At 69.7% G+C, this 57,671-nt stretch carries 44 protein-coding genes and 9 pseudogenes (2 of these 53 only partly in view); 34 read left to right on the top strand and 19 right to left on the bottom strand.

What is annotated here, in order from left to right:
* The 4 genes and pseudogenes from ACFY4A_RS26175 to ACFY4A_RS26160 form a co-directional block, all read right to left on the bottom strand.
* Window positions 1–3,819, bottom strand: the 5' portion of a protein-coding gene (locus tag ACFY4A_RS26175; protein WP_390831776.1) for a PQQ-binding-like beta-propeller repeat protein. It extends 885 nt beyond the left edge of the window; 3,819 of the gene's 4,704 nt are visible here — the first part of the coding sequence; the start codon lies at window positions 3,817–3,819; its stop codon lies beyond the left edge, outside the window.
* A gap of 28 nt (window positions 3,820–3,847) precedes the next feature.
* A complete protein-coding gene (locus ACFY4A_RS26170; RefSeq protein ID WP_390831792.1) occupies window positions 3,848–5,098 on the bottom strand; it encodes a HupE/UreJ family protein in 1,251 nt (416 codons plus the stop codon).
* A complete protein-coding gene (locus ACFY4A_RS26165) occupies window positions 5,095–5,313 on the bottom strand; it encodes a hypothetical protein (protein ID WP_390831795.1) in 219 nt (72 codons plus the stop codon). The genes ACFY4A_RS26170 and ACFY4A_RS26165 overlap by 4 nt, the downstream gene beginning before the upstream one ends.
* A gap of 55 nt (window positions 5,314–5,368) precedes the next feature.
* Window positions 5,369–5,488: pseudogene (locus ACFY4A_RS26160) on the bottom strand (ABC transporter ATP-binding protein); the annotation flags it as partial.
* Between the two features lie 83 nt (window positions 5,489–5,571).
* On the opposite strand from ACFY4A_RS26160, the gene ACFY4A_RS26155 reads away from it, so the two are divergent.
* Window positions 5,572–5,802, top strand: coding sequence for a hypothetical protein (locus ACFY4A_RS26155; RefSeq protein WP_390831775.1), 231 nt, complete (start codon window positions 5,572–5,574; stop codon window positions 5,800–5,802).
* Window positions 5,803–5,974: 172 nt separating this feature from the next.
* On the opposite strand, the gene ACFY4A_RS26150 is transcribed toward ACFY4A_RS26155, so the two are convergent.
* Complete coding sequence (locus ACFY4A_RS26150; protein ID WP_390831791.1) at window positions 5,975–6,781, bottom strand: helix-turn-helix domain-containing protein; 807 nt, start codon at window positions 6,779–6,781, stop codon at window positions 5,975–5,977.
* A gap of 106 nt (window positions 6,782–6,887) precedes the next feature.
* On the bottom strand, window positions 6,888–7,697 hold the full coding sequence (locus tag ACFY4A_RS26145) for an alpha/beta fold hydrolase (RefSeq protein WP_390831790.1): 810 nt from the start codon (window positions 7,695–7,697) through the stop codon (window positions 6,888–6,890).
* 986 nt (window positions 7,698–8,683) lie between these two features.
* Here ACFY4A_RS26145 and ACFY4A_RS26140 point away from each other — a divergent pair.
* Window positions 8,684–8,929, top strand: a pseudogene (locus ACFY4A_RS26140) (IS21 family transposase); the annotation flags it as partial.
* A gap of 305 nt (window positions 8,930–9,234) precedes the next feature.
* Window positions 9,235–9,408, top strand: a pseudogene (locus ACFY4A_RS26135) (ATP-binding protein); the annotation flags it as partial.
* On the opposite strand, the gene ACFY4A_RS26130 reads toward ACFY4A_RS26135, so the two are convergent.
* On the bottom strand, window positions 9,386–9,802 hold the full coding sequence (locus ACFY4A_RS26130) for a pyridoxamine 5'-phosphate oxidase family protein (protein ID WP_390831789.1): 417 nt from the start codon (window positions 9,800–9,802) through the stop codon (window positions 9,386–9,388). The pseudogene ACFY4A_RS26135 and the gene ACFY4A_RS26130 sit on opposite strands and share 23 nt — an antisense overlap.
* A 107-nt stretch (window positions 9,803–9,909) precedes the next feature.
* On the opposite strand from ACFY4A_RS26130, the gene ACFY4A_RS26125 reads away from it, so the two are divergent.
* Together ACFY4A_RS26125 and ACFY4A_RS26120 are read left to right on the top strand one after the other, a co-directional pair.
* Window positions 9,910–10,281, top strand: a complete 372-nt coding sequence (locus ACFY4A_RS26125) for a hypothetical protein (RefSeq protein ID WP_390831774.1) — start codon at window positions 9,910–9,912, stop codon at window positions 10,279–10,281.
* Between the two features lie 429 nt (window positions 10,282–10,710).
* Window positions 10,711–11,538 (top strand): SAM-dependent methyltransferase, encoded by an 828-nt coding sequence (locus ACFY4A_RS26120; RefSeq protein WP_390831773.1) that lies wholly within the window; start codon window positions 10,711–10,713, stop codon window positions 11,536–11,538.
* 83 nt (window positions 11,539–11,621) lie between these two features.
* On the opposite strand, the pseudogene ACFY4A_RS26115 reads toward ACFY4A_RS26120, so the two are convergent.
* The 4 genes and pseudogenes from ACFY4A_RS26115 to ACFY4A_RS26100 all read right to left on the bottom strand — a co-directional run.
* Window positions 11,622–11,942: pseudogene (locus ACFY4A_RS26115) on the bottom strand (NAD(P)-dependent oxidoreductase); the annotation flags it as partial.
* Window positions 11,943–12,597: 655 nt separating this feature from the next.
* Window positions 12,598–13,775: pseudogene (locus tag ACFY4A_RS26110) on the bottom strand (IS3 family transposase).
* 70 nt (window positions 13,776–13,845) lie between these two features.
* Window positions 13,846–14,070: a hypothetical protein gene (locus tag ACFY4A_RS26105; RefSeq protein WP_390831772.1), complete on the bottom strand. Its 225-nt coding sequence runs from the start codon at window positions 14,068–14,070 to the stop codon at window positions 13,846–13,848.
* A gap of 231 nt (window positions 14,071–14,301) precedes the next feature.
* Window positions 14,302–14,439, bottom strand: a complete 138-nt coding sequence (locus ACFY4A_RS26100) for a hypothetical protein (RefSeq protein ID WP_390831771.1) — start codon at window positions 14,437–14,439, stop codon at window positions 14,302–14,304.
* Window positions 14,440–14,940: 501 nt separating this feature from the next.
* Between ACFY4A_RS26100 and ACFY4A_RS26095 the strand changes: the two genes are divergently transcribed.
* The 3 genes from ACFY4A_RS26095 to ACFY4A_RS26085 all read left to right on the top strand — a co-directional run bounded on the left by ACFY4A_RS26095 (window position 14,941) and on the right by ACFY4A_RS26085 (window position 19,134).
* Window positions 14,941–15,237, top strand: coding sequence for a zinc-ribbon domain-containing protein (locus tag ACFY4A_RS26095; RefSeq protein ID WP_390831770.1), 297 nt, complete (start codon window positions 14,941–14,943; stop codon window positions 15,235–15,237).
* 550 nt (window positions 15,238–15,787) lie between these two features.
* Window positions 15,788–17,854 (top strand): discoidin domain-containing protein, encoded by a 2,067-nt coding sequence (locus tag ACFY4A_RS26090; protein ID WP_390831769.1) that lies wholly within the window; start codon window positions 15,788–15,790, stop codon window positions 17,852–17,854.
* Between the two features lie 161 nt (window positions 17,855–18,015).
* The gene (locus ACFY4A_RS26085) at window positions 18,016–19,134 is read left to right on the top strand and encodes an MFS transporter (protein WP_390831768.1); all 1,119 of its coding nucleotides are present in this window, start codon (window positions 18,016–18,018) and stop codon (window positions 19,132–19,134) included.
* Window positions 19,135–19,150: 16 nt separating this feature from the next.
* Here the strand turns inward: ACFY4A_RS26085 and ACFY4A_RS26080 are convergent, their stop codons facing one another.
* Window positions 19,151–19,774 carry a TetR family transcriptional regulator gene (locus tag ACFY4A_RS26080; protein ID WP_390831767.1) on the bottom strand — a complete coding sequence of 208 codons (624 nt, stop codon included), beginning with the start codon at window positions 19,772–19,774 and terminating at the stop codon, window positions 19,151–19,153.
* Between the two features lie 61 nt (window positions 19,775–19,835).
* On the opposite strand from ACFY4A_RS26080, the gene ACFY4A_RS26075 reads away from it, so the two are divergent.
* The 9 genes and pseudogenes from ACFY4A_RS26075 to ACFY4A_RS26035 all read left to right on the top strand — a co-directional run bounded on the left by ACFY4A_RS26075 (window position 19,836) and on the right by ACFY4A_RS26035 (window position 31,752).
* Window positions 19,836–21,494, top strand: a complete 1,659-nt coding sequence (locus tag ACFY4A_RS26075) for a GH1 family beta-glucosidase (RefSeq protein WP_390831766.1) — start codon at window positions 19,836–19,838, stop codon at window positions 21,492–21,494.
* A gap of 27 nt (window positions 21,495–21,521) precedes the next feature.
* On the top strand, window positions 21,522–22,142 hold the full coding sequence (locus ACFY4A_RS26070) for a glycoside hydrolase domain-containing protein (protein ID WP_390831765.1): 621 nt from the start codon (window positions 21,522–21,524) through the stop codon (window positions 22,140–22,142).
* A gap of 45 nt (window positions 22,143–22,187) precedes the next feature.
* Window positions 22,188–25,934, top strand: coding sequence for a S8 family serine peptidase (locus ACFY4A_RS26065; RefSeq protein ID WP_390831764.1), 3,747 nt, complete (start codon window positions 22,188–22,190; stop codon window positions 25,932–25,934).
* A 397-nt stretch (window positions 25,935–26,331) separates the two neighbouring features.
* Window positions 26,332–27,028, top strand: a pseudogene (locus tag ACFY4A_RS26060) (serine/threonine-protein kinase); the annotation flags it as partial.
* Window positions 27,029–27,057: 29 nt separating this feature from the next.
* On the top strand, window positions 27,058–28,068 hold the full coding sequence (locus tag ACFY4A_RS26055) for a LysR family transcriptional regulator (protein ID WP_390831788.1): 1,011 nt from the start codon (window positions 27,058–27,060) through the stop codon (window positions 28,066–28,068).
* A gap of 132 nt (window positions 28,069–28,200) precedes the next feature.
* On the top strand, window positions 28,201–29,568 hold the full coding sequence (locus ACFY4A_RS26050; RefSeq protein WP_390831763.1) for an MFS transporter: 1,368 nt from the start codon (window positions 28,201–28,203) through the stop codon (window positions 29,566–29,568).
* A gap of 9 nt (window positions 29,569–29,577) precedes the next feature.
* Window positions 29,578–31,077: an amidase gene (locus tag ACFY4A_RS26045; protein WP_390831762.1), complete on the top strand. Its 1,500-nt coding sequence runs from the start codon at window positions 29,578–29,580 to the stop codon at window positions 31,075–31,077.
* Window positions 31,078–31,086: 9 nt separating this feature from the next.
* Window positions 31,087–31,210 (top strand): annotated as a pseudogene (locus tag ACFY4A_RS26040) (4-hydroxyphenyl-beta-ketoacyl-CoA hydrolase); the annotation flags it as partial.
* Window positions 31,211–31,245: 35 nt separating this feature from the next.
* The gene (locus ACFY4A_RS26035; RefSeq protein ID WP_390831761.1) at window positions 31,246–31,752 is read left to right on the top strand and encodes a DUF3237 domain-containing protein; all 507 of its coding nucleotides are present in this window, start codon (window positions 31,246–31,248) and stop codon (window positions 31,750–31,752) included.
* 363 nt (window positions 31,753–32,115) lie between these two features.
* On the opposite strand, the gene ACFY4A_RS26030 is transcribed toward ACFY4A_RS26035, so the two are convergent.
* Window positions 32,116–32,700, bottom strand: a complete 585-nt coding sequence (locus ACFY4A_RS26030) for a hypothetical protein (protein WP_390831760.1) — start codon at window positions 32,698–32,700, stop codon at window positions 32,116–32,118.
* A complete protein-coding gene (locus ACFY4A_RS26025; RefSeq protein ID WP_390831759.1) occupies window positions 32,646–33,536 on the bottom strand; it encodes an FAD-dependent oxidoreductase in 891 nt (296 codons plus the stop codon). Before ACFY4A_RS26025 ends, ACFY4A_RS26030 begins: the two co-directional genes overlap by 55 nt.
* A 302-nt stretch (window positions 33,537–33,838) precedes the next feature.
* On the opposite strand from ACFY4A_RS26025, the gene ACFY4A_RS26020 reads away from it, so the two are divergent.
* Window positions 33,839–34,030 (top strand): hypothetical protein, encoded by a 192-nt coding sequence (locus tag ACFY4A_RS26020; RefSeq protein WP_390831758.1) that lies wholly within the window; start codon window positions 33,839–33,841, stop codon window positions 34,028–34,030.
* A gap of 181 nt (window positions 34,031–34,211) precedes the next feature.
* Here the strand turns inward: ACFY4A_RS26020 and ACFY4A_RS26015 are convergent, their stop codons facing one another.
* A complete protein-coding gene (locus tag ACFY4A_RS26015) occupies window positions 34,212–34,598 on the bottom strand; it encodes a DUF2690 domain-containing protein (protein ID WP_390831757.1) in 387 nt (128 codons plus the stop codon).
* A 931-nt stretch (window positions 34,599–35,529) separates the two neighbouring features.
* Between ACFY4A_RS26015 and ACFY4A_RS26010 the strand changes: the two are divergent.
* From ACFY4A_RS26010 to ACFY4A_RS25955, 12 genes and pseudogenes are all read left to right on the top strand, one after another.
* Window positions 35,530–36,230: pseudogene (locus tag ACFY4A_RS26010) on the top strand (FAD-dependent monooxygenase); the annotation flags it as partial.
* Between the two features lie 128 nt (window positions 36,231–36,358).
* A pseudogene (locus tag ACFY4A_RS26005) lies at window positions 36,359–36,711 on the top strand (FAD-dependent monooxygenase).
* 66 nt (window positions 36,712–36,777) lie between these two features.
* The gene (locus ACFY4A_RS26000) at window positions 36,778–37,389 is read left to right on the top strand and encodes an HD domain-containing protein (RefSeq protein ID WP_390831756.1); all 612 of its coding nucleotides are present in this window, start codon (window positions 36,778–36,780) and stop codon (window positions 37,387–37,389) included.
* A gap of 78 nt (window positions 37,390–37,467) precedes the next feature.
* Window positions 37,468–38,253, top strand: coding sequence for an IclR family transcriptional regulator (locus ACFY4A_RS25995; protein WP_390831755.1), 786 nt, complete (start codon window positions 37,468–37,470; stop codon window positions 38,251–38,253).
* A gap of 111 nt (window positions 38,254–38,364) precedes the next feature.
* Window positions 38,365–39,624: a cytochrome P450 gene (locus tag ACFY4A_RS25990; protein ID WP_390831754.1), complete on the top strand. Its 1,260-nt coding sequence runs from the start codon at window positions 38,365–38,367 to the stop codon at window positions 39,622–39,624.
* Window positions 39,625–39,627: 3 nt separating this feature from the next.
* A complete protein-coding gene (locus tag ACFY4A_RS25985; RefSeq protein WP_390831753.1) occupies window positions 39,628–40,692 on the top strand; it encodes a PEP/pyruvate-binding domain-containing protein in 1,065 nt (354 codons plus the stop codon).
* A gap of 24 nt (window positions 40,693–40,716) precedes the next feature.
* Window positions 40,717–42,537 (top strand): PEP-utilizing enzyme, encoded by a 1,821-nt coding sequence (locus tag ACFY4A_RS25980; RefSeq protein ID WP_390831752.1) that lies wholly within the window; start codon window positions 40,717–40,719, stop codon window positions 42,535–42,537.
* A 7-nt stretch (window positions 42,538–42,544) separates the two neighbouring features.
* A complete protein-coding gene (locus ACFY4A_RS25975) occupies window positions 42,545–43,309 on the top strand; it encodes an SDR family NAD(P)-dependent oxidoreductase (protein WP_390831751.1) in 765 nt (254 codons plus the stop codon).
* Window positions 43,310–43,332: 23 nt separating this feature from the next.
* Window positions 43,333–43,653 (top strand): 2Fe-2S iron-sulfur cluster-binding protein, encoded by a 321-nt coding sequence (locus tag ACFY4A_RS25970; protein ID WP_384442943.1) that lies wholly within the window; start codon window positions 43,333–43,335, stop codon window positions 43,651–43,653.
* A gap of 6 nt (window positions 43,654–43,659) precedes the next feature.
* The gene (locus ACFY4A_RS25965) at window positions 43,660–44,928 is read left to right on the top strand and encodes an NAD(P)/FAD-dependent oxidoreductase (protein ID WP_390831750.1); all 1,269 of its coding nucleotides are present in this window, start codon (window positions 43,660–43,662) and stop codon (window positions 44,926–44,928) included.
* A gap of 15 nt (window positions 44,929–44,943) precedes the next feature.
* Window positions 44,944–45,615 carry an HD domain-containing protein gene (locus ACFY4A_RS25960; protein WP_390831749.1) on the top strand — a complete coding sequence of 224 codons (672 nt, stop codon included), beginning with the start codon at window positions 44,944–44,946 and terminating at the stop codon, window positions 45,613–45,615.
* The gene (locus tag ACFY4A_RS25955; RefSeq protein ID WP_390831748.1) at window positions 45,612–47,099 is read left to right on the top strand and encodes an aldehyde dehydrogenase family protein; all 1,488 of its coding nucleotides are present in this window, start codon (window positions 45,612–45,614) and stop codon (window positions 47,097–47,099) included. Before ACFY4A_RS25960 ends, ACFY4A_RS25955 begins: the two co-directional genes overlap by 4 nt.
* 313 nt (window positions 47,100–47,412) lie before the next feature.
* Here ACFY4A_RS25955 and ACFY4A_RS25950 read toward each other — a convergent pair whose 3' ends face one another.
* Complete coding sequence (locus tag ACFY4A_RS25950; RefSeq protein ID WP_390831747.1) at window positions 47,413–49,905, bottom strand: SpoIIE family protein phosphatase; 2,493 nt, start codon at window positions 49,903–49,905, stop codon at window positions 47,413–47,415.
* Window positions 49,906–50,200: 295 nt separating this feature from the next.
* On the opposite strand from ACFY4A_RS25950, the gene ACFY4A_RS25945 reads away from it, so the two are divergent.
* Entirely contained in the window at window positions 50,201–50,458 is a 258-nt protein-coding gene (locus tag ACFY4A_RS25945; RefSeq protein ID WP_390831746.1) for a hypothetical protein, read from the top strand.
* 827 nt (window positions 50,459–51,285) lie between these two features.
* On the opposite strand, the gene ACFY4A_RS25940 is transcribed toward ACFY4A_RS25945, so the two are convergent.
* Window positions 51,286–51,894 (bottom strand): TetR/AcrR family transcriptional regulator, encoded by a 609-nt coding sequence (locus ACFY4A_RS25940; protein WP_390831745.1) that lies wholly within the window; start codon window positions 51,892–51,894, stop codon window positions 51,286–51,288.
* 77 nt (window positions 51,895–51,971) lie between these two features.
* On the opposite strand from ACFY4A_RS25940, the gene ACFY4A_RS25935 reads away from it, so the two are divergent.
* On the top strand, window positions 51,972–53,111 hold the full coding sequence (locus ACFY4A_RS25935) for an acyl-CoA dehydrogenase family protein (RefSeq protein ID WP_390831744.1): 1,140 nt from the start codon (window positions 51,972–51,974) through the stop codon (window positions 53,109–53,111).
* Between the two features lie 29 nt (window positions 53,112–53,140).
* Entirely contained in the window at window positions 53,141–53,902 is a 762-nt protein-coding gene (locus tag ACFY4A_RS25930; protein ID WP_390831743.1) for an SDR family NAD(P)-dependent oxidoreductase, read from the top strand.
* Window positions 53,903–54,525: 623 nt separating this feature from the next.
* Here the strand turns inward: ACFY4A_RS25930 and ACFY4A_RS25925 are convergent.
* A complete protein-coding gene (locus ACFY4A_RS25925; protein WP_390831742.1) occupies window positions 54,526–55,389 on the bottom strand; it encodes a LuxR C-terminal-related transcriptional regulator in 864 nt (287 codons plus the stop codon).
* 107 nt (window positions 55,390–55,496) lie between these two features.
* Here ACFY4A_RS25925 and ACFY4A_RS25920 point away from each other — a divergent pair, with 107 nt between their 5' ends.
* Complete coding sequence (locus ACFY4A_RS25920) at window positions 55,497–57,191, top strand: AMP-binding protein (RefSeq protein WP_390831741.1); 1,695 nt, start codon at window positions 55,497–55,499, stop codon at window positions 57,189–57,191.
* A gap of 315 nt (window positions 57,192–57,506) precedes the next feature.
* Here ACFY4A_RS25920 and ACFY4A_RS25915 read toward each other — a convergent pair whose 3' ends face one another.
* Window positions 57,507–57,671, bottom strand: the 3' portion of a protein-coding gene (locus tag ACFY4A_RS25915) for a helix-turn-helix transcriptional regulator (protein WP_390831740.1). It continues 3 nt past the right edge of the window; 165 of the gene's 168 nt are visible here — the last part of the coding sequence; its start codon lies beyond the right edge, outside the window; the stop codon is at window positions 57,507–57,509.

The following is a 57,671-nucleotide window of genomic DNA, read 5'->3' as shown; positions in this document are numbered from 1 at the left end:
GTACTTGCCCGCGGCGTCGGTGGTGGTCGAGGCGACGACCTTGCCGGCCCGCTCGAGGGCGACCCGGGCGTTGGCGACCAGAGCACCGGCCGAGGTGATGGTGCCGGCGGCGCGCGAGGCGTCCGGGACGGCCGGGTCGTGCAGGTCGAGCTCGTCGACCCACTGCGCGAGGTTGCGCGTGGGGTCGCCACCCGCGGTCGCGTAGTCGGTCAGGTGGTAGAAGCTGAACTGCTTGGACGCGCCCGCGGCGAGGGAGGCGTCGTAGTACAGACCCTCGACGTAGCCGAAGGCGCCGACGGCGTACGGCGTGTCCTGTGCCCAGGCGAGCGCATGCGCCGGCTGGCCGTTGGTCGTCGCCGTGTCAGCACCGACGTAGACGAACGGCGCGGTCCAACCCGAGGTCTTGAAGCCCGGGTTGGTGCCGGCGACGCCGGGGATCCGGCCGTTGTCGACGGAGCTGTCCGGGTCGATCATGTAGTTGAAGTAGCCCTTGTAATCGGTCGTGCCGGTGTTGGTCAGGTTGACCGTCATCTTCACGCCCGGCGCGCCGGGCAGGGTCTCGTAGCGGACCTGGGCCTGGACGGCCTTGTTCGCGCGGTAGGCACCCTTGCCGACCACCGCAGCGCCGTCGACGGCGAGCTCCGGGAAGTCGATCTGGTCGTTCGGGCGGTCCCACGAGTCCTTCGTGCCGTTGAGGTCCGGACGCAGCAGCATCTCGCCCCAGTCGAGCGTCTCGGCGCCGTTGGCGTCGTTCAGCATGAGGTCCGCCAGGGCACCCTGGCCGAGACCACCCACGCCGTTGTTGCCCGCGGTGTACGGCGTCACGGACGCCCGGATCTTGTCGTTGGCCAGGTAGTAGTACTTATTGCCGGTGACGACGTCGGTGCGGGTGCTGCCGTTGCCGTAGTCGGGCGCGAAGGTCGAGACACCGGCCACCGGACGGGTGACCTTGATCAGCTGGAGGTCAGCAGTGGAGTTGCCGACCTCCCCGACCTCGACGGTGCGGGAGGAGCGCTCGTCGGCGATCAGCCCGCGCTTGGCGGCCGTGACGGTCCAGCTCGCCGCCGGCAGGCCTAGCTTGTAGCTGCCCTGGGCGTCGGTGCTGGTGACGGTGGTCTCCTGGCCGGACGCCGTCGCGGTGACCTTGGCGCCCGCGATCGGGGCGCCGGTCTCCGGGTCGGTGACGGTGCCGGTCACGATCGCCCAGCGCTGGGCGGCCTGACCGCCGGGGACGTAGGCGTAGAGGTTGCCGTCCCAGGCGCCCGCGACGACGGTGTTGCCGCTGACGGCGGGGCCGGCGCCGACCCAGGTGCCGATCTCGTGGCTCCACAGCGGCTGACCGGTGTCGGCCGCGAGGGCGTAGAACTTGCCGTTGTTGGCGCCGACGAACACGGTGTCACCCGCGACGACAGGGCTGGACATGACGCCGCCGTGGTAGATGTCGCCGGGCAGGACCCGGTCCCAGATCACGTTGCCGGTCTTGGCGTCGAGGGCCGCGACCGCGCCGGTCGGGAAGCCCATGTAGACGACGCCGTCCTTGACGGCCGCGGCGCTCGGGGTCGAGCCGCTCGAGACCAGCGAGCTGTGCGGCGACTTGTAGGTCCACAACGTCTCGCCGGTCTTGGCGTCACGGGCGGCGATGCCGTTGTTGGCGCCGATGAAGACCTTGCCCTCGGCGGCGGTCGGTACGCCGTCCTGCCAGCTGCCCAGCGACTCGGTGCCGGTCCACTTGCGGGCGCCGGTGGCCAGGTCGTAGGCGAGCACGCGGTCGGCGGTCTGGTTGCCGACGTACACGGTGCCGTCCATGACGGCCGGGGTGCCGTCGCTCATCTGGCTGCCCGACATCGGCGAGGCCCAGATCTCCTTGCCGGTCTGGGTGTCGAGAGCCTTGAGGACGCCCTGGCTGCCGATGCCGTAGCGGGTCTGGTACGGCCAGAGCACGGTGTGGCCGGAGACGGCCGGCGAGTAGTAGCCGTACGTGCGCTGGTTGTTGGGGGCCGGAGCCTGCTCCGGCACGGCCTTCCAGCGGAGCTCGCCGGTGACGGCGTCGACGGCGTACAGCTCCGACCCGAGGGTCGGGGCGTAGATCATGCCGTCGCCGTAGGCGAGGCTGCCGTGGATCGACTGCGGCACCTCGAAGCTCCACAGCTCCTTGCCGTTCTTGAGCTGGACGGCGTGGATCTTGGAGTTGCCGTCGCCGTTCTCGTCCCGGGTGCCGGCGTAGACGACGCCGTCGTGGATGACGGGCGAGCCGGTGAGGAAGGTGCCGTCGGTGCGGAAGCTCCACGCGAGGCGGCGGCCCGGCTCCTGCGCGGCCGCGACGCCGGTATGCCCCTCGTTGCCGTGGTGCTGGTCCCAGTCGTCGCCGGCGACCGCCTGGAGGGCGGGCTCGTCGGTGAGGGTGAAGTCGGCCGACTTGGTCCAGGTCTTGCCGGCGGCGTCGACGACCTTCACCTCGAGGGTGTGCTTGCCGACGGTCTGCAGGTTCTCCGGCAGGTTGCTCTGCCAGGTGAACTCACCGCTGTCGTGCAGCGGCATCCACCGCTTGCTGTTGTCGATGCGGTAGCGCGCCGAGACGACCTTGTCGCCGGTGTCGTAGGCGTTGATCTGGATGCCCGGGAAGCCGGCGGCCGGGACGGCCGTGCCGGGGGCGGGGGTGACGATCGTGAGGTGCTCGTTCTCGCCGTACATCCGGAACGGGTTGTCGAAGCCGGGGCCGGCCATGTGGATGTAGCGGAAGCCGCGCGGCGCGTTGTCGATGGTGTACGAGCTCGACACGGTCTGGATGTGCTTGGCGGTCGAGGCGAAGGCCGATTTGTTCTCGACGTGGTTGGAGTGCTCGTGGCCAACCAGGATCAGCTGGGCGTTGTACTTCTCGAGCACGTCACCGAAGGCGTCATACGTCGACGGCGAGCCGAACGGGACGTTCATCGGCTGGTGCGTCAGGACGACGACCTCGATGTCGTTGGTCGGGTCGGTGTCGACCGGGACGTTGGCGGCGAGGTCGTCCTTCAGCCAGTTGAGCTCTTCGTCGAACGGCGCCGAGCCGTTGTTCTCGAGGACGACGAAGTGGCGGTTGCCGTAGTTGAAGGAGTACCACTCCGGGCCGACGTTCTTGCGGTAGTTGTCGATCCGGGCGGCGTAGCCGGAGCCGCTGGCGTACTCGTGGTTGCCGACGGCCGGCCACACGCCGACGGCCGACTGTTGGGTGCCGCGACGATACGTGTCGAACTGCCCCTGGCTGGCGTCGTTGGTGAGGTCGCCGCTGACCGCGATGAAGCGCAGGTCGGTGCCGGTGGAGTTGATCTCGCGGATCTGGTCGGGCAGCTGTGCGTTGACGTGCGGGTCGGCGATGTTGGCCCAGGAGAAGGTGTCGCCGTCGGAGAGGCTGTCACGGACGAGCGCGAAGTCCGCGGTCGGCGTGGCGTCGTCGGCGAGCTCGCCGAGGTTGGCCCAGAACTTTGGCTCCTTGTACTGGTCCAAGCCGAACCGGTAGCCCCGCGGCTGGCCGGCCCACACGATGTCCGTCTTGCGACGGTCGGTGGAGATCGTCAGCGAGTAGGAGCCGTCGGCGGCGGTAGTGGTGGCGACCTTGCCGTCGGAGATGCGCACGCCGGCCAGGCCGACCTCGTCGGGGTTGCGCTGGCCGTCGTCGTTGGCGTCGACGTACACGACGCCGTTGACGGTGGCCTCCGGCGGGTCGATGGCTTGCGCCGCGTACGACGTGAGCGGGCCCGCCACGACGCTGGCGGCGAGCCCCAGCATGGTGGTGTGCAGGGCGACGCGCAGGCGCGCGCGTGTCCAGGTGAACGCGGACATCGGGGTCCTTCGGGGTGGGATGTGGGTGTTAAGTCTGGAGCGGCGAGCGTTCGACGAACCAGACCAGACCGGCACCGGCGACGGCGACGGTCGCCGCTACGGTGCCGAGCGTGAGGGCGCGAGCGGCGACCGGCGTGGTCGCGGCCATGCGCAGGAACAGCAGCGCTGGGAAGGTGAGCGCGATGATCGTCAACTGGGCGAGTTCGATGCCGACGTTGAAGGAGACCAGGTCGGCCAGCGTCGAGGCCGACAGCGGCCCATCGACGCTGAGCGCGCCCGCGAAGCCGAGCCCGTGCAGCAGCCCGAAGCCGAAGACCACGGGCAGCCGGTGGCTCGTCCTCGGCGAGAGCAGGTTGTCGAGCGCGACGAACGCGATCGACAGCGCGATGAGCGGCTCGACGATCCACCCGGGCACGCTGACCCAGCCGATCGCGGCCAGCACCAGGGTCACCGAGTGCGCGACCGTGAAGGCCGTGGCGACCTCGACGACGTCGCGCAGCCGCTTCGCGCCCAGCAACAGCGCCAGCAGGAACAGCACGTGGTCGAGCCCGAAGAGCAGGTGCTCCGCCCCGAGCCGGACGAACCGCGGGATCTCGCTGAGCAGGTCGGTGCGCCCCACCGTGACGCTGGTGCGGGCGGTGTCGAGCAACGTCGAACCGCGGCGGCCGTCGATGTCGTGGGCCACCATCGTGGTGGTGTCGTCGATGACGCCGTCAGAGGCGCGGAAGATGTCGCTGCGGACGGTGAGCGCGCCGGACGCCGGGCAGTCGTAGGCGAGCGCGACCCGCACCGCGCCGGAGTCGGCGAGTTCGACGCGGGCGTCGTCCTCAGCGGTGCACCCGATCGAGCCGCGGCTCAACCGCAGCCGCCCGCCGACGTACGCCGCCACGTCGCTCGCGTGCGCGTCCAGCGAACTGCGCCGCACCTCGGTCGGCACCTCGGCGGCCGCGCCGTCCACGCCGACCGCGTCCGGGCTCAGGGCACCGTCGAGACTCAGCAGCCGGGCGAGGACGTCGTACTCCACGTCGACGACAGCCGCGACGCCGTCGCCCTGGCTGCGGAGGTCGACCGCGACCGAGGTCGCGCGGACGTGCGCCTGCGCCGGAGCGGCGACGAACAGGGCGGGAGCGATACAGCAGGCGAGGACCAGCAGGCGGATCCGCCACTGGGAGACGAGCTTGACGAGCTCGAAGCGACAGGCGCGGGTGAGGGGGACGCGAGCGCCCCTGGTCACCTGCTCGTGTTCCTCTTCCCGGCTCTGGGTGAGGGTCGCGGTCATCGGCCGGCCTCCTGCTGCTGCTCGGTGAGGGCGAGGAACGCGGCTTCGAGCGGAGACACCACGGGAGTGAACTCGCGCAGCGAGACGCCCTCCTCCACGAGCCGCACCACGAGGTCGTCCAGGGCGGGCACCAGGGCGCGTACGACGAGCAGTCCGGCGTCCTGCCGTACCCCGGCGTCCTCGACGACCCGGACACCCGGAGCGCCGTCGGCCACCGGCAACCGAGAGCCCCAGCAGAAGGCCGAGCAGGGTCGTCTCCCCAGCGCCGTTCGGTCCGACCAGGCCGTGGATCTGCCCCTGCGTCACATCGAGGTCGATGTCGTCGAGGGCGACGACGTCACCGAAACTCTTCGTGATGCCGCGAGCCCGGATTGCGAGAGGTTGTTCCATGGGCCCCTTCCTTACAAAAGCTTTAAGGACCCTAGGGACTGCCCACGCTGCTCAGGGGGTGGGGAGTTGAATGTTGAGGGAACGTGAAACGACTTGGCGTTCGCGACGTCGCTGGGCGGGCGGGAGTCGCGCCTGTTTCGACCAGCACCCTTTGCGACTATTTCGACTCCAGTATCTACCGGGCACTCGCCGAGCACGCCAAGCGCGAGGCGTACCCCGAAGCCGTCGAGCAGGCCCACGACGACTTCGCCGCCCTCCAGGCCAGTGAGGTTCCCGGACCCCGTCCCTCTCACCCGGTCCGGGCATCACTGTGACTGCAGAGAGCTACTTGTCGGGTAGCGGTAGCTATACGAGAACAGTGCCGTTGTCGATGCTGTCCTGTCGCATTGGATCTGTCGGCTTCCCACCCGTTCTCGTTCGTACTGTCCGACTCTCATCCGGGCAAGTCCTGAGGGCGGCCGCCTGCTCCGTTCGTGGAACCTGTGCTCACCTCGCCGGGACCTGACGAAACGCAGACGGCGACGGCGGCAGGTCGGCGAACGAAGTCGGCCACGCGACGTCGTCGATCGCGAGCCACGGCGCAGCAGCTACGGCGGTGGGCGTCACCCCGGTGAACGCCTTGACCTCGCGGTGGAGGTGGGACTGGTCGACGTAGCCGCTTGCGGCCGCCACCCGAGCGGTGGCGTCACCCGCCGCGAGAAGGTGGGCGGCGTGGTCGAAGCGCACCAACTGGGCGGCGCGCTTGGGAGTGAGGCCGATCTGGGACCGGAAGCGGGACCACAGGCGCTTACGGCTCCATCCCACCTCGTTCGCCAGGCTGTCGACCCGCACCCGTCCCCGGCTGGTGAGCATCCGCCACCAGGCAGCAGCGATCTCCGGATCGAGCGGTGGGCGGGCGTCCAGCCGTCGGCCAAGGACATCCGCCGCGATCGTGAACCGTTCGTCCCACGACGTGGCGGCGCGCAGCCTGTCCTCGGCTCGCCCGGCGTCGCGACCCCAGACATCTTCCAGGGAGACCACCGTCCCGACGAGCTCGGTCGATGCGCTGAGCACTGCAGCCGCCACGACCGGCGACAACCGAATCTGGAGGCACTGGCCTGCCTCGGCCGTCCGGCCGCTGATCCGAAGGTTGCCCGGGATCAGCCCGACGACCACGCTGCCGCGTTCGCGCCGGCCGTGGGCGTTGTAGACGAGGCCGTCTCCTTCGCTCAGGTCCACGAACAGGGTGACCGATGGGTGCGCGACCATGGCGATGTCCACGAGCGCCGGGACTCGTTGACCGAACCCGGCCATGCTGATCCCGGGCAGTCGCTCTGACTGCCGCGGGATCGCGACCTCCACCGACGTCCAGTCAGGTGGTGACTCTGTGGTCCACACAGCACCAGGGTAGCGATCGGTGTCAGCGGCCTGCCGCCGCGAAGGCCAGCAGCAACTTGCTGGTCGTCTCCGGCGATTCGAACATGGGGAGGTGTCCGACGTCGGGCAGTTGCTCGACGCGCGCGTTCGGCACCGTGTCGTATTGGTGTGCCGAAGACGGATCCCAGCGGCGGTCGGCAGCGCCGAAGATCACCAGGACCGGGACGTCGAGGGCGGTGAGGCGGTCGGGCACGCTCCGCTCGGCGATGTACGCGGCGTTTCGGCGCAGCACCGTCCTCAACGTGCGATAGCCGATGCCCCGGACCTCGGCGACGAGGTCGTCCGGGACGTCCACCGGGCGGTTGCATACCGCGGTCACCCCCCTGCGGAGCATCGCGTCCGAGCGGATCGACCAGAGGAGCGGGCCCAGCGGCGGGGCAATCAGCATCCGAAGGAGGACGGGCTGCGGAAGGAGCGCGTCGGGACTCGGGCCGCTGCTGATCAGCGCGAGCGAACCAACCAGGTCAGGGCGCTGTTCGGCAAGCGCGGTGGCGATGTATCCACCGCTGGAGTGCCCGACCACGGTGACCGGACGAAGGCCGAGCCCGTCGAGCACCGCGGCCAAGCGGCCCGCCTGCTCAGGCACGTCGTACGACGGCGCGGGCGAGGACTGGCCGTGACCCGGGAGGTCGACGCGGATGACGTGATACTGGTCGGCGAGTGCCGGCACCACCGGGCTCCAGGAGCCACCCGAGAATCCCGATCCGTGGATGAGCACCAGCGGCGGCGCATGCCGCGGGCCGTAGTGGACCACATGCATCCCGTGCCAGTGCGTGACGTCGTCATGTCCCATGTACGGGACGATGCCTGCGCTGCCCGCTATCAGTCTTGTACAAATGTCCTCGCGAGGCTGACGCTCGCCGGACACCTCTGTCTCCACGGCGAGCGGGACTTCCACGAAAGCCAGGCCGTTTGAGAGCGTCAGCCATCGGAAGTCTCCAACCATCTGGCATTCATGCAGGTCAACGAGTCGCTACCTGCCACCTACACCGCGACGGGACAGATGCCTTCTTCGACCTCGCCACCGTGCGCGGCATGATCCGGCGGTCCTGGACAACTTACCGCTGGGACGAACGCCCGAACGGCCGAGCTCGGCTCCGTCGAGTCCGACGGGTTCGTCAGGCTCAATCTGGACGGGCCCCAACAGCTGGGGGTCCGCGCCGTTCCTCGTACCGGGGTTCGGCGAGGCGATCCCGTATCCGACGGGGTCCGGGACTTCGTCACGGCCCGCCGCAAGGAGATCGCAGCCCAGGCAGGAGCGCCCGTTGAGGCATTCGTAACCCGGCACAACGCTCTCGGCGCGGATGCCGAAGTCGACTTCGGGGACGTCTATGTGGACCTGGCAGGCCAGCGCACCCGCTGCTATCTGTTCGCCTTCCGCCTGGCCTACTCGGGCAAGGCAGTGCACCGCATCTCCCGGTCGTGCGGTCAGCAGGCTTCTTCGAAGGCCACGTCCACGCGCTGCACACGCTGAACGGAGTGCCGGCGGGTCAAGTCCGCTACGACAACTCCACTCCGGCTGTGAAGAAGGTGGTCTTCCACAGCCGCTCGCGGGAGGAGAACCCGCGCTGGACCGCTTTCCATGAGTACGGATCCACCCCGTTCTACTGCGAGCCGGGCCTGCGCGGCGCGCATGAGAAGGGCGGCGTCGAGGGACAGGTCGGCTACTTCCGCCGCAACTACCTCACCGCGGTGCCGCAGGTCGAGAGCCTGGAGGAACTCAACGCCAGGCTCGCCGAGTTCGAGGCGAAAGAGGACGAGCGGCGGATCGGGACCAGGATGCGGACGATCGCCCAGGACTTCGCCCGCGAGACCCGTCACCTGCTGCCGCTGCCGGACGATCCGTTCACCACCGGGATCACGCTCACGCCCCGCGTCGACCGCTACGGCCTGATCACCGTGAAGATGTGCCGGTACTCGGTCCCGGTCCGCTTCATCGACCGCAAGGTCACCGTCACTCTCACCTGCGACGACCTGACCGTCTATGACGGCCGGCGGGAGATTGCCCGACACCGGCGGCTGACCGAACGTGGTGCCGAGCACCTCGTGCTGGACCACTACCTGGAAGCCCTGCTGACCAAGCCGGGGGCACTGGACCGCTCCGAGGCCCTCCACCAGGCCCGCGCCGAGGGCACCTTCACGGCCGTCCATGAAGCCTTCTGGGCCGCCGCCAAGAAGGCCCTCGGCGACGCCGAGGGAACGAAAGCCCTGGTGAAGGTGCTGTTGTTGCACCGCCATCAGCAGCACGGCGACGTGGTGGCCGGGATCCGCGGGGCTCGCGCGGCAGGCACCTTCAATGAGGACATCATCGCGCTGGAGGCCCGCAAGGCGGCTCCTGGAGCCGGACCTTCACCGACCCACGGCTCTGCGCGGCAATCGTGGACCGCCTCACGTTCAACGCCACCATTATCGAGACCGGAACCGAGTCCTACCGCCTGGCCCGCACCAAGGCGCAGAACGACGACACCGCGAAGTGCACCGTCACGATGCCACGGAGTAGCTGAGATCTGTCGCGGTGAGCGAGGCAGGCACCATACGCAACCACGTCGTGCCTCGTTCGCTCAGATCATCGTGCAGGTAGTGCACGAAACGCTCACCCCACAGAGTCTCGTCCGCTCCCAAGTAGCGGGCAAGCTTGCGCCGTCCCCTCGGCACATCGAAGGGCACAAGCTCAGCCCGGCCCCGAGCGATCACCTGCCGGACACGCCCCGTGACGAGATCGCACTCGTCCACCACGAGGGCGACGTTCGGGTCGTCCTTCACGCGGTCGAACAGCCGGGCCCACGGGCCTGTCAAGGTCCAGAAGGCTCCCTCTTCCCAGAGGAACCAGACAGGACGCACCGTTGGCCCGCTCGTCGCGATTCGAGCGGTGAGCGGCTGCTGCAGGAAGGCGTCCACATCAAAACCTGAAGATTCCACATCGCCAATCGGACACTGCCGCGATCGCCGAGGGCATCGCGCTGATCACCGCCGCCCTGCCGCGCGGCCCGGTCGGCCCGTACCAGGTGCAGGCGGCAATCGCGGCCGTCCACGACGAGGCGCCCACCGCCGCCGAGACGGACTGGCCCCAGATCCTCGCCCTGTACGGGGTGCTCGCCCGTATCTCCGACAACCCGCTGATCCCCCTGAACCGGGCGGTCGCCACCGCCATGGTGGACGGCCCCGCCGCCGGCCTCACCATGCTCGCCGACCCGCCGCCCGCGCTCGCGGGCCACCACCGGCTGTATGCGGTCCGCGCCCATCTGCACGAACTCGCCGGAGACCGGGAGGCCGCCATCGCCGACTACCGCGCCGCTGCCCGCCGCACCACCAGCCTCCCGGAGCGGCACCACCTCAGCCTGCGCGCCGCCCGACTGGCCGCGCGACCGGGAAGGTGAGCCACCGGTCAATGCTCGGTGAGGCAGGACAGCTACTGACGTCGGCGGACCAGGTCACCTGAGATCGCAAGCGAATCGGACCAGGTCACTTGAGACAGGGACCAGATCTCTGCAGACGGGACACCGCACAACTGCTGAACTCTCGACCGCGTCAAACACGAAGACCTTCCCCATGCCCTCACGGGAGCAAGACAGTTGGACAATCTCCGCCCAGCGATCCCCTGACCCCTCGCGGATGCCGAGGCACAGGTTGGTGTGCCGTGGGCGCAGTCGGAAACCGCGGGCCGGGGCGGCAGTCCGTTCAGTCGGCGGGGGCGTCGGCGGACCGGCGGTTGCGCTTCGGGGGCTGTGAACTCTGGGCGCGTCATGGTCAGTTCACATAGGTTGGGGGTGCTGCACTGGTCATCGCCAACCACAGGAGGCTCACCCGTGTCCGAGGACATCAGTCAGGACAGCGCCGGTTTCGCGACACGTGCCCGGATCGACACGACCAAGCCGCACTCGGCGCGGTTCTGGAACTACTTCGTCGGCGGCAAGGACAACTACGAGGTCGACCGGGAGATCGGCGACGAGATCAAGGGGATCTTCCCCGGGCTGGTCGACGTGGCGCAGACCAGTCGGCAGTTCCTGGGGAGGGCCGTCCGGTACCTCGCCGGTGAGCAGAGGGTACGGCAGTTCCTGGACATCGGGACCGGACTGCCGACCGCCGACAATACGCATGAGGTGGCGCAGCGTGTCGCTCCAGACGCGCGGATCGTGTACGTCGACAACGACCCGATCGTTCTCGCCCACGCGCACGCCCTGCTCACGAGCACGCCGGAGGGCAGGACCGACTACTTGGACGCCGACCTCTACGACCCCGAAGCCGTCCTGCGGGCCGCCGCCGGGACGCTGGACCTCACCCAGCCGGTCGGCCTGGTGATCCTCAACACGCTCGGTCATGTGAGCGACTACGGGCAGGCCCGTGACCTGGTGCGCCGGCTGATGGCGGGGCTCGGGTCGGGCAGCCACCTGGTGATCAGTGACAGTACGGCGACGAGCGAGGGCATGATCGCCGCGTCCCAGGCGTACAACGCGAGTGGTGCCGTTCCGTACTACGTGCGCAGCGTCGAGGAGATCGCCGGGTTCTTCGACGGGCTGGAGCTGGTGGAGCCGGGGGTCGTGCGGGTGCCGGAGTGGCGGCCGGAGGCCACCGGGGAGCCGGGTGGGGACGGTGCCGCCGTCGACGCCTACTGCGCGGTGGGGCGCAAGAGCTAGAGCGTGTTGTGAAAGTGCTGGTCCACAGCGTCTCCTTGAGGACTGTGACCAGCACGGTCGCTTCTGTGGCGGCAAGTGGCTGGTCAGTGCACGAGCAGGTCGATCACGCCCGTCAGGTCCTCCTCTCCGCTGCCCTCGGTCAGACGCATCAGCTCGAAGTAGGGGCTGAGCAGTTCCGGGCTGACACCCTGCTCCTCGGCGGTGCTCAGGAAGGTCGGCGTGCCGGCCACCTGCATGGCGAGGTTGGAGACGACGCCCTTGGTGTAGTCGCCGCTTTGCAGCTGGTCGGCGGTCTGGTGAACTGCCGGGGCCATCGCGACGAGCCAGTCGGCGAGCAGCGGGGCGAGCGCCGCGGGGTCGATGTCCTCCTTGCGGATCAGGGCGAAGGCATGCGCGGCGCTGGCTGACCTGGCAGGTCAGCGGTCCTCGACCGAGCCGGGCCCGGTCCGCGAGCGCCTTGAGAATGCGCTGGTAGTCCACCGACAGCACCGACCAAGGCAACCCCTCACGCCACACCGGCACCTGCGACTTCGGCTTCGCCGCATCCCGAGGCTCCAGCTGAGCATCCGCATCCCGCTGATCCGGGGTGATCTCCGTGTCGGCGATTTCGCTGCCGTCCGGAGCCAGCACCGTATCGACGCGCCTGCCCAGACTGTCGCCGTGCCAGGCGCCTCAGACATCGCTCGTGGCGCGGACATGACAACAGGGGCGGTGAGCTTGCCCGTCGGCCACGCTGCTGTTGATGGTGGATCGAAGACCGGGTACGGACATCGACCATCCCTCCGCGTCGTGCTGACGCAGCCACAGACAGTAACTAACGCGCGCTGCATAAATATCGGCTGGGTTCCGGCTCACGTCAAGGTCCGCGAGCGGGCAATATGGCCCTGCCCCTGCGTGGAAGGGTGAACGATCTGTGACATCAGCCAGGCCTACCAGCGGACCACACGTCCTGCGCCGGATGAACCGTCGTGCGGTGCTCGCGGCGGTCCGGTCCGCTGCCGCCCCGGTGAGCATCGCGCTGAGCTGCCCCGAGTTTCGTAGCGGCCGGTTTGTTTGCTTTCAGGCGGCGTTCGGGGTGGCCAGGGAACGGTAGTACTCGGCCTCGAATTCCTCGGGTGGGAGGTAGTCGAGGGCGGAGTGCAGTCGCTCGGTGTTGTACCAGCCGACCCACTGGACGACGGCGCGTTCGACCTGGTCAGCGTCCCGCCACGGGCCTTGGTGCTCGATCAGCTCGGCCTTGAAGGAGCCGTTGAGGGCCTCGGCCATGGCGTTGTCGTACGAGTCGGCGACGGAGCCGACCGACGCGGTCGCACCGGCCTCCAGCAGTCGTTCGCCGTAGCGGATCGACACGTACTGCGAACCGCGGACGCTGTGATGAATCAGACCCGAGCCCTTCTTGATTCCCCTTCGCCACAAGGCCATCCCCAGGGCGTCCAGGGGGAGATCGGTGCGCATGTGGGTGGCCAGCTGCCATCCGACGATCATCCGCGAGTACACGTCCAGGACGAAGGCGACGTAGACCCAACCCGACCAGGTGCGGATGTAGGTGAGGTCGGCGACCCACAACTGGTTCGGCCGGCTCGCCTCGAAGCGGCGGTTGACCAGGTCAGGCGGTCTGGGTGCGGTCGGCTCGGGGATGGTGGTGCGGCGGCGCTGGCCGCGGATGACACCCTCCAGGCCGTCCTCGCGCATCAGGCGCTCGACGGTGCACCGCGCGGCCCGGACGCCTTCGCGACGCAGCTGGCGGTGGATGCGCCGGACCCCGTACGTCTCGCCGGATTCGGCGTGGACGCGGCGGATGTGCTCCATGAGCTGTGCGTCGCACCGGTGCCTGGCGGACTTGGGTCGCCTGCGGCGGGCGTTGTATGCCGAAACCGACAGGTCCAGTTCCCGGCACACGGGCTCGACCCCGAAGTCGTCGCGAAGGTGGTTGACCACCGCGTCGGCCTCGTGCGGGGCTGGTCGAGCTCCTTCGCGAAAAACACCGAGGCGGCTTTCAGGATCTCGTTCGCCGCCGCAACTCGGCTATTTCTTTGCGGAGTTGGGTCAGCTCGGCTCGCTCAGCGGTGGTCAGCAGTTCGGGTCGACTGCCCTGGTCGGCCTCGGCCTGGCGGACCCAGCCCCGCAGCGCTTCCTTGTGGATGCCCAGGTCCCGGGCCACGTGGGGAGGTCTGGACTTCGCGGACGGCCCGCTCACGCAGCTCATCGGGGTACTTCTGGGTACTTCCGTGGTGCAGGCATCAGACCTGTGTTCTCCCATCTGCCGAGGCGGCAATGCCTGGCTTCAGGGCCGCTACAAAATCCGGTTCAGCTCATGGCGCTGTGGGTCTGCTTGGCCTGGAGTTTGGCCTTCTTGCGGGCCTGCCAGCGCCGGTAGCGGCCCAGGCGGCGGCCGGTGTGGTTGTCCCCGTCCGAAGTGGTGGCGAGGTTGGTGATGCCCCGGTCCACCCCGAGGAAGCCCTTCGGCTCGAACCCCTCCGGCTCAGGGATGTCGAGGGTGGCGACCAGGAACAGCTTTCCGTCCCGCGCCATCAGGTCGGACTCGCCCTTGCGGTTCTCGGTGAGCTGCTTGAGCGCGGCGGGAGAGCATGCGAAGGGGACGTTCTTGATCCGGGCGATCGCGTCAGACCATCGCCTCTGGGCACCGCCAGGCCAGCGTGACAGGTGCCTCCGGGGGCCTCCACCCCGCGCGGTGGCGGGGAGGGTCCAGTTCCTGGTCCCGGCCTGATCCCGGCAGACGTGGCCCGCCCGGCAACGCCCAGGCTACGGCCATCTGGCCAACTCCTTGCCCGTCTGCTCGTCGACGAGGGTGACCCGAGCGTCGGGCAGGCTGCCGCACTCCCCCACCCAGCCGCGGAACTTGCGGTCGGCGGTCGCGCGCTCGCCCCACCAGCCGTGCATCAGCGGGCGTCCGGCTGTCCTGTGCCACCGAACCTTGATCGCGTGCCATCGAAGATTAATGGACATAACCCCTGGTCACAGGGGATCTGGCGCCGCACGGACGTCGGGCTCGGTGGTCGGCCCGTCAACCCGGGGAGGCCGCCCTCCGGCGTCGCGTACTCCTTGCCCAGCCTCTGACCAGGCGTGATCAAACTTCGATGGCGAACTCGCGACTGTCAAAATTCGACGGCACATGATCAAGGTTCGTTGACGCAGACAGTGGTGTGACCGGCATCCGGCGCTACCCGCCGAGGACTGTGGCTGCCCCATACCGCAACCGCTCCGGTCACCCGGCCCCGAACGGCCTGCGCCGGTCTTCGTCACGGCTTTGTCAAGCCACGAGATTCCGGGCCATGCCCCAGACCCCCACCCAGGGCGTAATGGAATCACCACACGGCACGGAGAGCGGACACCCGCCGCCTCACCCCAGCCCCCTCCGCCCCACTTTCAAGGACTCCACTTATGATCATCTTCGGCACCAGCGTATACCTGTACCAGCTCGCGATACTCATGCTGACGTGCCGTCACTGCGGCAACCCTGCCGCGCATACGGTCACGAAGTACGTCACCAAGTTCACGCTGTTCTTCGTGCCGCTGTTCCCCATCTCGACGAAATTTGCGATTCAGTGCACGTTCTGCGGCATGGAGCAGGAGGTGCCCAAGGAGTGGGCCGAGCAGTCGCAGGCACAAGCCGCAGGCGCTCCCGGCGGTGAGGCGTACGGGCAGGCAGAGCAGGCGTACCAGCACCCTGGAGCCTGATCGGTCGCCGACGCTTCCGCCAGCCCCCTGCGGCGGCTCCGAAAGGGGAGGTGCCTGCCAGGTGATCGCTTCCAGGCCGCCCCTGGGCCGCCCTAAGGGCTGTCCCGAAGACCTTTTTCGGGACAGCCCTCTTAGCCCCTGGCCAGGCGTGATCAAACTTCGATGGCACGAACCCGCGTCCGTCAAAGTTCGATGGCACATGATCAAGGTTCGTTGACACAGGACACCGGCGGCGGTGAGGGTCAGGTGATAGCGCTCGGCGATAGAATCGAACACGTGAACGACTTGCGTCGGATCTGCCCCGGCTCCACAGCCCGCCCCGCGCACAACAGCATTTGGTCGACGAAGGCCAGCAGAGTCAGCACGATGACCAGCCCAGGCAGGGTCAAGAAGTAGACGAATTGCACGTCCCAGCATCCAGGCCGATCCTGCGGCCAGTTCCGCGGATTGACCACAACCAGATGCACGCCCTCAGGGGGTTGGCGTTGCTGGCTCGCGACCCTACCGTATGGAGGAACATGAGCCCTGCTCACATTTAAGGATCCACGCGATGATCATCGTTCAACGTCCGCGCCGCAGGCTGAGATCCCTCACGGTGGTCTTACTGTTCCTGTCCGCGATGGCTCTGATGCTCGGCCCGATGCCCAGCTCCGCGGCGGAGCACAAATGGTGGGATCCGACCGCGCGACCCGCGCCCGACGCCCAGATCGACGTCACGGGCGAGCCCTTCAAGGGCACCGACTCCCAGGGTCGCGTGCGGGGCTTCGTCGACGCCCACGACCACATCATGGCCAACGAGGGCTTCGGCGGCCGGCTGATCTGCGGCAAGCCGTTCTCGGAGCAGGGCGTCGCCGACGCGCTCAAGGACTGCCCCGAGCACTACCCCGACGGCTCGCTCGCGGTCTTCGACATGATCACCAAGGGCGGCGACGGCAGGCACGACCCCGTCGGGTGGCCCACGTTCAAGGACTGGCCCGCCCATGACTCGCTGACGCATCAGCAGAACTACTACGCCGGGATCGAGCGGGCCTGGCGCGGCGGCCAGCGGGTGCTGGTCAACGACCTGGTCACCAACGGCGTGATCTGCTCGGTCTACTTCTTCAAGGACCGCAGCTGCGACGAGATGACCGCCATCCGTCTCGAGGCCCAGAAGACGTACGACATGCAGGCCTTCATCGACAAGATGTACGGCGGCCCGGGCAAGGGCTGGTTCCGGATCGTCACCGACAGCGCGCAGGCACGCGAGGTCATCAAGCAAGGAAAGCTGGCCGTCGTCCTGGGAGTCGAGACCTCCGAACCGTTCGGCTGCAAACAGATCCTGGACAAGGCGCAGTGCAGCAAGGAGGACGTCGACCGCGGCCTCGACGAGCTGTACAGGCTTGGTGTGCGCAGCATGTTCCTGTGCCACAAGTTCGACAACGCCCTGTGCGGGGTGCGCTTCGACTCCGGTGCCCTCGGTACGGCCATCAATGTCGGCCAGTTCCTGTCGACCGGCACCTTCTGGAAGACGGAAACCTGTCGCGGCCCGCAGCACGACAACCCCATCGGCAACGCGGCGGCACCCGAGGCGGAGAAGCGGCTGCCGGCGGGCAAGTCCGTCCCCACGTATTCCTCGAACACGCAGTGCAACACCCGGGGGCTGACCGATCTGGGCGCGTATGCGGTTCGCGGCATGATGAAGCGCCACATGATGCTGGAACTCGACCACATGAGCGTGAAGGCCGCGGATCAGGCTTTCCAGATCCTCGAGTCCGAGTCGTACCCGGGCGCCATCTCCTCGCACAGCTGGATGGACCTGGGCTGGACCGAACGGCTCTACAAGCTCGGCGGGTTCGCCACCCAGTACATGAGCGGCTCCGAGGCGTTCAGCGCGGAGGCCAAGCGCACGGACGCGCTGCGCGAGAAGTACAAGGTCGGCTACGGCTACGGCACCGACATGAACGGTGTCGGCGGCTGGCCGGGCCCGCGGGGCGCGAACACCCCGAACCCGGTGAAGTACCCCTTCCGCAGCGCGGACGGCGGCTCGTTGATCGACAAGCAGACCACCGGCAAGCGGACTTGGGACTTCAACACCGACGGCGCCGCGCACTACGGCATGGTCCCGGACTGGATCGAGGACATCCGGATCGTCGGCGGCCAGGGAGTCGTGGACGACCTCTTCTCGGGCGCCGAGTCCTACCTCCGCACCTGGAGGCACACCGAGAAGCACGAGTCCGGTCAGAACCTGGCGCTGGGGGCGGCCGCCTCGGCGTCCTCGTCGGAGTGGTGGAACCCGTTCGAAAGCTTCGCGCCCGGCAAGGCCGTGGACGGCGACCTCGGCACCCGCTGGGCCAGCGAGTGGAACGACGACCAGTGGCTGAGGATCGACCTCGGATCCTCGAAGCCGGTCAAGCGCGTCACCGTCGACTGGCAGGAGGCGTACGCGAAGTCGTACCGCGTCGAGTTGTCGGAGGACGGCACGAACTGGAAGGCGGTGTGGTCCACGACCGCCGGTGACGGCGGCCTGGACACGGCACGTTTCGCCACAACTCAGGCGCATTACGTACGGATCAAGGGGGCGGAGCGCGGTACCCAGTGGGGTTACTCGCTTCGCGAGGTCGGCGTCTACGCGGACTGACGCGCCCCAGGCGGCGCCAGGGCCGGGGCCGTCCGGACCGGCTCTCCTGGTCCGGACGACCCCGGCCCCTCTTTTCGGTATCCCCGTCAAGGGCTTGGCGTTGCGGCCTCGTGCCTAACGCATGAGGCGAAACTTGAGCCACACTCTATTTGAGGACTTGCGTGATCACTCACCACGCCGAAGCTCGCCTCTGGCTTCTGAGCACTCCCTGCACCACCTCCTACGCCTTCCAGTTGGACGCCGACGATGTCCCCCGACACGTGCACTGGGGCCGGCCGCTGAGCCTGGAGCAGGCCGTCGCGGTCGCGGCCGACCTGCCCGCCGAGGACCCCGGCGGCGACGATCCCGGCGGTGAGGAGTACGTGGTGGAGGGCGGCCTGCGCTTCGGTGCGCCGTCACTGATCGTCCGGTTCGACGACGGCGTTTGCGGATTCGAGTGGCGGTTCGTCTCGCACACGGTCGAGGAGAACCTGCTCACGCTCTCCTTCACCGACCGGGTCCGCTCCCTCGGCCTCGACCTCAACTACCGGATCCGGGACGGGCATGACCAGATCGAGCGCTGGGCCGTCCTCACCGCGGGAGAGCCGGTGGACGTCCTGCGGTTCGACTCCGCCGCCTGGACGCTGCCCGCCCGCGACGACTACCGGGTCAGCCACGTGGTCGGCGAATGGGGCCGGGAGTTCGAGCTCCGGCGCGACCAAGTGCCCGTCGGGGAGACCGTGTTCACCAGCCGCCTCGGCATCACGGGACAGCACGCAGGACCCTGGCTGATGCTCGACGCGCAGGACGCCGCCGAGGGGCACGGCGAGGTGTGGAGCGCGACCCTGGCCTGGAGCGGCAGCCGCCGGATCACCCTGCGCCGCGACCCATACGGCCGCGCCTCCTGGACGGGCGGATTCGGGCACGACGGGCTGGTCTGGAAGCTGGACGTCGGTGAACGTCTTAAGACCCCCGTCTTCACCGGCCTTTACGCTCCCGACGGCGCGCTCCGGCCCACGTGGACCGTGACGCTGGTCGCGGCCGTCATCCTGGGCCTGGGCTACGGCGTGTACCTGGCCGTCGACACCGCCCTGGTCACCGAGGTGCTCCCCGCCTCGGCGGACCGCGGCAAGGACATGGCCCTGGCCAACCTGATGACGTCCCTGCCGTTCGTCCTGGTTCCCCCCATCGCCTCGGTCGTGCTCAGCAGCCTGGGAGGCTACCGCTCGCTGTTCCTCTGCTCCGCGGGCATGTCCGTACTGGGCGCGGTCACAGTCTGGAAGGTCAAGGCCGTCCGCTGAGCCAGTTCGCCGGTGGTCACCGGAGCCGGTCGCTCAGATAGCTGTTGAGGACTCGTTTGCACTCGGCGATCAGCCGGGCGTCGCCCTGCGGATCGGCGGCGAACGCGAGTTTCAGCACGCTGTCCGCGCACTCCAGCGCCACCCGCACGGCGATCTCGAATTCGGCGTCGTCCTGGCCGCCGGTCAGAGAGGCGGTCAGTGAGCGCAGCCTTCCGGCGACCGCCGTGTTGTTGTCCAGCGTCGGCTCCAGGACGTAATCCTGTCCTACCGCACCGAAATCGACCACACCGAACCCGGCGATCGTCCGGCGCATGGTGACGAACTCGTCGATGGTCACCTCCACGATGCCCGCAATGCCTTCGGGCTCCTCACGCTCCAGCCGGCCCGCGACCCGCGCCAGGAAAGACTCCAGGTTGCGGACGGCGAGCGCGCCGATCAGTCCTTCCCTGTCGGAGAAGAACTGGTAGAGGGTGCCGATCGGCACGTCGGCCCTGCGGGCCACTTCCTTGGTGGTCAACGCGGCATAGCCGACCTCGTCCAGGAGTTCGGCGCAGGCGTCGAGGAGCCGTTCGAAGCGTTCGGCGCTGCGCCTCTGCACCGGCAGCCTGCGCAGCGTCCCTGCATTGCGGTCTTGATTCACGCTTCCATCATCCCATCCGAGCAGATAACGTGAGCCATGCTCATGTTTCAGGAGGTTAGACGTGGCACTGAACCATCTCCCCGCCGACTTCGTCTGGGGCGCCTCGACGGCGGCGTACCAGATCGAGGGCGCCACCAAGGAGGACGGCCGTGGACCGTCGGTATGGGACACCTTCACCGCCCGGCCCGGCACCGTCCGCGACGGGCACACCGGCGACGTGGCCTGCGACCACTACCACCGCTACGAGGAGGACCTCTCACTGATGGCCGAGGCGGGCCTCACCGGCTACCGCTTCTCCATCGCCTGGCCCCGGATCCAACCGACCGGCACAGGTGAGGTCAACTCCCCCGGCCTGGACTTCTACGACCGGCTGGTCGACGGCCTGCTTGCCCACGGCATCGAACCTGTCCCGACCCTGTTCCACTGGGACCTCCCGCAGGCCCTCGAGGACGACGGCGGCTGGCTGAACCGCGACACCGCGTACCGCTTCGCCGAGTACACCGCCATCGTGGCCGACCGGCTGGGCGACCGCGTCCAGAAGTGGATCACCCTCAACGAGCCGTTCATCCACATGGCCTGGGGCTACGGCCTCGGCATCCACGCGCCGGGCCGCACCCTGTTCCTGGACTGCCTGCCCGTGGCCCACCATCAACTGCTCGGCCACGGCCTGGCATTGGGGGAGCTGCGGGCGCGCGGCCTGCAGGTGCTGGTCGCCAACAACTGCACCCCGGTCTGGCCCGCCTCGCACTCCCTCGCCGACCGCGCCGCCGCGCGCGCCTACGATCACCTGCACAACCGCCTGTTCAACGACCCGATCCTCAGCGGCACTTACCCCGACCTGTCGGACTTCGGCGCGGACGCGACGCTGGGCGGCTCCGTCCGGGGCGGTGATCTCGAGCTGATCTCGGCCCCGTTGGACGCGTTCGGCATCAACTACTACAAACCGACCCGGATCCAGGCGCCAGCGTCCGAGGGGCTGCCGTTCGAAGAGGCCCCCATCGAGGGCTGTCGCCGTACCGCCTTCGGCTGGCCCGTCGTCCCCGACGGTCTACGGGAACTGCTCGTCGGTCTCAAGGAGCGCTACCCGGCACTCCCCCCGGTCTACATCACGGAGAACGGCTGCTCAGTGGAGGACGTCGTCGATGCCGACGGCACCGTCCGCGATCTCGACCGTATCGACTACCTCGACACTCACCTGCAGGCCGTCGACGCCGCCGGCACGGCCGAGGTGGCCGAAGCCGTCAAGGACGCGGGCCGGGACGGGCAGCGGGTCAAGTCGGTGGGCGCCGGGCACTCCTTCAGCCCGGTCGCCGTGGCTCCCGGCGTCCAGCTGCGCCTGGACCGCCTCGACGGCCTGCGCGCTGTCGACCGGGCGAGCGGCCTGGTCACGGTCGAGGCCGGCATGCCGCTGTGGAAGCTCGGCCCGCTCCTCGCCGAGCACGGCCTCGCCCTTGAGATCACGGGGGACATCGACCGGCAGACCGTCTCCGGGGCGATCTCCACCGGGACGCACGGCTCGGGCCTGCGGTTCGGCGGTATCGCCACGCAGGTCAGGGGGTTGCGCCTGGTCCTCGCCGACGGGTCGGTCGTCGACTGCTCCGCCGACGAGCGGCCCCAGCTGTCCCGGGCCGCGCGCGTCGGCCTCGGGGCGCTCGGCCTCATCACCGAGGCCACCCTGCATACTCGGTTCGGATGCAGGCCGGTTCGGGCCGGACGCTGAGGACGGATATGACCGGCAACGTCACGCGTGGGCCTGCTGCGGACGACGTATCCGGCGGGCACGGACGCCAACTTCGTTCTGCAGGCGGTGATCGCCGAGGACATCGCCAAGGTCTTCACCGGCTTCGACCGCAAGCTCGCGTACGAGGCGGTGTACAAGGACGCGATGACCCCGCCCGACAAGGACACCGAACTGCCCTACTACGACCGCGAAGAGGCCACTCCGGTGGAAGCGCGGGCGGGCCTGACCACGTACAAGCAGAACGGCTGGGTGGCCGCCGACCGCACCGTCGAGTCCGCGTCCCGCACGCTGGACTACGCGTACGAGGACTGGGCGGTCGCCCGTCGCCAAGTCGGTCGGCAAGGACGACGACGCGAAGATGTTCCGCAAGCGCAGCCCGGCCGGCTCGGGGCGTGGCCAGCAGCTCCAGGCCGCGCTCCCGCGTCGCCACCGGACCCAGTACAGGGTCCGCCAGCAGACCGAGCGGCGGCGGGAGTCGTCGTAGCCCGCTGTCAGGCCCGAAGCCCACATGGCTGGCGCGCGACCCGACATGACGGCGTGACGGATAGCCGACACGGGCGCAAACCGCCACGTTGGAGCATTCCTAGGCGATCTGCGTATCTGCCAGGATGCGGCGCGGCAGGATGACATCCGCCCCGATTTGGCATGCTCACTCCAATGGTAGGGAGATTCATGCGTCCCATAACGCGTATGGCCTTGGGCGCGGCGACCGCCGCCGTCCTGGCCGTCACCGCGGTCGCGCCTTCGGGGGCGAGCACCCTGTCTGACGGTGCCTCGGGGAAAAGGCCCATCATTGGCGGGGAGAAGAGCACGGCACAGGGTGGCAAGCAGGCGACGGTCACGCTCGTCACCGGCGACAAGGTCACCGTCACCGACCTCGGCCAGGGCAGGAAGACAGTCAGCGTGGACCGCCCGAAGGGCGCCACCGGAGCCGTCCGCACCGAGACGACGAACGGCCGCGTCACCGTCGTCCCGGACGAGGCACTGCCGTATCTGAGCGCCGGCACCCTCGACGCGCGGCTCTTCGACGTGACCGAGCTGATACGCCAGGGCTTCGCCGACCAAGACGAAGGCGCGGCGGACGGGCTGCCGTTGATCGTCACCTACGGCAGGAGCGCGCGGACGGCGCCGAGTGTGCCGCAGGGCGCCGAGAAGGTGCGGTCCCTGCCCAGCGTCGGCGGCTTTGCGGTCCGCGCCGGCCAGGAGCACGAGTTCTGGCGGTCCGTGGCCCCGCAGGCCGCCAAGCCCGCCGCGCGCGCGGCGACTTCGGGCGGCGCGCGCTTCGCCGACGGCATCGAGAAGATCTGGCTCGACGGGCGCGTCACGGGTGACATGGCCGAGTCCAACGCGCAGATCGGCACGCCCCAGGCCTGGGAGTCCGGACTCACCGGCAAGGGCGTGACGGTCGCCGTGCTGGACACCGGCGTCGACGCCGGGCACCCGGATCTCGCGGGACGCATCTCCCAGTCGAAGAGCTTCATCGAGGGGCAGGAGGTCGCCGACCGCAACGGACACGGCACCCATGTCACCTCCACCGTCGGCGGTACCGGCGCCGCGTCGGACGGCAAGGAGAAGGGTGTCGCGCCCGACGCCACCCTCGCCGTCGGCAAGGTCCTCAGCGACCAGGGCTTCGGCAGCGAGTCGCAGATCATCGCCGGTATGGAGTGGGCCGCGCGGGACGTGCACGCCAAGGTCGTCTCGATGAGCCTCGGCTCGCAGGAGGGCAGCGACGGCACCGACCCGATGGCGCAGGCCGTGAACACGCTCTCCGAGGAGACCGGCGCCCTCTTCGTCATCGCCGCCGGAAACTCCGGCGCCCCCGGCACGATCGGCTCGCCCGGCGCCGCCGACTCGGCGCTCACCGTCGGCGCCGTCGACTCCGCCGACCGGGCCGCGTCCTTCACCAGCAAGGGCCCCCGCACCGGCGACAACGCCCTCAAGCCCGACGTGTCCGCGCCCGGCGTGGGCATCCTCGCCGCCCGCTCCCAGCTGATCAGCGGCAGCGGCTCCTACACCTCGAAGAGCGGTACGTCGATGGCGACGCCGCATGTCGCGGGCGTCGCCGCGCTGCTCGCCCAGCAGCACCCCGACTGGACCGGCGCGCAGCTCAAGGACGCGCTGATGTCGACCTCGAAGCAGCTCGGCGCGTCCGCGTACGCACTGGGCGCGGGCCGGGTCTTCGTGCCCGCCGCGATCAACGCGCGGATCACCGCGACCGGCAGCGCCGACCTGGGCTTCTACAGCTGGCCCTACGCGGACAACAAGCCGGTGACCAAGACGCTCACCTACGCCAACTCCTCGGACCAGCCGGTCGAGCTGAGCCTGGCCGCGCAGGGCGCTCCCGACGGCGTCGTCTCGCTCGCCGACGCGAAGCTGACCGTGCCCGCGCACGGCACCGCGTCCACCACGGTGACCGGTGACGGCGCGAAGGCCGCCGTCGGCAGCACCAGCGGACAGATCGTGGCGAGCGCCGACGGTGCCCCCGTCGCGCACACCGCCTTCGGCCTGGTGAAGGAGGACGAGCGGTACACGCTCACCGTCCACGTCAAGGACCGCGACGGCGCCGCGACCGCCGCACGCGTCGTGCTGCAGCAACTCGTCAAGGGCAGCGACCCGTTGCCGGCGTATGTCGGCGACTCCGGCACCCTGAAGCTGCGGCTGAAGCCGGGCATGTACAACCTGACGTCCTTCCTCGCCGTGCGCGGCAGCCACGGCGCCGACTCGCTCGGCCTCGGTTTCCTCGCCGCCCCCCAGATCACCCTCGACCAGGACCGCGAGGTCACCCTGGACGGGCGGCAGCTGAAGGAGATCAGCGCCAAGGTCGACCGGCGCACCGAGACCCGGCAGTTGCTCATGGAGTACAGCCGCAAGGCGAACGGCGCCGACCTGTTCGGCGCGTTCCAGGTGCCCCCGACCTACGACAGCATCTTCGCCGCTCCCACCGACAAGGTCACCGACGGCACCTTCGAGTACCGCACGGTCTGGCGGCTCGGCAAGCCGCTCCTGGAGGTCGAGGCGGGCGGAAGGCCGCTGGACGGTGCCACCGTCCAGTCCGGTAGCACCCTCACCGACAGCCGCAGCACCGTGCCCGTCGTCGACGCGGGCAGCGGGGCACCGGCCGACTACACGGGCAAGGACGTGCGCGGCAAGGCCGTCGTCGTCCGCGCCACCGGCGCGATCTCGCCGGTCGAGCTGGCTCAGGCGGCCCAGGACGCGGGCGCCAAGGCCCTGTTCGTCACCGACGACAAGCCGGGCCGGCTGATGGCCTGGTTCGGCAACGCCGACCGCACCGACCGGCCGCTGCTCGTCGCCACGGTCAACGCGGCGGACGGCGCCCGGCTGCTGGCTGCGGCCAAGTCCGGCGAGCGCGTCAAGCTCACGAGCACCCGCAACACGCCCTACGTCTACGACCTGTCCGACAGCCACCCCGGCGCCATCCCGGGCAACCTGACGTACACCCCGAAGGAGAGCGAACTCGCCCGGCTGGACGACAGGTTCCACGCGGTGAAGCCCGCCCCGGGCGGTGAGTTCCGCTTCTCCATCACCGACACCTTCCGTTACGGCATCGGCTTCCTGGAGCGCATCGACTACCCGGCCGAGCGCACCGCCTACGTCTCCACCGGCCCCGGCCAGAAGTGGCACGAGTCCGTGATCACCGTGCCCCGCGGCATCGAGGAGCGCAGCGGCCTGGTCACCTACCGGGGCGGCACGCGCAGTGAGGTCGACTGGTTCAAGCCGGTCTGGCACCCCTGGCTCGGCACCGGGCTCAGCTGGGGCCAGCAGCGGGCCGGGAACGACCTCCAGTTCAACACCCCCGGCTGGGGCGACTCCGGACCCGACCACACCGGTTTCGGCGACGTGTGGAACGACAAGTCCATCCAGCAGACCACCGAGGTCTACGTCGACGGGACGCGCGTCGACCGGCGCACCGGCTCGGCCGGGTACGCGCGGAACGCCGACCCGGCGGAGCGCACCTACAAGGTCGTCACCGACACCGCGCTCGACCCCGAGCGCTGGAAGCTGTCCACGAAGGGCCACTCCGAGTGGACCTTCAAGTCCGCCGAGACGCCCGCCGACAGGTGGACGGTCCTGCCGCTGCTCAACCTCGGCTTCGACGTCGACACCGACCTCGCGGGCGACGTCCGCGCCGGGCAGCGCCTGCCCGTCGGGATCTACTCCGAGTACGTCAAGGGCGCGCCGGACACCGGGACCATCGGCGACGGCACCCTCCAGGTGTCGTACGACGACGGCCGGACCTGGACGTCCGTCGGCCTGGACCGCGACGGGAACACGGCCGCCTGGCGCGGCACCCTGAACGTGCCCGCCGACGCGCAGTTCATCTCGCTGCGCGCATCCGCCAGCGACGACCGTGGCGGCCAGGTCACCCAGGAGATCATCCGGGCGGTCGGCGTGAGGTGACACGCCCCGGCCGCTGGAGCCATGGGGTGAGCCGCACGCGGCACCACCCCGAATAACAGGACGGCGCCGTCTCCCGTGAGACCACGGGAGGCGGCGCCGCTCGTGCGATTCAGCCCGTCGGTTCGACGACGCCGCGGACGACACTCAGCTCCACCAGGTCTCGGCGGACGGTCCCCCTCCGTGGAGGACCGGCGTCTGACTGCCAGGACGAACCGTCGCCTCACCTCGTGCCAACCGCCGAATTGCCCGCAGCGGTTCTCGCCGGATCCTCGGCATCGACATCACCGTCGCCGTCAAGTGGCAGCGGGCCGCACCTCTCCAGGCCAGCGCACCGGCTGCCCCCTGTGCTGGGGCCGCCCGGCCGGACTTGACCGGGTCGACGACGCGGGAGGGGTTTGTGGCAGCGCTGTATCCGGACGACCCGCGCTCCATCGGCGGATACCAGTTGCTGGGGCGGCTGGGTGCCGGCGGCATGGGGCGGGTCGTCCTTGGGCGCTCGCCGGGCGGCCGGCAGGTCGCGGTCAGGTGGTGCACGCCGCGCTGGTCGACCAGCCGGACTTCCGGTCCCGGTTCCGCAGGAAGTACAGGCCGCCCGCGCGGTCAGCGGGGCGTTCACCGCGCCGGTGATCGACGCCGACCCGGACGCGGCCGAGCCCTGGCTGGTCACCAGTTACATTGCCGGTCCGTCGCTCGCCGAGGCGCTGGTGTCGATCCACAGCGCGCACCTCGTCCACCGCGATCTCAAGCCCTCCAATGTGCTGCTGACCACGGACGGCCCGCGGGTCATCGACTTCGGGATCGCCCGGGTCGTCGAGGGCAGCTCCCTCACCGTGACCGGATATACGCCCGGCTCCCCGGGATTCATGTCGCCGGAGCAGGTGAACAGCGAGGAGATCGGCCCGGCCAGCGACGTCTTCTCCCTCGGGACAGTACTGGCGTACGCGGCCACCGGCGTCAACGCGTTCGGCGACGGCCACCTGACCTCCATCTTCTACCGGGTCGTCCACGACACCCCGGACCTCGACACTGTCACCGACCCCGCGCTGCGAGCTCTGATCGCCGACTGCCTGGCCAAGAACCCCGCCCGGCGCCCACCACGCTCTCGATTTCGTTCGTGCTGCAGATGACCTTGCGTATCTCGACGTCGAAGGAGAGGGTCTTGCCGCGCATTGCTCCGCGGCATTCGACAACGACATTCAGGCAGGGGATCTCCATGGAGGACTTCACGCTCGTCCAGCTGGACTACTTCTGTGTGGTCGCCGATGCCGGGAGCATGACCGCCGCAGCGGCGAAGCTGAGCGTCGCGCAATCGACGCTGTCGAGTGCGATCACCTCGCTCGAGCGGCGCTTCGGCGCCGAGCTCCTGCGGCGGATCCCCCGACGCGGCGTCGAGCCGACTCCTGCCGGACTCCGTCTGCTGAGCAGTGCGCGTCGTCTACTCGACGACGCCGCCGGATTGAGCTCCGTCATCCAGGGCGAGGCGAGCGAGATCGCGGGCCGCATCCGCATCGCCGTGTACTCCCCGCTCGCGCCGATCTATGCACCACGCATCGTCGCCAGCCTCGAAGCACAGCATCCGGGCCTCGAAGTGACCATCGTCGAGGGCGACAACCACCAACTGTGGTCGATTCTGCTGCAGGGGCACGCCGAGTTCGCGCTCTGCTACGACGTAGCGCTCGGGGAGGGCTGGGACATCGAGTTCCTGCGCGACGTCCCGCCTCACGTCATCGTCCCCGAGAACCACCCGCTCGCACGCGCTCCGCAGCGGCGGATCCGGCTGCACGAGCTCATCGACGAGCCCGCCGTGCTCCTCGACATGCCGACCGCCCTCCACCACTACCTCGGATACTTCCGTGCGCTGGGGCTCGAACCCCGGATCCGCCACACCGCGCAGAACTACGAGACCGTTCGGGCCTACGTCGCTGCCGGACTCGGATACTCGGTGCTCAACCACCGCTACGAGGCGCGCTCACCGGGGGCATCGTCCGTCGTGCCGCTCGCCCTCGCCGACAGGCTCGCCCCGGCCCGGCTCTGTATCGTGCGCCCGTCGGGTCCCGTCGATTCCCGCCGCAGCACGGCGTGCCGGTCGCTGGTCCGCACCATTGTCGCGGGCGCGGACGCCGTCGTTGGGTGATCCATCGAGTGCATCGATGGAATGGTGCGGAAACTTCCGTTGGTGCGCCTCCGGCCTCGGATCGGAGAATTCAAGTGGCGTCCGAACGCCCGTCCCGCCAACGCCGGGACGCCGATTCGAACGGGAGATCACATGTCGATGTCGACGGACGGCGGCCCGGTAAGACCGATGCAGAAGCGAGTCCTCGCGGGCGGTGCGATCGGGCAGTTCATCGAGTTCTACGATTTCGGCCTCTACGGCCTCAGCGCGCTCATCCTCGCCAAGCAGTTCTTCCCCGCGGCTTCGACCGTTGCCGGGCTGCTCGCGACGTTCGCGACCTTCGCCGTCGCCTTCGTTGCAAGGCCGCTCGGTGGGCTCTTCTTCGGCGCACTCGGCGACCGCATCGGACGAAGGCCGGTCCTGTTCATCACGCTCATGGGCATCGGGATCGCCACAGCGGTGATCGGGCTCCTGCCCTCGTCCTCGACCATCGGGATGCTCGCACCGTGCCTGCTCATTCTGTGCCGCCTGGTACAGGGGTTCTCTGCCGGGGGCGAGTCGGTGGGAGCGCCGGCATTCGTGCTCGAACATGCCCCACTCAACCGTCGCGGACTCTGGCTCTCGATCACCCTCGCGGCGACGGCGGTGCCCGGGGCCGTCGCGTCGGCACTTATGATCTCGCTGAACGCAATGGTCGGAGCAGAGGCATACGGCGCATGGGCATGGCGGATCCCGTTCCTGCTGGCTCTACCGCTCTCGTTGATCGGACTCTGGATTCGGAAGCACACCGAGGAATCGCCCGAGTTCCAGGCAGTGGTCGAGAAAAACCGGCGGCGCGAGTTCTCGCCTATCCGCGAGGCGTTCACCGAGAACGGGCTGCGAATCTTCCAGGTCCTGGTGATCTGCGGCTTGTCCGCCCTGGCGTTCTACCTTCTCGCCGGCTACTTCGTGACATTCCTGCAGACGCAGGCGAACATGGACCGCACCACGGCGCTTGTCTTCAATGCCGCGGTGATGATCGTGCTCTCCTTCGTCATGCCGCTCGGCGGCCACCTGAGTGATCGGATCGGGCGACGCCCCCTCCTCATCGCCGGATCGTTGCTCCTGGCCCTCCTCGGCATCCCGGCGTTCATGCTCACGGCCACCGGTTCGATCGGACTCGCAGCCCTCGGACTCGTGGTCTACGTCACCGCCCTCGTCGTATACGCAGGCGGAAGCACCACGACATTCGTCGAGGCGTTCTCGACGCGCACCAGGTTCACCAGCGCCGCGATCGCGTACAACCTCGGATACGCCGTGCTCGGCGGCACCGCACCCATGATCGGGACCTGGCTCGAAACCACCGGCATCCGCTGGGCGACCGGGGCCTACCTCTCGGCCTACGCCGTGATCGTGCTGCTCGTCATCACCCTCACGCGCTACCCGGAGACCAATCGGCTCGTGCGCGATGCCGGGGCGAGCCAGAGGCCCGCCCCGGCATCGGCTCGAACCACCCCGCTCGACGCAGAGCTCAACAGCTGAACGACACGTTTGACAAAGGAGATCACCATCCGCACACCCACGAACACTTCGACGGCGACGCGCCTTGAGTTCCTCACCGCCGCCGAGGCACTCGACGGCTTCCGCTCCGGCGAATTCGCGCCGAGCGAAGTCCTCGCGGCGCACTGGGCGCAGGCCGATCGAGTCAACGGCCCACAGGACGGAGGCATCAACGCGCTGTCGCATGAGTATCGCGAAGCGTCGATGCAGCAGGCGTGCGAAGCCGACGACCGCTACGCGCTCGCCCGCACCCAGGGAACGCCGACGCCGGCACTCCTCGGTCTTGCGGTGGCGGCCAAGGAGAAGCACGCCATCGCCGGCGAGCCAGTCAGCCAGGGCCTGCTCGCGCAGACCGGCCACCGCGCCGACGCCGACATGCCGATCATCGAACGCATTCGTGCCGCGGGCGGCATCGTGCATGCCCGGACAACGACGCCGGAGTTCTCCTGCGCGTCGGTGACGCATTCGAAGCTCTGGGGCGTGACCCGGAATCCGTGGAACACCGATGCCGGCCCCGGCGGCTCATCGGGTGGGGCCGGAGCCGCGCTCGCGGCCGGCCTCGCCACCCTCGCGACCGCATCGGACATCGGCGGATCGACGCGTATTCCGGCGGGGTTCTGCGGGGTCATCGGCTACAAGGCCCCCTACGGCCGCGTTCCCGGAGCCGCTCCCCTCTCGGCCGACTGGTATCGGGGCGACGGGCCGATGGCGCGAACGGTGCTGGACACCGCGCTCCTCGCCTCCGTGATGTCGGGTCAGCACGCGAGCGACCACACGTCATGGGGGCCACAGAACTCCCGCGAGCTCATCGACATCGCGTCCCGCCCGGAGACCGACCTGCGCGGCGTCCGCATCGCCTACGAACCAACGCTGGGCGGCTTCCCCGTCGACGCTGACGTCGCCACGAATACGAAACTGGTGATCGAGACGCTCGCCGATGCCGGCGCCGACATCGTCGAGGTGCGCGCACGCTGGGACGTCGAGCAGGTGCTCACGACCTGCTTCAGCCACTTCGGGCAGATTATGGGCAACGCGCTCGCCGACGCAGTGGACGGCGACCTCGAGTCGCTGTCGCCGTACGCGCAGCGATTCGTCGGCATCACCGCGCAGGCACGTGAGTCTTCATCGCTGTTCGATTCGATCCGCATGGACCTCGCGATGCAGGCCGAGGTCTCAAGGATGCTCGCAGGTGCCAACGCCTTGATCACGCCGACCTCGGCGTGCGCGATGCTTCCCGCCGACGGCAACTTCCTCGATGGCATCACCCTCAACGGCACCCACTACGACAACTACATGGCCGCGCACATGACCATGCCGTTCAACACCGCCAACCGCTGCCCAGTGCTGGCCGTGCCGAGCGGGCGGTCGGCTTGCGGGGTGCCCACCAGCGTCCAGATCGTCGGCGCCCCGCTCGACGAGGCGAGCGTATTCCGCATCGGCGCCGTCATCGAAACGCTGCTCCCGCCCCTGGGGATCGCCCCGGGCATGTAGTCCCGCCGCTCCGACTTCCGCGTGATCACCCCGGACCGGTGGGTTCGGCGACCTCGAGAAGCTCAAGATCAAGGACGAGGTCAAGCCGCTGTTGTTCAAGGACAACGCGCTGCGGCTGCTCGGGCTCGCCTGACTCACGTCGACCCTTTGATGCAAAGGAGAGAACCCATGACCAGCTCCGCAGCCGGCTCAGGCGGCGACATGCCACTCACCGACGCGGAATTCTCCCGGCTGCTGGCCTCGGCGCCGATGGACCGGGTCGGGCTCGAGCTCGCCTACGAGTCGGTCGTCGACATCGAGCCGTCCATGGACCTGGGTGCCGGCCCGTGGGGTGACAGGTGGATGGTGCCGATCATCGGCGGCCGGTTCGAAGGCCCGCGCATCGCAGGCATCGTGTTGCCCGGTGGCGCCGACCGGCAGGTGATGCGACGCGACGGCGTGAAACAGCTCGAGGCACGCTACGAACTGCAGGCCGACGACGGTGCCGTCCTGTCGGTGGTCAACAACGTGATCATCGATGCCACGGAGACGCCGCGCTACGCCCGGTCCTGGCCCACGATCACCGCGCCCGACGGTCCGCACGCCTGGCTCAGCCGCCGGGTGTTGGTCGGCACGCTGAACTCGCTGCATCCTGAGCGCGACGCGGTGCTGATCCGGGTCTTCGCGGTCACCTGACTGAGACAGCTGGCCGACGGTACCCCGGGGCTTCCCACGGGTTCGCGCAGCGCCTTCGACGAGATGGCCCGAGGCCCTCCGAGAGGGCCGCGCCCAGGCACCACAGCAGAACGCGGCCCCGGCTCATGAGGTCGGCCAGGCGGACGCACGTCGGTGTGGCCACCGCTGCAACGATCAACGTGAGCGTCACCGCCCAACTGGCCTGCTCCGGCCCAACGTCGAGGAGCGCCGGCAGGTCCCCGACGATGGGGATCAGGCAGGCCTGGGCGGTGATCCCGGCGAGCCCGGCGAACGACAGCACCGCTGTGGCGCGGGCCTGCCGGTCCCTCATGAGGAGCCGGCAGGCCCGCGTGCAGCGCCTCCTCAACTCGCCGCGACCATCTCGGTCAGCATCGCGGCCACGTCGTCGCGCCGGTACCCGAGCAGGGCGGTCTCGTCCGCGGACGGCTCGTAGCGCAGTATCGCTCCCCGGCCCGGAACGATCATCCGGTCGGGGAGGAAGGGGTGTTCGGCATCGCGCACCCGCACCTGCCCGCTTCCGCCGACGATGTCCACCAGCATCTGGAAGTACTCCGCGTATGTGAGGTTCTGATCGCCCACCAGGTAGGCGGTGCCCGAAGTGCCTCGCTCCAGCGCTCCGGCGATCGCCTGCGCCAGCGAGCGCGCGGTGAGGTAGTTCGTGCCGCCGGGTGGTGCGACCAGCGGCGGGAACCGGTCGTCGCGCTCCCCCCGCGCCCAGCGCACCAGCCGTGCGAAATGCCTGGCCGAGGATCCGGGAATCATGCCAACGATGGGCGGCGGGTTGACCGTGGTGACGGCGAAGTCGGCACCTGCGAGCGCACGGGCGCCCTCGTCCGCGTCCTGACGCGCCCGCACATACAGATCGGTCGCGATCAGTTCCGGCCGCACCATGTGGTAGCAGCTGCCGACCTGCACGAAGCGCTGCACACCCGCCTCCCGCGCCGCGCGGGCCAGTGCGGGAACGCCGGCCGACTGGTGCCGGGCCCAGAACGCCGCGGCCTCGTCCTCGGGCCGCACATGGCGGACGTCGCTGCCCGCCGCGAAGACGACCGCCTCGAATCCGCGCAGGGCATCGCTGTCTTCGGGTCGGCTATGTTGAACGACACTACGGCGCCTGGTTCCCGTGGATGGAACGGATGCAGAGTGAGTGGTTCTACCTCAACGGGCTGCGCCAGGACCGCCTCGCGGTTGACGCCGAGCCGTTCGGCGGTCTCCACCAGCGGCTTCATGAGCATGTATCCGCCACCGCGCTCGCCGGTGCGCTTGTTCTCCATCCGTGGCAGGTGGCCGCGCGGCGCGGGCTGGGCGATCTCGTCGAACGGATGGGCGTTCTCGCCGCCGGAGTACATCAGGCCTTCGTCGGCGGCGGGTTCCCAGGCGGGCTCGCCGTAGAAGACCGGCTTGAACGGTACGCCGCACTCGACCAGCCAGTCGAAGTGCGCGACGCTGCCCTCGCAGTAGGCGGAGATCTTCGCCGTGTCGGCTCCCGGTCCCATTGCGGCCATCAGGAACGCGGCCATCGCCTCCGGCGAGTCGTCGAACCCGCAGGCCCGCTGCAGGGCGGTGCCGCCGCCCAGGTAGATGAAGCCGCCGGCCAGGGCGGCGGCCCCGCCCCAGCCGCCGGCCCGCTCCAGCACCAGCACCTCGGCTCCGGCACGCGCGGCCTCCACGGCGGCTGCGGCTCCGGCCACTCCGTATCCGGCGACCACCACGTCCGTGGTGAGGTCCCAGGTGCCGATGTCCGCTGCTGCGTACGGTCTCATGGCCGTGCCTCTGGTGCTCATCGTCGTGACGACCGAGGAGAGTTCGGTCCGGGCCCGCTCGCGGCTCGACTTCCTCGGTGCGCTGCTGCTCGGCTCCGGTCTTGCCGGTGTCCTGGTCGGCGTCAGCTTCGGCCCGACCTGGGGATGGGGTTCGGGGCGAACGCTCGGTTGCCTCGCAGGTGGCGCGGTCATGCTCGCCGCGTGGGCCGGGCAGGCCCTCGCCGTTCACGAACCACTGGTCGACCTGCGGTTCTTCAAGCGCCGCCCGATGCGCGCTCCAGCACGAAACGGCCGGACTGACCGTGGAAGCATACGAATCCCGCGACATCGAAGAAGCAGCCCGCATCGCCCGCGAAGCACTCGACCAAGGAGACGCCGCCTACCCCTACCACGACACCGACCCCATATGGGGAAAGCTATGGCCGCACGGCATCGAACCCGACGGCAGCCCCACCTCCTACCCCCACGACGACGCCTGGTCACAGACCTGGTGACCAACAGGCAGCGGCCCACGTTCGGTCGCCGAACCGAGTGGTCAGCGAAGTACGCCGCAAGGTCCCGTGCCTCCAGCTTTCCGATCTGTTTTCCTCCCCGCCGACGCGAGGGTGTTCCGTCGCGGCCGTGCATGCGGTCGAGGCGGTCCTCGTCCACCCCGCCGATGCGCAAGAGGCGCCGTCATCGCCAGGCAGTGGCCTGAGTCGCATGGATGCAGTACGACTCGAAGGTGCTCTTGCCGCCGGGCTTCGGCGTGGTGCAGGCCGTGACCTGGAAGGCGCCGCCCGGGACGGCCACCATGTTGGTGAACTTGTCGTCCCCGTACTCGATCTCGGCGGTCCGCGAGCCACGTCCCGGGACCTTCACCGTCACCAGATCGCCGGGACTGCCGCGTTCGATCCTCGCCCACACCGCCTTGCAGTCCTCGCTGTAGCGGATCTGGAGCTGGGCCGGGTTGCCCACAGTGGGCTTGAAGGTGCGCGCGTCCTCCCCGCAGCCCTGATTCTGCGGGTTCTTGCCGTTGCAGGCGTCCCCCGGACAGGTCGGATCGTCGAGGAACGCCTTCATTACATGGTCGCCTAACGGGGTCACTACGGCGGCCACCACTGCACTGACGACGGCGAGCGCGTACGCCGCTGCCGCCGGGCCGCTGCGCCACCTTCTCGCAGACTGCCGCGATAACGAGCCGGAGCCCGCCATCGATCCCGATGTCGAGCTGCCGCCGCTCGTGGAGCCTGACGTGGACCCGGATGAAGAGCTGGAGCCCGACGTTGAGCCGGACGAGGAACTGCTACCGCTACTGCTCGTGGTCATGTGGATTCACCTTTGACTCTGGAGACCAGGATCGCTTCCTGTTGCCGCAGAGGAAAGGCGCATCCAAGGAAGCAAGGAGGCATGTCGTTTCTTCTGTGCGCGCCCCCTCGTACGCACAGAGTTGCCAACGGCCCTCTTGCCGCTTTCCTGCTGTACGGCCTAGCCTCGACGACCCCACAGGTACGGCCAGGTCACGGGCCCGTCGCGTCGTGTCCGTCCTCATCGGTGCTGTCGCGGCTGGCGGTCTCGACGGCTGCCCGTGGCATCGGGCTCAGTACAGCCCGGGGCAACGGCGGCACCCTGTTCCTCGACGCCATCGCCGGCGCCTCACCTGCGCGGACTGGTCGGCACCGGTGCGGCCCCGCACGGACCGCGACGGCGGTCGGGCAAGTCGGCCCTGGCACGGCTCCGGAGGGTGCAGTTCGACTCGGGCGACCGAGCGCTCCCCACGACGCTGCCGAACCGGCTGCCACAGCGCCGGCCGGCCCATGAGCGGCGTCGTTGACATCCCGGGCGCTGAAGGGAGCGACTTCCTCGTGGAGGTCCCCTCGGACGGACCGGCCACCCGGCGTCTGGCCCCTGGTTCCTGCACGGTCTTCTCAGCATCCGGGACCCGGGCCTTTCGGCCGACTGACTTCCGCTGGGTGGAAGTCAGTCATGGCCGGGGCCGATCGCGGCCCCGACAATGAGGCGCATGTCCCCCTCGCGCATCCAGAGCCGCACCCAGATCGGCATCGTCGGCGCCGGCCCCGCCGGCCTCATGCTCTCCCATCTGCTCGCCCGGGGCGGCATCGACTCCATCGCGATCGACCTGCGCAGCCGCCGGGAGATCGAGCAGACCCACCGCGCCGGGATCCTCGAGCAGGACTCGGTGGACCTGCTGGTCGACACCGGCATCTCCGACCGGGTGCATCGCGACGGCTACCGCCACGACGGCATCGAGCCGGCCTTCGGCGGCGGCGGTCACCGGATCGACTTCCAGGGCCTGGTCGGAGCCTCGACCCAGCTCTACCCCCAGACCGACGTGTTCACCGACCTCGCCGACGCCCGGGAGCGCGACCACGGCGACGTGCGCTTCGGCGTCACCGGTGTCTCGGTCGACGGCCTCGTCTCGACGCCGGTCATCCGGTTCACCGACGCCGACGGGGCCGACCACGAGGTCCGGGCCGACTTCCTCGTCGGCGCCGACGGCTCGCGCAGCCTATGCCGCCGGGAGGTGCCGGAGGCCGCGCGGCGTCAGTACTTCCGTGAGTACCCCTTCGCCTGGTTCGGGATCCTCACCGAGGCGCCGCCGAGCTCATCTACAACCACTCGCCCCACGGCTTCGCGTTGATCAGCCAGCGCACCGAGGCTCTGCAGCGGATGTACTTCCAGTGCGACCCGGCCGAGGACGCGGACACCTGGTCCGACGACCGGATCTGGGAGGAGCTGCAGTCCCGCCTCGGCGCCAACGGCCACACGCTCAAGGAGGGTCGCGGACCGTGCTGCCGTTCCGCAGTTTCGTCCAGGAGCCTATGCACCACGGCCGGCTCGTCCTCGCCGGGGACGCCGCGCACACGGTCCCCCTACCGGCGCCAAGGGGCTCAACCTCGCGCTCGCCGACGTCCGGGTGCTGGCCGAGGAACTGGAGCGCGCGGTGGCCGCAGGAGACCCGGCGCCGTTGGCGAGCTACAGCGAGCGCGCGCTGCGCCGCGTGTGGAAGGCCCAGCACTTCTCCTACTGGATGACGACGATGCTGCACACGCTGCCGGACGCCACCCCCTTCGACGTGCGACGCCAGGAGGGCGAACTGGCCGCGCTGACCGGATCGACCGCGGGGTCGAGGTACCTCGCCGAGGCCTACACCGGCTGGCCGAAAGGACGATGAGCATGGCTCTGCCCCGCCAACCAGCTCGGCGACGACTGCACCCGCTTCCTGCCCGACGCGGCCGGCGTGCCCGGCACCGCCGGCTGGCGGGCGGAGGACCACGCCGTGTGGCAGTTGGCCGTCGAACACCTCCACGTGCGTAGCAACGACGCTCACACGGCGTACTCCTACGGCCTCGCCGTCGCCCTGTGCGACCTGCATCCCGAAGCCGACCGCGACGTCGTGCTGCCTGCGATCATCCTTCACGACACCGGCTGGTCGCGGGTGCCGGAGAAGGAGGTCTTGGAAGCGATCCGGCCCGGTGGCGGCCGGGCCGACCTGGTCGTCCGGCACGAAAAGGAGGGTGCCGCCATCGCCGCGGACATCCTTGCCCGGCTCGGGCACGATCCGGCACGGATCTCGGAGATCGTCGACATCATCGACGGCCACGACTCGCGAACGACCTCACTGTCGCTCAACGACTCGCTGGTCAAGGACGCCGACAAGCTGTGGCGGCTCACGCCGCACGGCGTCGACACCGTCATGGACTGGTTCGGGCTCACACGGGAACAGGCGCTCGTCCTGATCGGCAGCCGGGTCCACGACCACCTGTTCACCGACGCCGCCGGCACCATGGCCCGCGCCCTGGCCGCCGTCGCGAGGATCGACAGCACGCCGCAGCGGGTCGGGCTCGGCTGACGGCACGGTGCGGGCTCCCGGTACGCTGCGCGCCACGCGCGACAATGCCACCAGGACGACACGACCGAGGAGGGTGCCATGCGCGGTGAAGGCCGCACCGTGACCTCCAAGGTGCTCGCGCTGCTCGGCGCCTTCGAGGGCGGCCGGCACGCGCTGTCGCTCAGCGACCTCGCGCAGCACGCCGACCTGCCGCTGCCCACCGCCCACCGGCTCGTCGGAGAGCTCGTCGACTGGGGTGCGCTCGAGCGCGACGACCAAGGCCGCTACAGCGTCGGCCTGCGTCTTTGGGAGGTCGCCCAGAACGCCGGACGCCATCTGCGCGACACCGCCCGCCCCTACCTGCAGGACCTGTTCTCGCTCACCCACGAGACCGCGCACATCGCCATCCGCGACGGCGACGAGGCCCTCTACATCGACCGGATCTACGGCTCGACGCGGGTTCCGCGCGCCTCGCGCGTCGGCGGCCGGCTGCCGTTGCACGCCACCGCGGTCGGCAAGGTGCTGCTGGCCTACGAGGAGGAGTGGGTGCGCGAGGCTTACCTTGCCCACCGCCTGGAGGCCGCCACCCGGCACACGCACGTCAACCCAGGTCGGCTGGCCGCCGAGCTGCGCAAGGTGCGCGACGAGGGCTACGCCACCACCCAGGAAGAGGTCCGCGCGGGCTCGTGCTCGATCGCCGTGCCGGTCCGCCTGAAGCCGCACCCGGCCGCGATCGGCCTGGTGATGCTGTCGAGCCAGGGCGCCGTCATGACCCGCCACCTGCCCACCCTCCGGGGCGTCGCCCACCGCATCGAGGCGGCCGCGGCAGAGCCGCAGCCGAGCCTGGTGCGCGTGCCGCGCCGTTCCAGCCGGCAAGACCGCTGAACCCTGACCGGACCGCTTCCGCTCAACGGAAGTTCCGCATGGACGGCCCTGGTGGCGGGCGTCAGGATGAGGTCGTCGTCACACGACGGCGCCAACGTGTCAGGAGGCAGGATGACCTCGACTCGAAGCCTGGCCGGGACTGCCTCGGCCTGCCCGGTCCACCACGGCTACGAGCCGTTCGACCAGGACGATCCGTTCCCGTCCTACGCCGCCCTCCGCGCCCAGGAGCCGGTGATGTTCGACAAGCGGACCGGCTACTGGGTCGTGAGCAGGTACGACGACATCAAGGCCGTCTTCGAGGACTGGGAGACGTTCTCCTCCGAGAACGCCCAGGCCCCGGTCCGCGAGCGGGGGCCGCAGGCCCGGCAGATCATGGAGGAGGGCGGCTTCACCGCCTACTCCGGCCTGTCCGCCCGGGTCCCCCCGGAGCACACCCGGATCCGCAAGGTGGCGGCCAAGGCGTTCACTCCGCGCCGGTTCAAGGTGCTCGAACCCGAGATCCGTGCCAACGTGGTGCGGCTGATCGAGGCGATGCTGGCCCGGCCGGAGCGCCGCGGCGACCTGGTGCGAGACCTCGCCCACGACCTCCCCACGATCACGATCCTCACGCTGATCGGCGCGGACGTGGACAAGATCGGCACGTTCAAGCGGTGGTCGGACTCGCGCTCGGCCATGACCTGGGGCGACCTCAGCGACGACGAGCAGGTGCCGCACGCCCGCAACCTGGTCGACTACTGGGCCGAGTGCCGGCGCCTGGTCGCCGAGGCCCACGAGACCGCACCGGACAGCCTGGTCGGCGACATGGTCCGGATGCAGGCCGAGGGCGACCCGATCAGCGACCACGAGATCGCCTCGGTCTGCTACTCGCTGCTCTTCGCCGGCCACGAGACGACCACGACCCTGATCTCCAACGCGCTTCGGGTGCTGCTCTCCCACCCCGAGCAGTGGCAGCGCGTCGTCGAGGACACCGGCCGCATCCCCGCCGCGGTCGACGAGGTGCTGCGCTACAGCCCGTCCATCGTCGGCTGGCGCCGGCGCGCGCTGCGCGACGCCGAGATCGGTGGGGTCGCGATCCCGAAGGGCGCCGACATCCTGCTGCTCATGGGCTCCGCCAACCGGGACGAGTCCCGGTTCGAGAACGGCGAGGCCTTCGACATCAGCCGCCCCAACGCCCGCGAGCACCTGTCGTTCGGCTTCGGAATCCACTACTGCCTGGGCAACATGCTCGCCAAGTTGCAGACGCGGATCGCGCTGGAGGAGGTCGCGCGGCTCGCACCCGGCCTCCGCCTCGCCGACCACGCCGCCATCCACTTCGGCCGCAACCTCTCCTTCCGTGCCCCTGCCGCGGTCCCCGTCACCTGGGAGGACTGACCAGTGAGCGACTTCATCGTCTTCTTCGACAGCGGCCACGAGCCGTCGCTCCAACTGCTCGGCGGCAAGTGCGCGTCGCTGGTCTCGATGACCTCGGCGGGAATGCCGGTGCCGCCCGGCTTCGCGGTGACCACCGCCGCCTTCGACCACTTCGTCGACGGCAGCGGGCTGCGCGGCGAAATCCGTGCCCGCCTCGCCGAGATCGACCCCGACGACGTCGGGTGCGTCGACCGGGTCTCGGCACAGATCCGGCACGCGATCGAGTCGCGCGAGGTGCCCGCCGACATGCACGGCGTGCTGCGCACGGCGTACGAGCAGCTGATGTCGCACTTCGCCGACGTGGTGCCGGTCGCTGTCCGCTCGTCCGCCACCGCCGAGGATCTGCCCGACGCCAGCTTCGCCGGCCAGCAGGACACCTACCTGTGGCTGACCGGCTATGCCGCGGTCAGCGAGCACGTACGTCGTTGCTGGGCCTCGCTCTACACCAGCCGCGCCATCACCTATCGCCTGCGCAACGGCATCCCCGAAGAGGACCTGTCGATGGCGGTCGCGGTGCAGAAGATGGTGAACGCCAGGGCCGCCGGCGTCGCGATGACCCTCGACCCCTCGAACGGCGACCGCTCCAAGATCGTCGTGGACGCCTCCTGGGGGGTCGGCGAGATGGTCGTGTCGGGACAGGTGACCCCCGACAACATGCTGCTCGACAAGGTCATGCTCACTGTGGTCCGCGAGCACGTCGGCGACAAGCACGCCGAGCTCGTGCCGGATCCGGCGAGCGGCCGACTGGCCGAGCGCGAGGTCGAGCCCGAGCGCCGTACGGTCCGCTGCCTGACCGACCAGGAACTGCACGCCGTCGCGGCCATGGCCAAGCGGGCCGAGAAGCACTACGGCACCCCGCAGGACATCGAGTGGGCCATCGACGCCGACCTGCCCGAAGGAGACAACCTTCTGCTGCTGCAGTCCCGGCCCGAGACGGTGCACTCGGCCTCCCCGGCACCCACCCCCACGATCACGCCCACGACCGGCTTCTCCATGGCCGGGCTCACCTCCTCCCTCACCGGCCGTTGAGCCACTCCCGCAAAGGATCCGAGCGTGACCATCGAACAGACCATGAAGCCCTTCCCGAAGCCCTCTCAGATCGAGGTGCCCGAGGGGGCGGAGGGGTGGGAGGAGCTCTATCCCTACAACCTCGTCTTCGGCAACGCGCCCGGCGGTGACGAGAAGTTCTGGTTCTGCGACAGCCAGCACTGGCCCACGGTGTTCAAGCCGTTCGAGACCATCGGCGGCGAGTTCGCGGTCAAGTGTCTGGGGCAGTACAACACCCGGCACCTGCTGATCCCGCCGGCCAACGGCATCGAGTTCAAGATCCACCTGGGGTACCTCTACATGAGCCCGGTGGCCGTGCCGCAGGAGGAGATCCCGGCCCGGATACCGGAGTTCGAGCGCCGCGCCGGCCACTACTTCCAGAACTGGGACAGTCTGCTGGAGGCCTGGCACGCCAAGGTCCGCGCCACCATCGACGAGATGGAGGAGCTCCACTTCACCGCGCTGCCCGACGCCGTGCCGTTCGACGACATCGTCTCCGGCAAGGCGATGGACGGCTCCCAGACGCTGATGGAGAACTACGATCGTCTGATCGCGCTGCTCTACCGCAACTGGCAGTACCACTTCGAGTTCCTCAACCTCGGCTACCTCGCCTACCTGGACTTCTTCGGCTTCTGCAAGGAGGTCTTCCCGGGCATACCCGACCAGGCCATCGCCAAGATGGTGCAGGGCGTCGACATGGAGCTGTTCCGGCCCGACGACGAGCTCAAGCGGCTCGCGGTCAAGGCGGTTCAGCTGGGGCTGCAGTCGGCCTTCGAGAAGCCCGACGACGTCGAGGGCACCCTGCGGGCGGTCCGTTCCGCAGGCGGCGAGGAGTGGGTGGCGGCCTACGAGGCGGCGCAGGACCCGTGGTTCAACTTCACCGTCGGCAACGGCTTCTACGGCCACGACAAGTACTGGATGGAGCACCAGGAGATCCCGCTGGGCTACATCAAGGACTACATCCGCCGCCTCGACGAGGGCCAGGAGATCATGCGCCCCGTCGAGCAGCTGACCGCGGAGAAGGAGCGGATCGTCGAGGAGTACCGCGACCTGCTCCAGGGCGAGGCGCGGGAACAGTTCGATGCCAAGCGCGGGCTCGCGGCGACGGCCTACCCCTATGTGGAGAACCACAACTTCTACATCGAGCACTGGACGATGGGCGTGTTCTGGCGCAAGGTGCGCGAGCTGGCCCGGGTCTTCGTCGACGCCGGCTTCTGGGCTGACCCCGCCGACATGCTCTACCTCAACCGCAACGAGGTCCGCGACGCGATCTTCGACCTCGTCACCGGCTGGGCGGTCGGCGCCGAGTCGACCGGCCCGCACTACTGGCCCGCCGAGATCGAGCGGCGCCGCCGGATCATCGACGCGCTGTCGGCCCGGCGCCCGCAGCCGGCGCTGAACACGCCGCCGGCCGAGATCACCGAGCCGTTCACGATGATGCTCTACGGCATCACCACCGAGCAGGTGCAGCAGTGGCTGGCCGGCGACGAGGTCGGCGACGACACCGCGATCACCGGTATGGCCGCGTCTCCCGGCGTGGTCGAGGGCATCGCCCGCGTGATCTCTTCCGCCGACCAGCTGGGCGAGGTCCAGGAGGGCGAGATCCTCGTCGCCACGATCACCGCGCCGTCCTGGGGGCCGATCTTCGGCAGGATCAAGGCGACCGTCACCGACATCGGCGGCATGATGAGCCACGCCGCCATCGTGTGCCGGGAGTACGGCCTGCCCGCCGTCACGGGCACCGGCTCGGCGTCGACCACCGTCCGGACCGGCCAGCGGATCCGTGTCGACGGCAACGCCGGCCGCGTCGAGATGCTGGAGAACTGAGCCTGCTATGACGCTCTCCACGCACCAAGTGCCCGCCCGTACCGTCCTCGTGACCGGTGCGGCGGGCGGCCTGGGCCGCGCCTTCGCCCTCGGCTTCGCCCATCGCGGCTACCGGGTCGCGGTCGCCGATCTCGACCCGGACGGGGCCGAGGAGACCGCACGCCTGGTCAAGGCCGCCGGCGCCGACGCCTGGCACGGCCGGCTCGACGTCACCGACCCGCCCTCCACCGAGGAAGTCGCCGACCGAGTTGCCGAGTTCGGCGGTGGCGCGATCGACGTCCTCGTCAACAACGCCGCCGTCTACGGCACCGTCACCCGGTCCCCGCTGGAGGAGATCGACCCCGCCGAGTGGGACCTCGTGATGGCGGTCAACCTCAAGGGCCCCTGGCTGATGACCCGTGCGGCCAGCCCGCACCTGCCCGAGGGCGGCCGGGTCGTCAACCTCTCCTCGGCCACCGTCTACAGCGGCTCGGAGAACTGGGCGCACTACGTCGCCTCCAAGGGCGGGGTGATCGCCCTGACCCGGGTGATGGCCAAGGAGCTCGGACGGCGCTCGATCAACGTCAACGCGATCGCTCCGGGCTTCACGCTCACCGAGGCCAGCCGCGGCCTGCTCGAGGACGCCGAGTCGTACGGCGTCGACCGGGGCGCGCTGCGACGGGCCAGCCGGCCGGAGGACATCGTCGGCGCCGCCCTCTACCTCGCCGGCCCCGACAGCGCTTTCGTCACCGGACAGACCTTGGTCGTCGACGGCGGCCGCCAGTTCATCTGACCTCGACCACCAGGAGGAAACCCATGCCGAAGGTCACCTACACCGACCACACCGGCGAATCGCGCACCGTGGAGGCCAACGTCGGCGACTCGGTCATGGAGACCGCGGTCCGCAGCGGCGTTCCCGGGATCGTCGCGGAGTGCGGCGGCTCGCTGTCCTGCGCGACCTGCCACGTCTACGTCGACGAGGCCGGCCTCGCTTCACTCCCGCCGAGGGGGGAGATGGAGGACGAGATGCTCTGGGGCACCGCGGAGGACCGGCGGGACAACTCCCGCCTCTCCTGCCAGCTCAAGGTGACCGAGGGCTGCGACCTGCGGGTGACCACCCCCGCGACCCAGGTCTGAGCGGTCATGGCCGACGGACTGCTCATCATCGGCTCCTCGCAGGCCGGCGTCTCCCTGGCGACCTCGCTGCGCGCGCTCGGCTACGACGACCCGATCACGCTGCTCGGCGACGAGAACCACCGGCCCTACCAGCGGCCCGCCCTGTCCAAGGAATGGCTGCAGGGCCAGATCACCAACGAGTCGCTCATGTTCCGCACCCATGACTACTGGGTCGAGCACCGCATCGACGTGGTGAAGAACGAGCGGATCATCCGGATTGAGAGGCGGGACGACGGCTCGGGGGTCGCCCACTCCCTGTCGGGGGCACGGTTCGTCTTCGATCGGCTGGCCCTGGCCGTCGGCGCGCGGCCCCGCAGGCTGCTGCTCGACGGCGTCGACCTGCCAGGCGTGCTCTACCTCCGCAACGCCGACGACGCCCTCGAGCTCAAGGCGCGGGTGCCCGACGTGCGCGAGGTGGTGGTGATCGGCGGCGGGTTCATCGGCATCGAGGCGGCCGCGTCGCTGAACAGGATGGGACGCCGGGTCACTCTGCTGGAGGCGGCGCCGCGGCTGGTCCCGCGCGCTGTCGGTGAGGAGACCTCGGCGTACCTCCTCGACCACCACCGCGCCGCCGGCATCGACATCGTGCTCGAGGCCGGGGCCCGCCGGATCCTGCCCCGCGGCGACCGGGTCGGCGCCGTCGAACTCTCGGACGGCCGCGTCGTGGCCGCCGACCTCGTGCTGGTCGGCGTCGGCGTGATCCCCAACACCGAGCTCGCCGAGTCGATCGGCCTGGTCTGCGACAACGGTGTCCGCGTCGACGAGTGCGCGCTGGCCTCCGACGGGGTCACCGTGGCGGTCGGCGACTGCGCGAACCTGCCCAATCCGGTGCCCGGTGCTCCCCAGGGGGACCGCGTCCGGTTCGAGAGCGTCAACAACGCCATCGAGCAGGCCAAGGTGGCGGCGTACGCGATCACCGGCCGCCGCGAGGAGTACGCCGGCATTCCGTGGTTCTGGTCCAACCAGGGCGACGTCAAGCTCCAGATCGCCGGGCTGTCCACGGGCCACGACCGCACCCTGGTCCGCGGCGACACCGAACGCGGGAAGCACTCGGTGCTCTACTACCGGGGTGATCGCATCCTGGCCGCCGACTGCATCAACCATCCGCTGGACTTCATGGCGGTCCGCAACGCGCTGTCCAAGGGCCTGTCGATTCCGTACGACTCTGCCGCCGACCCGTCCGTGCCGCTCAAGTCCGTGACCGTCGACCCCACCGCCCTGGTCGGGGCCGACTGAACAAGGGGGAGCCCCATGCCCACCGCCCTGCCCACCGCCCGCCCGATCCCGGGGTCGGGACCGGTCGACACCTCACCGATCTCGCTGACCCCGGCGCCCGGCGTCGACCTCGACCCGATCTGGAAGGCAGTCGTCCCCGAGACCCGTACCCGAGGCAACGACATCCACCTGCCGATCTCCCTGGCCTACGCCGAGCGTCTATGCGACGCCTTTCCCGAGGCCGACCGGCTGCTGGTGCGCGTGGCGATCCAGCTGCACGACACCGGCTGGGGCAGGGTCGACGAGGAGCGCATCCTCTCCGAGGGCTTCACGGGTGACTGGCGCAAGGCGCAGATCCGCTACGAGCACGAACGGCAGGGATGCCTCATCGCCCGCGAGGTGCTGCCCCCGCTGGGCTACGAGGGCGACTTCGTGCGCCAGGTCTGCGACATCATCGACGGCCACGACACCCGGCAGGAGGCCCACTCGCTGGAGGACGCGCTGGTCCGGGACGCCGATCGGCTGTGGCGGTTCGACCATGCCGGGATCGCGCTGGCATCCGGCTGGTTCCGCATGGACCCCGCGGTCTACACCGACCGGCTGGAGGCGGAGATCATCCCTGAGCTGCTCACCGCCCCAGCCCTCGCCATGGCCACCGCCGAGCTCAACCGCTCCCGCGCCCTGCTCAAGACGGAGGTGATCAGGTGAGCGTCACCGACACCCCACGGTCCGCGGCGTGGCCCGAGCCGCGCTGGACCCACGCGGACGACTACTACGTCGACGGCGCCTGGACCCGCTCGACCGCCACCGCCCGACTGCCGCTGGTCGACCCGGCAACCGGCCGCGAGTGGGGTTGGGTCCCCGACTGCTCCGCGCAGGACGTCGACGCCGCCCTCACCGCCGCCGACCGGGCCTTCCGCACCGGTCCGTGGGCGAGGACCACGCCCTCGGAGCGGGCCGCGCTGCTGCTCCGGATCGCCGACGAGGTCGAAGCCCGGGCCGCGGACATGGCCCTGACGAACACGCTCGAGAACGGCTCGCCGATCAGCGAGACACGCGGGGCCGCCGCCAACGCCGCCGGCATCCTGCGGCACGTCGCCGGGCTGGCGTCCTGGCTTCAGGACGAGGACGTCCGACCGTTCCCGGCGGGGGGTGCCGAGTCCGTCGTACGCAGGGACCCGGTGGGCCCGTGCGTGCTGATCGCACCGTGGAACTTCCCGATCAACCTCATGGTGGTCAAGCTGGCACCCGCCCTGCTCGCCGGCTGCACGATCGCCATGAAGCCCGCGCCCGGCACCTCGCTGTCGATCCGCTTCGTGGTCGAGGCCTGCGAGGCCGCCGGCCTCCCGGCCGGGGTGGTCAACCTCGTCACCGGCGGCGGCGAGGCCGGCGACCGGCTCGTCCGCCACCCGCTGACCGCCAAGGTCGCCTTCACCGGATCCACCCCGGTCGGCCGCCGGATCGCAGCCGCGTGCGGGGAACTGCTCCGCCCCGTCACCCTCGAACTCGGCGGCAAGTCCTCGGCCATCGTGCTCGAGGACGCCGACCTCGAGCAGATGTCCTCGGCGCTGATCCGCACATGCCTGCGCAACACCGGGCAGACCTGCTACATCTCCACCCGCATCCTGGCCCCGTCCTCGCGCTACGACGAGGTGATCGACATGGTCACCCGCACGGTCGCGGCCGCCCCCCAGGGCGACCCCTTCGACGAACGCACGGTGTTTGGGCCGATGGCGTCCCAGGCCCAGTACGACATCGTGCGCGGCTACCTCGACTCCGCCCGCGAGGAGGGGGCCCGCGCCACCACTGGCGGACGCCCCGCGGAAACGAAGCAGGGCTGGTTCATCGAGCCGACCGTATTCGCCGATGTCACCCCCGAGATGCGGATCGCCCGTGAGGAGATCTTCGGACCCGTGGTGAGCGTACTGCGCTACGACGACATCGACGAGGCGGTCGCTCTCGCCAACGACACGTCCTTCGGACTCGGCGGCGTCGTCTTCTCCACCGACGCGGCGGCCGCGCAGGCAGTCGCGGAGCGCATGGACACCGGATCCGTCGGCGTGAACTTCTTCGCCTCCAACCACAACGCGCCCTTCGGCGGCCGTCACGACTCGGGACTGGGCGTGGAGTACGGCATCGAGGGGCTGGCGCAGTACGTCACCTTCAAGACGATCCACCGTCGCCTCGGCTGACCATCGATCTTGCGCGCTAGCCTGTCGCCCGATGCGGCCGCGCCGGCCTGGTCCAGGCCGGCGGGGAAGTCCCGGCGCAGGATGCGCGGAGACGCCCTTGGGACTGTCACGAGCTCGGAGACGGCGACCTTGGGCGGGTAGTTCAACGGGGTGCGCGTGGTACTCCTCCCCGTTGACCCGGGCGGGCGAGTTGCGTGAAGTGCTCCCGCAGGCTGCATTCCCCTCCGGCGTCCGTCACATCGGCCACGGCCAGGGATGGGCGAGGACGGACTGCGGGAGCTCGCCTGAGCCCGGCAGGGGGCCGACCGGCGCCTCACTTCGTACTCCCCTCCGTCTGCTTCCGCGCTGGCGCCGGTGCGGTTGTCGGCGAAACAAGGAAGGACTGTTCGGCCCAGATGGTCTTGCCGACGCGGGTGTGGCGCGTGCCCCAGCGTTCGGTGAGCTGGGCGACCAGCATCAGGCCACGTCCCCCCTCGTCGAAGACGCGCGCCCGTCGCAGGTGCGGGACGGTGTTACTGGCGTCGGAAACCTCGCAAATGAGGGTGTGTGCCTCCCGGATCAGCCGAAGTCGCAGGGGCGGTCGGCCGTAGCGGATGGCATTGGTGACCAGCTCGCTGACCACCAGTTCGGTGATGAACACGGCCTCGCCCAGATCCCAGGCGGCCAGTTGCTCGGTGGCGTTCTGGCGCGCACGGGCGACGATGGCCGGGTCGGGCGGCAGGTCCCAAGTGGCCACCTGCTCACCGCTCAGGGCTCGTGTGCGAGCGACCAGCAGAGCGACGTCGTCGGCCGGGTGCTCCGGTAGCAGATCCGCAAGTACGGTGTCGCAGAGCGCGTCCAGTGAGGGTGCGGGGCGGGTGAGCGCTGTGCGCAGGATGTCGAAGCATTCACCGGTGTCGCGGCCGCAGGACGCGATCAAGCCGTCGGTGTACAGGAAGAGCACAGAGCCCTCGGGCAGTTCTGCTTCGAGACTCTCGAACGGCAGGCTGCCCAGGCCGAGCGGCGGGCTGGGAGGAAGCTCAAGAAACTCGACCTTTCCGTCCGGGGTGAGCACCGCCGGCAGGGGGTGACCTGCTCGGGCGAGGGTGCAATGGCGGGAAACCGGGTCGTAGACCCCGTACAGACAGGTGGCGCCGATCGTTGCCGCTTCGGCCCCGGGCTCGGCTCCGTTGCCGCCGCCCTCTTCGTCCGACAGCCGAATGACAAGGTCGTCGAGGTGGGTGAGCAGCTCCTCCGGCGGCAGGTCGATGTCGGCCAGGGTGCGCACGGCGATACGCAGCCGGCCCATGGTTGCGGAGGCCTGAAGGCCGTGACCGACCACATCGCCCACGACCAGGGCCACCCGTCTGCCGGACAGCGGAATCACGTCGAACCAGTCGCCGCCCACCCCGGCCCGGACTCCTGCCGGGAGATAGCGGGAAGCGACCTCCAGGGCCGTCTGCTGGGGCAGCTTCCGGGGGAGCAGGTTGCGCTGGAGAGCCACGGCGGTACCACGCTCGCGGCTGTACCGGCGGGCGTTGTCTATACAGACCGCAGCTCTGGCCATGAGCTCTTCCGCCAGGACCACGTCGTCCGGCGTGAACGGCTCCGGACGCCGGTGTCGGATGAACATCGCCGCACCGAGGGAAGTGCCCCTGGCACGCATCGGCACGGCCATGATCGAGTGGAACCCGTACTCGCGGACTCGGGCGGCTCGGACGGGATCCTGGGCCAGCCAGTCGGCCAGGGAGGAGTCGGTCGTCTCCTGAATCACGGCACGGCCTTGAGCCAGGCACTGGGCAGCGGCCGAGGGCGCCGGGTAGGAAGTCACCTCTCCCAACTTCAGGACGGCCTCGGGGCAGCCCTTGAGAACGGACTGGTGGGCTACGCAGTGCAGCAGGACCGCGCCCGTCAGGGCGCCGGTGGGCGGCTCCTCCCCACGGACCAAGGGGGCGAGCAGATACACGCCGACGAAATCCGCGAGTCGCGGGACGGCTACGTCTGCCAGTTCCTGCGCGGTGCGGTCCATGTCCAGGGTGCTGCCGATGCGGGTGCTGGCCTCGTTCAACAGGAGCAGACGTTGACGGGCGGTGTACTGCTCGGTCGTGTCGCGGGCCGTCAGGCACACGCCGCGCATCCGGCCATTCTGGTCCTTGAGAGGGAAGAGGGACACTGTCCAGGCATGCTCGCGGTCCTCACCAGGCGTGCGCAGATACTGCTCCAGCAGCTGCGATTCACCACTCTTCAGCGCCAGGCGCATGGCCACTTCGGCCTCCCGGCCAGCTGCGTTCATCATGATCTCGGGCAGCCGCAGCCCACGCATCCCGTTCTCTGTGACACCGAGTGCACGCTCCATGGCCGCGTTCGCCCAAACCGATCGCAGGTCCACGTCGAAGACCGCCTGAGCCAGCGCGGACTGGGTGAACGCCCAGTTCACCAGCGCATCGGTGTGGTCCTGCTGTGGCTTCCCCGGTACAGCGGACAGCACCAACCACTCGGCCCTCCCGTCCTGTGCGATGCGGCGATGCGCGAGCAGCTCCGCGTCGACGCTGTGGCCGTCCCGATGCCGCAGTACCGCCTTCCCGGCTTGCCTGTCCTGGTCGGCAGGGGGCTTACGGGCCGCCTCCGGGACGTTTTCCGCCAGGAGGCCGGCCGCCTCGCGCCCCATGACCTCTGAGGGCAGATAGCCGAGCAGTCGCCTGGCCCCTTCGCTCCATCCCGTGACGATGCCGTGCTCATCGATGACGGCCGTGGCGGTGCACGCCGCTACGGCCCGCTCGGCGGGCTGATTCGCTTGTGCGTCCGGCTCGGTGCGGTGTCGCTCCAAAGTCGCCCACCTCGCCCTGCTGAGATCGGTGTCCCCATGTTCCGTGAGCAGCGGGTTCTGCACCGCTGTCATCTACGACCAAGCATGATCCTGCGGACCTCACGACACCAGCGCGGCCGCACCACCGGTAGAAACCGATCGGCTCCGCAGGTGCGCCTCCAGGGCGGCGCACAGGGCCCCGTGACCAAGCTCGTGCCCTGTCCCAGCACCGCACAGAAGGGGGCGGGGTGACAGCGATCCTGTGTGTCACCCGCCCGCGGCAATCCCGGACGAGACCCGGATACAGGCTCCATCAATGGGGGTCACCGCCGGCAGCGCCCGTCATGCGGCACGCGAGATCACCCGGCGGCTCTGCCGGCTGCACGCCGAGGCCGTGGACCAGGCCGCCGAACTCACCGCCCGGCAGCAGGCGGAGGAGAGCGCCCGCCGTACTCTCGCCGAGGGCGTGGCCGGCGCACTCCCCGGCGCCCGCATCGAGGAAGAACGCCGCCCACCCGGATCGTCCGGCAGCACGCGTCCCGCCCGCAGCCGGAGCCCGGGGTTGATCGGATAGAAGCCCATCGCGGAGAACAAAATATGACAACGTTGCGATGTCGCAGCGACGGGCGCCGTTATTACTGGCGATGCACGTGCGGTGAAGGGGAAGGACAAGGCCGACTCCCCTACGCCGCAGAGCCGGAGGGCCGGCCTCCCCGTCATACGCCGATCACGGCGGCCTCCGCCACGGCGGGCGCAGAAGGCGCGCAGGATGCCGGCGAGCGGCTCGTCCTCGACGTCGGGACTGTCTGGAAGTTGGTCTTCAAGGAAGCGGCACTTACGGGCCTGCGCCACCGCGCGCGCACGCCGAGCGCTGCGGTAGGCCGCGGCAAGGCCCAGCCTCCGGCCCGCCCTGCCGGGCAGGCAGCACGTGCGGGACTCCGCGCAGCTGCCGACCCGCACGTGCTGTGATCCTGATCGGATCGCAACGTCCCGCCGCTCACGGTGATTCCCTCGGCGCGGGGGCCGCGAGCGGCGCGAGGAGGGTGGCGTCGGCGCCCGCGGCATTGCCAGGCAGAGAGACGAGAGGCCGGACCGGGTCCGCGCTGCCGTCGGCCACGGCCAACCGTCGGCCTCCGCCCCTCCTACTGCCCAGGTAGTCGGCGCAAGCCTCCCGTCGGCAGGCTTCAACGGGGGCGGTGTTCGGTACTGCGGCGTTCCGGACCTGACGTGGAAGGTCGCGTCCGTCTTCGTCCGTGGAACGGACGCACCGCGGCCGGCGGAAGGTGCTGGACGTGTCGGAGACCCCGAGGAGTCCCTCCGCGCCGCGGGTCCAGCCGATGCCCGCTCCCTCACCGATCACCGCTGTCGCAGCGTCCTCCGCGCCTGTCCATCCGATCAGGCTCAGGCCTGGCGGGTGAGACCGTGCAGGAGGAGCTCAGCGAGCTGCTCGTATGCCTCGGCGTCGGCCAGGCCGGTGGATGCCGCCACCTCGCGGCGCTGTATGCGCACCATCACCGAGGTGATGACCTCGGCGGCGAAGGCGACGTGCACCTCGCGGAAGGCCCCCGCCGCCACGCCCTCCGCGATCAACTGCTGCACCCGTCCGGCCGCCACACGGGTGTTGCGCTCGTAGACCTCGGCCGCCGGCTGGAAGGCCGCCACGTCGTCGAAGAACTGCCTCGACACCGGTGCGAGTTCCGCCGATACGGCTCGAAGGTAGGCGGTCAACCGCCGAGCGGGATCGGTCTCGGCGACCACGGCGGCCTCGACCCGGGTGGTCGCGCGGCGGAAGAAATGCACCACTGCGGCTCGAACGAGCTGTTCCTTGCTGTTCGCGAGGCCGTAGAGCGTGCGCTTGGAGCAGCGCAGCCGCGCGGCGAGATCGTCCAGGGTCAGCTGGGCGAACCCGTCGCGGATCAGGAGGCCCGTCAGCTCCTCGAACAACTCGGACCGGCGGGCGGCACCTCGCCCGGTTGTCTTCGGGACGTCGGCAGCTGAGGTCTCGATCACTCGGACAGTATTTCAGGTTCCGGCTGCGCTACGGTAAGCGGTACTGGCGTACCGCCCTGAGTACCGTTGGAGCCGTCATGGACGTCGACCGCCTGTTGCCCACCCTCGAGGCGGCGGACCTCATCGCCCTCACCCGAGAGATCGCCGAGAAGGAACTCGCCCCTCGGGTCGAGGAGCACGAGAGCACCGAGACGTATCCGGAGGGCCTGTTCGCCACCCTCGGCCGGGCCGGACTGCTCGGCCTGCCGTACTCAGAGGAGTACGGCGGCGGAGGCCAGCTTTACGAGGTCTACCTGCAGGTGCTGGAGGAGCTCGCCGCACGGTGGGCGGCCGTGGCTGTCGCCACCAGCGTCCACACCCTGGCCTGCCACCCGCTGGTCGCCTTCGGCACCGAGGCCCAGAAGGAGCGCTGGCTGCCGGACATGCTGGCGGGCAGCCTGGTCGGCGGCTACAGCCTGTCCGAGCCGCAGGCCGGCTCCGACGCAGCGGCCCTTTCCTGCAGGGCCGAGCGAACGGACAACGGCTACCGGATCAGCGGCTCCAAGGCGTGGATCACCCACGGTGGCAAGGCCGGCTTCTACGCCCTTTTCGCCCGTACGGCGCCCGGCGGCCACGGCATCTCCTGCTTCCTCGCCCCCGGCGCGACCGAGGGCCTGAGCTTCGGCAGGCCGGAACGGAAGATGGGCCTGCATGGTGTCCCCACCACCTCGGCGCACTGGGACGGTGCACTCCTGGACACCGACCGGCTCATCGGGGTCGAGGGCCAGGGCCTCCAGATCGCCTTCAGCGCGCTGGACTGCGGCCGGCTCGGCATCGCCGCCTGCGCGACCGGCCTCGCCCAGGCCGCGCTCACCACCGCCGTCGAGTACGCCAACGAGCGCACCACCTTCGGCCGGCGGATCGTCGACCACCAGGGCCTGGGATTCCTGCTCGCCGACATGGCCGCGGCCGTCGACTCCGCCCGCGCGACGTACCTCGACGCGGCCCGCCGCCGCGATCTGGGCATGCCCTTCGGCCGCCAGGCCAGCGTCGCCAAGCTCATCGCAACCGACGCCGCCATGAAGGTCACCACCGACGCCGTCCAGGTGCTCGGCGGGTACGGCTACACCCGCGATTTTCCGGCCGAGCGCTATATGCGCGAGGCGAAGATCATGCAGATCTTCGAGGGCACCAACCAGATCCAGCGCCTTGTCATCAGCCGCGGGCTCGCCCGCTGACGCCCCTTTCACGCCCAAGGAGCCAGTCCATGAACATCACGGGATCAGCAGCACTCGTCACCGGCGCCGCCTCCGGCCTGGGCGCCGCCACGGCGGCGGAACTCGCCGCGCGCGGTGCGACGGTCTACGGCCTCGACCTGGAGCAGGCCGTCGCCGCGGCGGGACCCCAGCCGGACGGCGTCACCCTGCTCGCCGCCGACGTCACCGAGGAGGCCCCGGTGCGTGCGGCGCTGGACCGTATCGACGCCGACGGCGCCGTGCTGCGAGTCGCGGTCAACTGCGCCGGAATCGCCCCGTCGGCCCGCATCCTGGGCCGCAAGGGCCCGCACGACCTCGACCTGTTCCGCACAGTGCTCCACGTCAACCTGCTCGGTACCTTCAACGTGCTGCGGCTGGCCGCCGACGCCATCGCCCGGCACGAGCCCGACGCCGACGGGCAGCGCGGAGTCATCGTCAACACCGCGTCCATCGCCGCCTTCGAGGGCCAGATCGGCCAGATCGCCTACGCCGCGTCCAAGGCCGGGGTGGCCGGGATGACCGTCACCGCGGCCCGCGATCTCGCCCAGCACGGCATACGCGTGGTCACCATCGCCCCGGGCATCGTGGACACCCCGATGATGGCGGGCTTCAGCGACGAGGTCCGCGCCGGCCTCGGCGCGAGCGTGCCGTTCCCCGCGCGCCTCGCCCAGCCGGCCGAGTTCGCCCGCCTGGTCACCATGGTCACCGAGCACGACTACCTCAACGGTGAGACCCTCCGGATGGACGGCGCCCTGCGGATGAGCCCGCGTTAGCGCTGAGGCGCCGGGACCACGCGGCTCGGCATCACCGGGGCAGCGCGCCCCGGACAGCCATTCGACACGCACGCCGTGCTGCGGGCGCTCACCGACCAGACCCGGCGCCCGGACAGCCTTCGCCCGACGTCCTCGTCGGCCACCACGTCGAAAGCCAGGGCCCGGTCGAGGCCTGTGTCCTCTCGGTGAGAGTCTGGTGCAGGAGTTCAGCTTGCGGCAGCGTGGGGGGAGGCCGTCTGGCAGAAAGCCATCCTCCTCGGCGAGGCGTCGGCCGTCATGGCTGCCGTGACGTGGTCGGTCACCAGGGCGCCGAGTCCATGTACTGCTTGGCCTGGCGGACCAGAGTAATGTCGGCGCCGACATGGGCACGGAACAGGTCTCCGGTGGCAATCGCCGGAACGGACAGGCGATCACGCGCTCGCCGGGGTCGGTCTCCCCGGCGATGCAGTAGGGCGCCGCTGCGCTCGGTCTCCTGCTTCTGGGAGCGTGCTCGATGGCGGAGACCGCGCCGCCGAAGTCCTCGACCTTCCGCATCAGCTCCGGCGCGGCGGCCTCGACGTCCTCGGTCATCTTCTCGTCAAGTCGAGGCACGATACCGAAACCGGTGGGCCAGGCCGTGTGTTCTAGGGCAGAAGGCCGTGGCGGCGCGCGGCGACCACGGCCTCGAAACGTGTGTGGACGTCGAGCTTGCGCATGGCGCTGCGCAGGTAGGCCTTGACCGTCTCGGGGCGCAGGGACAGACGTGCGCCGGCTTCCGCGTTGCTGCATCCCAGAGCCACTTGCGCCAGGACGTCGATCTCCCGTGGTGCCAGCGGCGAGCGGCGTTCCGGCTCGGGCGCCACGCTGAGGGCGGCCAGGCGTCGGGAGGCGTCGAGGAGCCGGTCGCGCAGTGCGTCCTCCTGTACGGCCTGGGCGATGACGCGCAGCTCCGCGTGCAGTTCGCGGACCTCCTCGATCCCGATCCGGGCCTTGGGGCAGGAGGGGTTGGTCTCCGAGACCTGTTGGAACTTCAGCCGTCGGTCGACCTCGTCCCGTGTGGCGAGCTCGTGCGCCAGCCGTCGCGAGGCGCCCACCACCGCGTCCGTGGCACGCTCCCCCAGCGGGAGCGAGTCACGTGAGGCTCCGTAGAGGACGCCACGCACCGCGCCGGAGACCATGACCGGCACGGCGACGATCGAGCGGATGCCCTCCGCGAGTACGGGCCTGTCGTAGTCGTGCGTGATCGAGTCGGCTGACTTGTAGTCGCTCACGGCCGCGGGACGGCGCCGTACCATCACCTGTCCACCCAGCCCGGCGGCGGGGTTGACGGTGAGCCCCCGGAGCCCGGCGGTCCGGACCCCGATCAGCTGGGTCAGGTTCAGGACGTCGCCCCGCACCGGACCTCCGAAGACGACAGGAAGGTCCGCGTGCCCCTGGGCGAGTCGAAGGGCCTGCCGGAAGGCATCCCCATCGTCGGGGCGCATCGACGCGCCCGAAAAAGAGTGCATTGCCCCTACCCCTTTCCGGGGGTATTCAGCCATCCGCGTGACACGGAGCATAAGGCGCCGTAACGCCACCGCAAAGCATGAGCGGCGGGGCCAGGAAGGAGACGGTCGTGGTCGGTATCACCCAATCGCTTTCGGAAAAGGGGCAATCCGCTGTTTCGCCCGCCCCGCCGGACCGGGTCGCGGAACTGCTGTCTCTGTTCGGTTCTCCGGACGCCTGCGCGGCGGAACTGCTCTGCGACCGGCACCCCGCGGACGAGGTGGCTTTCACCGTCATTGAGGCGGACCTGACCAGCCAGGACCTCACCTACGGCCGGCTCCGCCGCGACTCGGCTCGGTTCGCCGCCGCCCTCGCGGGTATCGGCGTCGCGCCCGGTGACGCCGTCGCCGTGCTGATGGGCAAGTCCGCCGACTTGGTCGTGGCGCTGCTGGGTATCTGGCGGCGCGGGGCGGTCCATGTGCCGTTGTTCACAGCGTTCGGCCCTCCGGCCATCGCGATGCGGCTGGAGGCCAGTGCGGCGAAGGCCGTCGTGGTCGACGCAGCCCAGCGAGCCAAGCTCGACCCCGGCGAGGACATCCCGGGCGACGCCTCATGGCAAGTCGTGGTCGCGGGTGGCGAGCCGGGAGAAGGCCAACTGTCCTTCGACCGGCTGCTCGCCTCGTACCGCGGTGACGAGCCGGAGGGCAGGCCGGTGGCCCGAGGCGGGCACGGGACCCTGGTCCAGCTCTTCACCTCCGGCACCACGGGCGCCCCCAAGGGCGTCCCCGTTCCGCTCAAGGCGCTGGCATCGTTCCAGGCCTACCTGGAATACGGCCTTGACGTTCGCCCCGACGACGTGTTCTGGAACGCCGCCGACCCCGGCTGGGCCTATGGGCTGTACTACGCCATCCTCGGTCCGCTGGCCGCCGGCACCCGTAGCCTCCTGCTGCACTCCGGCTTCTCCGCAGCCCTGACATGGCAGGTCATACGCGAGTTCGGAGTGACGAACCTCACCGCCGCACCCACCGTCTATCGCAGTCTGCGCAGTGCGCCCGAACCCGCACCCGACGGTCTGCGGCTGCGCACGGCCTCGTCCGCGGGCGAGCCCCTCACCCCCGAGGTCATCTCGTGGGCCGAGCAGACGCTCGGTGTCCCCGTCAGGGACCACTACGGGCAGACCGAGCACGGGATGGTCATCGCCAACGGATGGGCCGATGCGATACGGTCTCCGCTCCGGCCGGGCTCGATGGGCAGACCGCTGCCCGGCTGGTCGGCCGAGGTCCTGTTCGAGGACCGGGACGAGCCGGCCCCGGCGGGCACCATCGGCCGTGTCGCGGTCAAGGTGACGGACAGCCCCCTCATGTGGTTCTCGGGATACGCCGGCGCACCCGAGAAGACCGCCGAACGCTTCTCGGACGGCGGCCGGTGGTACCTCACCGGCGACGCCGGAATCAGGGACGAGGACGGCCACTTCTTCTTCTCCGCCCGCGACGACGACGTCATCATCATGGCCGGTTACCGCATCGGCCCCTTCGACGTCGAAAGCGTCCTGCTGCAGCATCCCCAGGTGGCCGAAGCCGCGGTCGTCGGAGTGCCCGACGCGCTGCGCGGCGAGGTGGTCGAGGCCTTCGTCGTGCTGCGCCCCGGCACGGTCGGAGACGACGCGCTCGTCACGGAATTGCAGCAACTCGTCAAGCGCAGGTACGCCGCACACGCCTACCCGCGCCTGATCCACTTCGCCGACGAGCTGCCCAAGACCCCCAGCGGGAAGACTCAGCACTTCGTCCTGCGCGCGCAGCGGCGCCGGGAACTCCTCGACCGCTGACCCCCGATACGGCCGGCTCGGGTAAGCCCGCGGAACCACCACACTCCTGGAAGGTCCGCACGACCGCACACCTCCCCATACCTACCCGCCCGGCCGTGCGGCAGCTGCGCCTGTCGCCACCAGGGACAACATCAGCCACAGCCCGACGCCGGGGCGCATGATTGCGATCCTCGGAGACTGCCGCGGACGCGGCTCCCCGGCCTCATCAACGAGTACAGATATGCGACGCGACGTGCAGCGATGACTCTTCGAGCGGCACACGGCTGGAGCCGGGCTCAGGAGCGCGGTGATCCAGGGCGCCTCGGCCGCGGTCGATCACTCGGAAAACGGCATCTCTCGGAAGCGCGCGGCCGGTTCGCTGTGGGAGCGGATGCCGAGCTTGGAATAGACGTGTGTCAGGTGGTATTGGACGGTCTTGACCGAGATGAACAGCTCCAGCACCACCTGCTGATTGGTGGCGCCAGCAGCCACGAGTCGGGC

This window comes from Streptomyces sp. NPDC001292, from assembly GCF_042896465.1.
GTDB lineage: Bacteria > Actinomycetota > Actinomycetes > Streptomycetales > Streptomycetaceae > Streptomyces.
This window is presented reverse-complemented; position numbering and strand designations above follow the sequence as displayed.

Excerpts from the sequence above, each read along its gene's own strand:
- ACFY4A_RS26170 (WP_390831792.1), bottom strand. The coding sequence starts at position 5,098 with ATGACCGCGACCCTCACCCAGAGCCGGGAAGAGGAACACGAGCAGGTG.
- ACFY4A_RS26150 (WP_390831791.1), bottom strand. The coding sequence starts at position 6,781 with ATGGCCGGGTTCGGTCAACGAGTCCCGGCGCTCGTGGACATCGCCATG.
- ACFY4A_RS26145 (WP_390831790.1), bottom strand. The coding sequence starts at position 7,697 with ATGGGACATGACGACGTCACGCACTGGCACGGGATGCATGTGGTCCAC.
- ACFY4A_RS26105 (WP_390831772.1), bottom strand. The coding sequence starts at position 14,070 with ATGGCGCGGGACGGAAAGCTGTTCCTGGTCGCCACCCTCGACATCCCT.
- ACFY4A_RS26100 (WP_390831771.1), bottom strand. The coding sequence starts at position 14,439 with ATGCACGGCTGGTGGGGCGAGCGCGCGACCGCCGACCGCAAGTTCCGC.
- ACFY4A_RS26095 (WP_390831770.1), top strand. The coding sequence starts at position 14,941 with ATGATCATCTTCGGCACCAGCGTATACCTGTACCAGCTCGCGATACTC.
- ACFY4A_RS26090 (WP_390831769.1), top strand. The coding sequence starts at position 15,788 with ATGATCATCGTTCAACGTCCGCGCCGCAGGCTGAGATCCCTCACGGTG.
- ACFY4A_RS26065 (WP_390831764.1), top strand. The coding sequence starts at position 22,188 with ATGCGTCCCATAACGCGTATGGCCTTGGGCGCGGCGACCGCCGCCGTC.
- ACFY4A_RS26055 (WP_390831788.1), top strand. The coding sequence starts at position 27,058 with ATGACCTTGCGTATCTCGACGTCGAAGGAGAGGGTCTTGCCGCGCATT.
- ACFY4A_RS26050 (WP_390831763.1), top strand. The coding sequence starts at position 28,201 with ATGTCGATGTCGACGGACGGCGGCCCGGTAAGACCGATGCAGAAGCGA.
- ACFY4A_RS26035 (WP_390831761.1), top strand. The coding sequence starts at position 31,246 with ATGACCAGCTCCGCAGCCGGCTCAGGCGGCGACATGCCACTCACCGAC.
- ACFY4A_RS26025 (WP_390831759.1), bottom strand. The coding sequence starts at position 33,536 with ATGAGACCGTACGCAGCAGCGGACATCGGCACCTGGGACCTCACCACG.
- ACFY4A_RS26015 (WP_390831757.1), bottom strand. The coding sequence starts at position 34,598 with ATGAAGGCGTTCCTCGACGATCCGACCTGTCCGGGGGACGCCTGCAAC.
- ACFY4A_RS25995 (WP_390831755.1), top strand. The coding sequence starts at position 37,468 with ATGCGCGGTGAAGGCCGCACCGTGACCTCCAAGGTGCTCGCGCTGCTC.
- ACFY4A_RS25990 (WP_390831754.1), top strand. The coding sequence starts at position 38,365 with ATGACCTCGACTCGAAGCCTGGCCGGGACTGCCTCGGCCTGCCCGGTC.
- ACFY4A_RS25975 (WP_390831751.1), top strand. The coding sequence starts at position 42,545 with ATGACGCTCTCCACGCACCAAGTGCCCGCCCGTACCGTCCTCGTGACC.
- ACFY4A_RS25970 (WP_384442943.1), top strand. The coding sequence starts at position 43,333 with ATGCCGAAGGTCACCTACACCGACCACACCGGCGAATCGCGCACCGTG.
- ACFY4A_RS25965 (WP_390831750.1), top strand. The coding sequence starts at position 43,660 with ATGGCCGACGGACTGCTCATCATCGGCTCCTCGCAGGCCGGCGTCTCC.
- ACFY4A_RS25960 (WP_390831749.1), top strand. The coding sequence starts at position 44,944 with ATGCCCACCGCCCTGCCCACCGCCCGCCCGATCCCGGGGTCGGGACCG.
- ACFY4A_RS25945 (WP_390831746.1), top strand. The coding sequence starts at position 50,201 with ATGGGGGTCACCGCCGGCAGCGCCCGTCATGCGGCACGCGAGATCACC.
- ACFY4A_RS25935 (WP_390831744.1), top strand. The coding sequence starts at position 51,972 with ATGGACGTCGACCGCCTGTTGCCCACCCTCGAGGCGGCGGACCTCATC.
- ACFY4A_RS25930 (WP_390831743.1), top strand. The coding sequence starts at position 53,141 with ATGAACATCACGGGATCAGCAGCACTCGTCACCGGCGCCGCCTCCGGC.
- ACFY4A_RS25925 (WP_390831742.1), bottom strand. The coding sequence starts at position 55,389 with ATGCACTCTTTTTCGGGCGCGTCGATGCGCCCCGACGATGGGGATGCC.